This window comes from Streptosporangium sp. OZ121 (assembly GCF_051918885.1).
In the GTDB taxonomy this organism is placed as follows: Bacteria; Actinomycetota; Actinomycetes; order Streptosporangiales; family Streptosporangiaceae; genus Streptosporangium.
Genome location: NZ_JBPXMC010000043.1, coordinates 1 through 53,991 on the forward strand (window position 1 = coordinate 1; position 53,991 = coordinate 53,991).

Consider the following 53,991-nt stretch of genomic DNA (forward strand, 5'->3'; position numbering starts at 1 on the left):
GGTCGGCCTGGCCACCGGCATCGGTGGCGGCCTGCTCGCCACCCCGCTCCCGCTGGCCACCGTCGGCGGCGGTGACGGCGGCGGTGGTGGCTGCTGCGGGTGAGCATCGGCCGTCAACAGGCGGCGACGACGCACCGGCACGTCACGGCCGGCGCGTCGTCGCCGCGCTCGCGATGGGCCCCTGCCACCGCGTATGATTTAGACAAATGTCGAAGCAGGGGAGTTGCCGTATGACCGCCACCACCGTCCGGTGCTGCGCGCCGATCGCCCGCGAGCCACTGTCGGAGGATGACGCGGCCGATCTGGCGGTGATGCTCAAAGCCGTCGCCGATCCGGTCCGGCTGCGCCTGCTGTCGATGATCGGCTCCCACGCGGGCGGCGAGGCGTGCGTGTGCGACCTGACCCCCGCCTTCGACCTGAGCGCCCCCACCATCTCCCACCACCTCAAGATCCTGCGGACGGCCGGGCTGATCGACAGTGAGCGGCGCGGCACCTGGGTCTACTACTGGATCATCCCCGAAGCGGTGAACAGGCTCGGCGCCCTGTTCGCGCCGCTGGCCGAGCCCGCTCACAGCCCGGTCGACCTGGAGCTCACCACCGTATGACACGCCGATCCCGCGGTGGGGCACCGATGAGCGGATGCGGCGACAGGGGCATCGCCGCGACTTCGCCCGTCGAGACGGGCGGGCCCGCCCGCGCGCCGCTGGCCGCCGCGCGATCGCCGGTGGCCACCGGGTGGCTGCCGGCCGGGTCGCCGCAGGCCTGAGGCAGGCGCCGGCCGCGACCGGGCCACCCCGCCTGGCCTGTGCGAGGGCGAGGCGGTGGTCACCTGGCGTCGAGCTCGGCGATCAGTTTCTCGATGCGAGCGCGGATCTCGTCGCGGATGCCCCGCACGGCCTCGATGTCCTGGCCGGCCGGATCATCCAGCTTCCAGTCCTCATAGCGCTTGCCCGGGAAGAACGGGCAGGCATCCCCGCAGCCCATGGTGATCACCACATCGGATTCCCGCACGGCCTCGGTGGTGAGGATCTTCGGCCTCTGGCCGGTGATGTCGATGCCGGCCTCGGCCATCGCCGCCACGGCGACGGGGTTGATGCTCTCGGCGGGTGCCGAGCCCGCGGAGCGAACCTCGATGCGGCCCGCGGCCAGGTGGGTGAGCCAGCCGGCGGCCATCTGGGAGCGTCCGGCGTTGTGCACGCAGACGAACAACACGCTGGGTTTGTCAGGCATGAACCGATCCCTCGGAGGTGGTGGTGGGGGTGGTGAACAGGCGGCGGCCCCAGAGGCTGACGTAGACCAGGGCGACCAGGACGGGTACTTCGATGAGCGGGCCGACCACTCCTGCCAGGGCCTGGCCGGAGGTGACGCCGAACACGCCGACCGCGACCGCGATGGCCAGTTCGAAGTTGTTGCCGGCCGCGGTGAAGGCGAGCGTGGTGGTGCGCTCGTAGCTCAGGCCGATCGCCCGGCCGGCCAGGAAGGAGCCGCCCCACATGAGGGCGAAGTAGGCCAGCAGCGGCAGCGCGATGCGGGCCACGTCCGCGGGCTGGGAGGTGATCGTCTCGCCTTGCAGGGCGGACAGGATGACGATGGTGAACAGCAGCCCGTACAGGGCGATGGGCCCGATCTTCGGCAGGAAGCGCTCCTCGTACCAGTCGCGGCCCCGGGCGCGTTCACCGAGCCGGCGCGACAGGTATCCGGCGATGAGCGGGATGCCGAGGAAGATGAGCACGTACTGGGCGATGTCCCAGGCCGAGACCTGAAGCGCGGTGCCCTCACCCAGGCCCAGCCAGCCGGGCAGGATCTCCAGGTAGAACCAGCCGAGCACGCCGAAGGCCACCACCTGGAAGACCGAGTTGATGGCGACCAGGACCGCGGCGGCCTCGCGGTCGCCGCAGGCCAGGTCGTTCCAGATGAGGACCATGGCGATGCACCGCGCGAGTCCGACGATGATCAGGCCGGTGCGGTACTCGGGCAGGTCGGGCAGCAGCAGCCAGGCCAGCGCGAACATCAGCGCCGGGCCGAGCACCCAGTTCAGCGCGAGGGAGGCGAGGAGCAGGCGGCGGTCGCCGGTGACGGTGCCCAGGCGGTCGTAGCGGACCTTGGCCAGCACCGGGTACATCATCAGCAGCAGGCCCAGCGCGATCGGCAGCGAGATCTCGCCGATCTTGACCGCTTCCAGCGCGGAGTCCAGGCCGGGTACCAGGCGCCCCAGCAGCAGTCCGGCGGCCATGGCCAGACCGATCCACACCGGCAGGAACCGGTCCAGGGTGGATAGGGCGCCCATCACGCCTGCACGGCTCGCGGCGGCCTGGGGCGGGCTTGAGGACATGGATCTTCCTTAACGGTGCGGCGGTGCGCGGTCAGACGGTGGCGGGGGTGTTCAGCAAGGCCGACAGTTCGGTCAAGGTCTCGGGGACCAGGCGGTAGTAGACCCAGGAGGCACGTCGCTCGGAGGCCAGCAGCCCGACCTCCTTGAGCACCTTCAGGTGGTGGCTGATGGTGGGCTGGGACAGCTCGAAGGCGCCGGTGATGTCGCACACGCACACCTCGCCGCCGGAATGGCTGGCCACGATCGACAGGATCCGCAGCCGGACCGGGTCGCCCAGGGCCTTGAACACCTGCGCGATCCCGGTGGCCTGCTCGACGTCCAAGGGCTCGCGAACCAGGGGCGGGCTGCACTCAAGGATCTGCAGCAGCTCCATCGGACCTCCGGGGATAGATGCTCATCGAAGTCATGCTCTGTCCATATTGACAGATGTCTATGAGTGCTCGGCGTGCGGGGGCGGTCCTCCGGCACGCCACGTTCACCGCGGGGCGTGCGCGCCCGGCGCTCGATCTTCTTGCGGATCGGGCGCGCCTTCTCGACGCTCTTGCCCACCGGGTCCTCCAACTCCCGGGCCAGGTGGCGCTTGCCGGGAACGATCGATCAGGCGTCTCCGCGGCCCATGGAATCGACGAGTGTCTAATTCAATCTAAGTCGATATTGCCACCCGTGGATCCCGGTGTGGGTGAACGGCGCACGAACAGCCGGTGTGCACTTTCGCCCAGGACCGGAAGGGGAGGCATCGGCTCGTCCGTCACGGGCGGGCAGCCCGGAGGCCACGGCATCACCGGACATGCCGAAGGCCCCGCCCTGGGGCGGGGCCTTCGGTTCAACGGGTGCGTACCGGTGTGCAGGTCGCCTCTCGGCGAGATGCGCAACGCGGCTCCAGCCGAACGGTGTTCCGCGAAGGCGACAGGTGAGGCCCGGGGACACTGGGCACACCGGCCACGAGAGGCACAACCACCGCCGGCCGCCGGATGTTCCCGCGCCTTCGCCCCGGGGTCATCGCCCGACGACCGTGCTGCGCCGCTCCATCATGATCACATCGCGCCAGGTGCCGTGGTGGCAGCCGACGCGCTCGCGGGTGCCGACCACGCGGAAGCCGAGTGCCCGGTGCAGGGAGAGACTGGCGGCGTTCTCCGGGAAGATCCCGGACTGGATCGTCCAGATCCCGGCGTCCTCGCTGGCGGCGACGAACGCGCTGAGCAGGGCCCGGCCGACCCCGTGAGCCTGGCAGCCGGGGTGGACGTAGATGCTGTGCTCGACGACTCCGGCGTACACCGGACGCGCCGACACCGGGGAGGCGGCCACCCAGCCGACGACCTCACCGGTGCCGGGGTCGGCGGCGACGTAGCGCAGATGCGCGAGCCTGCTCGCGGTGAAGCCCTCCCAGCCGGGGGCCGCCGTCTCGAAGCCGGCCTGGCCGCTCTCCAGTCCTGCCTGGTAGATGGCCAGCACCTGCTCGGCGTCGGTGTCGCGCATCGGCCGGATCTCCAGCCCCGGTGAGATCGCGGGCTTGACCGCCTGGACGATCGCCGAGTGGACGCCCTCGCCGTGATCGGCGGTCAGCGTGATCGAGGTGGCCACGAAACCGGTCGCCGCCAGCAGCCGGCGATACTCGGCGACGCCGAGCGAGCCGGCGACGCAGCCCACCCGAAGCTCGGCGGCCGCCCGCGGTCCGGGGGCGAGGGCGCCTTCGGTGACGACGTCGCTGATGCCGAGGCGTCCGCCGGGTCGCAGCACCCGGAAGGCCTCGGCCAGCACGGCCGCCTTGTCGCCGGAGAGGTTGATCACGCAGTTGGAGATGACGACGTCGACCGCGTGATCGGGCAGCGGGATGGCCTCGATGGTGCCGCACACGAACTCGGTGTTGGCCGCGCCCGCCTGCTCGGCGTTGCGCCGGGCCAGCTCCACCATGTCGGCGCTGGCGTCCAGGCCGTAGGCCTTTCCTGTCGGCCCGACCCGGCGGGCCGACAGCAGGACGTCGATGCCGCCCCCGGAGCCGAGGTCGAGCACGGTCTCACCCTCACGCAGCTCGGCGACGGCGACCGGGTCGCCACAGCCGAGGCTGGCCCGCAGCGCGCCCTCGGGCAGTCCCGCGGTGTCGTCGTAGCCGGCCGCGCCGAAGCGGCCCCGTTCGAAGGCGCCGGCGCCGCAGTCGGTGATGGTCTCACCGGCCAGCGCCGCGCGGGCCAGGCCGGAGTAGCGGTTGACGACCTCGTCGTGTGCCATGGCGTGCTCCTACTCGCAGGCGGGCGTCGCGGGAACGGGATTGCCCATCACCACGTCGGCGGCGGTGGGAAAGCAGCTCACGCAGGCCTCGTTGATCCGGTACAGGCTGGAGGTGCCGTGCCGCTCCACCAGGACGAACCGCACCTCGGACAGGATCTTCAGGTGGTGCGAGACCGTCGACTGGCCGATCCCCACGACGGCGACGATCTCCCCGACGCTCATCGGCTCGCGCCGCCGGGCCAGCAACGACACGATCTGGATGCGGGTGCCGTCGGCCAGCGCCCTGAACCAGCTCGCGTACTCCTCCGCCGCTTCGCGCTCCAGCGGCTCCAGCCTCTCATTCATCGAAAATCGACGATAATCGATGAATGCTGGAAGGGCAACGTTTTCCACTCCGTCCGGCCGCCACCCGGTGGCTCGGGCTCCGCCGTCGTCTCCGCATCGAGTACGAGATGCTCTCCCGAACGCCCGGTCGGCATGCGGCCATCACGCGGGCTGTCTCGCCAGGCTCGCAATTAATTTCAATTGATACCGTATTAAATGAAAAGATGGCGGGTAATGTGCTTTCATGACCGCCGACGTTCCTCACGAAACCGCCGCCTCGCGTGCGACCGACCGCCCCGGGGATGCCTCGCCTTTCACTCTCGGCTTGCTGCTGCGCCGGGCGCACTGGCGCGCGGCCGCGGTGATGACGGAGGCGCTTCGGCCGCTCGGCATCGAGTTGCGGCACTTTGCCGCCCTGATCGTGCTGGTCGACCGCGGGGCCACGGTGCAGCGGGACCTGGCGGCGGCGACAGGGTCGGACAAGGCGGGAATCATGCGGGTCGTGGACGATCTGGAGCGCATGGGGCTGGCCGTGCGAAAGGCCGTTCCGGGGGACCGGCGGGCGAGGGCGGTGGAGATCACGCCCAAGGGCGTCGAGCTTTTCGACGCGGCCCATGTGGCGGCGGAGCCGCTGGCCGAACGTCTGGTCGCCGACCTGGGGCCCGGCGAGCCCGAGCGGCTGAGGGATCTTCTGACCCGGTTCGCCTATCCGCCGGGCGGTGAGGCGTAGGCCGGCCGCGCGCCGGTCGCCCGCCGCGCGGGCGGGGCGGCAGACGGCGGTGACGTTCGCGGCCGGTTCCCGTACGAGTTGCCTTCCTCACAACGTGCTCCCAGCCCGCCAAATGGTATTGATTGATACCATCATGAATGATACGGTCTTAAGTGTACCGAAGCTGGGCACGTCGAGCGGAGGGGGAGGTGGCGATCGTGGACGTCTACGAGGCGGTCACGAGCCGACGGGCAGTGCGCGGATTCACCGACCAGCCCGTCCCGAGGGAGGTGCTGGAGCGCGTGCTGTCCGCCGCGGCCTGGGCACCGTCCGGATCGAACCTCCAGCCGTGGCACGCCTACGTGCTGACCGGCGCGCGGCTGGCCGAACTCAAGGAGCGCGTCGGCGAGCGTGTGGCGGCAGGCACTCCCTGGGACGAGCGGGAGTACGAGATGTACCCGTCCGCGCTGAAGTCCCCGTACCGCGAGCGCCGATCCGCCTTCGGCGCGCAGCGCTACGGCGCACTCGGCATCTCGCACGATGACTGGGAGGCGCACCAGAGGGCCGCCGCCGCGAACTGGAGCTGCTTCGGTGCGCCCGCCGCCCTGTTCTGCTACATCGACCGCGACATGGGCCTGCCCCAGTGGGCCGACGTCGGCATGTATCTGCAGACCGTCATGTTGCTGCTCCGCGCCGAAGGGCTGCACAGCTGCCCGCAGATGGCGTGGTCGGTGTATCGCAGGACCGTCGCGGAGGTCCTGTCGCCCCCGGACGGGCTCATCCTCTTCTGTGGCATGTCGATCGGGTTCGAGGACGTCACGGTGGGTCACGCCCGTACCGGCCGGGCGCCGCTCGAGGAGACGGTCACGTTCGTCGAGAGTCCGGCCATGCGATCGCACGCGGCGTGAGCGGGGCGCCTCCCGCCCGGAGCGGCTGTCGCCGCTTCGCTTCCGGCCGGGTATCGCGCGGAAGCCGATCCACCGCCAGGCACCACATCACATCACAAGGAGAGACATGACCGGCCAGTTCCGCCTCGGCGGCGACCTGACGATCGACCGGCTCGGTTTCGGCGCCATGCGCCTGCCCCACGGCGGCCCGGGCGGACCCGCCCGCGACCCCGAGTCCGGCCGCGCCGTCCTGCGCCGTGCCGTTGAGCTCGGCGTCGACCACATCGACACCGCCGACTTCTATCGCAGCGAGAACGGCGCGGTGCACGCCAACACCCTGATCCGTGAGGCCCTGTTCCCGTACCCGGACACCCTGGTCATCGCCACCAAGGTCGGCCCGGTCTTCGGTCCCGGCGGGCCCGGCCAGGGCACCGCCGCCGATCTTCGGCCCCAGGTCGAGGCCAACCTCGAAAGCCTGGGCCTGGACCGCCTCGACCTGGTCTATCTGCGCATCGGCATGATGGAACCCCCGCACGGCGAGTCGCTCGCCGAACGCTTCGAGGCGCTCGCCGCGCTGCGCGAGGAGGGCCTGATCCGCCACCTGGGCATCAGCAACGTCGACGTCGGCCATCTCGCCGAGGCCCGCACGATCGCTCCCGTCGCGGCCGTCCAGAACAACTTCCACATCGCCAATCGTGACGAGACGGCCGTCCTGGAGGCCTGCACGCAGGCCCGCATCGCCTTCGTCCCGTTCTTCCCCCTCGGCGGAGGCAGGGCCGACATCAACGACCCCGGTTTGGTCAAGGTCGCCGAACGGCACGGCACGACCGTCCATCGGATCGCCCTGGCCTGGCTGCTGGCCCTGGCTCCGGTCACCCTGGCCATCCCGGGTACCGGTTCCGTGGCTCATCTGGAGGAGAACCTGGGCGCCCGGTCGGTCACCCTCGCCGAGGAGGACCTCGCCGACCTCGCCTGATCGCAAAAGGAAGGCCCCTTCCACGCGGAGTGGCCCTTGGGCCGGCATGGCCGCTCCGGGCGGGCGCCGCCGCGAGCCTCCCGGACAGTGACAGAGGATGACAGAGAATGACAGGGAGTGACAGGGGGTGACAGGGAAGGTGTCGGCTTCGGCATTCGGCGCGCGGTGGTTCACGACCGAGGGCCGGAACCCCTGGCGGCGCCGCAGGCTTCGTGCCATGGACCGCATTGTTGCTAGCCGGAGCAGCCGATCGGCTGCTTCGAAGGATTCGCCGCGGGAGCGTTGAGCGATGTCACCCGTCATGGTCGTGGTGCTGCTGCTGGCCGGGTTGTCCGAGGCCGCCGGGCGGATTCTGCCGCTGCTGGCGCGACGGCCCCGCGTGTCGCGGTCGGTCGCGATCGAGTTGCTGCTGGTCGGCGCCGTGGTCGAGGGCGTGGTGTTCGCGCTGTGGCCGGTGAGCGCGTGGACCCTGGCCGAGCTGATGGGATCGGCGCCGCGATCGGGCGCGGCGGCGTTCGTCTGGACCCCCGGCCGGGCCGCCCCGCTGCTTCTCGCCGCGATCTTGGCGTTTCCCCTGCTCGGACCGTTGCTGCACCTGCTGCTCGTCACCGGGGTCGGGGCCGGCTTGGCCGGCCCGCTCGCCGCCGCCACCGGGCTGGGCTGGTGGGCCGCCGCGGGCTGCCTGGCCGTGGCCGGAGCCGGCCTGGGCGCCGCCGTCGAGGCCGTCCGGCGCCTGGTCGTGAAGATCAGCGCCACCGGCACGCGGGAGGTGCTGACATGAGCGAGTTCCCGCTCCTGGTCGTGGTGCTGCTCGGGGTGTTCGGGCTGGTCCTGCTCGCCGAGGCGCTGCTGGCCCGCTACGAGCTGATGGCCTACACCGCCGGCTGGCGCGCGGCCACCGTCGAGCTGCCCCCGGGCATGCCCTATGCGCGCGGCGCCGACCCCGGCCGCCCTCCACGGGCCTACCTGGTCTATCTCGACGGTATCGGCAAGCGTCGCTTCCGTGACACCCGTGATGGGGGCCGGCTGGTCCAGGCGGTGATCGACGCGGCGCCGGAGCTGCGGGTGCTGGGCCAGGTGCAGCCCTACTCCCCGCTGGCCGACCCGCTGGTCAACCGGCCGGTGTGGGAGTGGCTGCGCCACCGGGTGGAGCTGGTGCTGTTCCTGCACAACGTGATGCAGATCTTCGTCGCCGCCGATCACCGCTACCGTCCCTTGTACAACCGGGCGGTGGGCGCCCAGATCGCCGGCCAGTTGCGGCTGGCCGGCTACCGGCCCGACAGCGCCATCCCGGTGGTGTTGCTCAGCTACAGCGGGGGCGCCCAGGTCGCCACCGGCGCGGTCGAGGAGTTGCGCACCCACCTGCGTGCCCCGCTTTTACTGATCACGCTCGGCGGGTTCCACAACGGCGCCAACGATCTCACGCACGCCCATCATCTGCATCAGCTCACCAGTGCCGGCGACTGGATCGAGCGCAGCGGTATGTGGATCTTTCCCCAGCGGTGGCGGGTGTGGTCCGGCAGCGGATGGAACCGGGCCCGCCGTGCCGGAAAGATCACCATGCACCGGCTCGATCCGGCCACGCACGTGGGGCCGGGCAGCTACATCAGCCGCGAGGCGCGGCTGCCCGATGGCCGCAGCCACCTCGAGCGCACCACCGACACCGTGATCGCGCTCATCCGCGCCCACTACGCCGCCCACAGCGACAGATGATCCGCCGCCGGGTCGATCCTCCGATGAGCGTGCCGCCGGCCCTGGCCGCTGGTCGCGCTGGTCGCGGTCGTCGTGGTCGCCGACACCGGCATCTCACACCTGTGCCACCAGGACGCCGTGGCCATCGCCGCTCGGACGGTGACCGGCGACGACCGGGCCCCGGGGCGCGCGGCGCCCCGGGAAAGGTCCGTCATCGTGCCTCGCGTATCCCGAGAATGTACGTCGCGGTGAGCGCGACGGCGCGGTCCTCGTCATGTGCCAGATCCGCGAGGGCACGTGACGCCGTGAGCCCCGGGATGTCCGCGAGCGCCTGGGTCAGCCGCCGGCGTTCGGACGATTCGACGGTGCCGTGGGCGAGACGGTCGACGAGCCCGGCGGCGATCCGATCCGCCGACGCGGGACGACTCGCCAGCGCGCTCAGCGCGTCGGCCGCGTCGACGTCGTTCGTTCCCTCGACGACCATGTCGATGAGGGTCGGGACGGCCTCGGCCACTCCACGTACCCCGAGCGCCAGAGCCGCGTACCTGCGGACCACGATGTCGGGGTGCGCGAGGGCGTCCCGCAGCAGCGCGGTCGCCGCACCGTCCGGAATCTCGATGATGGACTGGACGGCGCGTTTGCGCACCTCGGCCGCCGGCGAGCCGAGGCCCTCGGCCAGCAGTGCCAACCCGCCGTCGCCCAACTGCGCCAGAGCCCATCGAAGGGCTCCGGCGACGTTCGGGTCCGTCTCGTTCAGCGCCGCCTCGACCAGCGCCTCCACCGGCACCGGAACCTCCTCGACCGAGGACAGGGCCGCGCGCTGGCGCTTCCCGGCGCTCTTGGAGCCCAGTGCCTGCAGGAGCGCGACGGTCTGGAGGACGTCCTCCCAGCCGGCCGGTTCCGCGGCACCGATCCGGAGCAGTCGCGTGAGCAGCTCCGTCTCACCCGCGATGCGTTCTCGCGTCCGGCGGATGAGGTCGTCGACCAGCGCCGAGGGCGTGAAGCCGGGGTCGTCGAGCGCGCGCCCGACGTCACGCAGCGACAGTCCCAATGACCGCAGGCTCTCGATGTGGAAGATCCGCCGGATGTCCTCGCCGGAGTACTCCCGATAGCCGGCGCCGGTACGGCCCGTCGGCCGCACCAGGCCGAGCGAGTCGTAATGCCTGAGCATACGGGCGCTGACCCCGGACCGTCGTGCCACATCACCGATCAACACTGCCTGTCACTCCTCCTGGCCGGTCCCGCCCAGGGCCACGACGCGCTTCGCCTGCTCGATCGCGAACTCGAATCCGGCATCCGGGTCGCGCGACAGCCGTTCCGTGGCGGTCGCGTGCGCGCGCACCCGAGGGTCGGGATCCGTCGTCGCGGCGCGCAGAGCCGGCAGGATCACCTCGCCGAGCGCGACCAGCGCCCGGCTGAGGCTCAGCTGCGTCTCACGCTCGCCGCGCCCGAGCTGTGTCGACAACACTACGGCCAGCTCGCGCTCCTCACCTTCGGGCACGAGCACGACCGCCGCCCGCCAGGCGCTCCGCGCCACCTCGTCGTCGGCGTCGGACAGCAGCGCCCGCGTGATCGCCGGCCACGCCCGCCGATCCCCGATCTTGGACAGCGTGTGCAACGCCTGGCTTCGCGCCTGCGCACGCTCCGAGCGGACTTCGCCGAGAAGCGCCGGGACCGTCATCGACGCCGGGTGGCGGGTGAGGGCCCACGTGAGCATGTCGCGCACGTAGAACTCGGGTTCGACGGCGCATCGCTCGATGAGCTTGTCGACGAACCGGGGGTCGGGGGTCGTGCCGACCGCCAGCGCCGCTCGCAGCCGCACCGACGGGCGGTCGTCCTCCAGCCCCTGGAAAGCTCGGATCATGTCCGTGTCCTGTTTCGGCATGGTCATCGGGACCACCTCCTCGGCTCCCAGTGAAGACCTTGTCACCGTGTCAAGGTCAAGCGGGGACACGCCGCGAGGTCACCGGGCACCCTCCGGACCACCGGGTTCGGTGCCTGCCGGGTCACGCCGGCGGGCGCGGACCCCGGCCGGCGGTCGCCGGGGCCGTGCGTCTCACGCGACCGCCTGGGCGGCGGCGCGGCCGGCCTGGCGGCCGGAGAACAGGCAGCCGCCGAGGAAGGTGCCCTCCAGGGCGTTGTAGCCGTGCACGCCGCCGCCGCCGAATCCGGCCGCCTCCCCGGCCGCGTACAGGCCGCTGACGGGTTCGCCGTCCACTCCGAGGACGCGGGAGTCGAGGTCGGTCTGGATGCCGCCGAGGCTCTTGCGCGTCAGGACGTGGAGCTTGACCCCGATCAGCGGACCGGCCTGCGGGTCCAGGATGCGGTGCGGGGTGGCGGTGCGGCTGAGCCGGTCCCCGAGGAAGCGTCGCGAGTTGTGGATGCCCTGCACCTGGGCGTCCTTGCTGTAGGGATTGCCGACCTGCAGGTCGCGGGCCACGATCTGGCGGCGCAGTTCGCCGGCGTCGAGCAACGGTTCGTCGGTCAGGCCGTTCATCCTCACCACCAGCTCGTCCAGCGTGGTGGCGACGACGAAGTCCGCGCCGTGCCGCTTGAAAGCCTCTACCGGAGCGGGCGCTCCCTTGCCGAAGACCCGGTTCCGCAGTACGGCCTTCCTGTCTCCGCCGGTGATGTCGGGGTTCTGCTCCGAGCCCGACAGCGCGAACTCCTTCTCGAGGATCTTCTGGGTGAGGACGAACCACGAGTGGTCGTATCCGGCGATGTCAGGGGTGGTGCGCAGATATTTGAGAGTGCCGAGGGTGTCGTAGCCGGGCAGGCACGGTTCCGGCAGGCGGCGGCCCAGCGCGTCGAACCACATCGACGACGGCCCCGGCAGGATCCGGATCGCGTGCCCGGGCCAGACGGGGTCCCAGTTCCGCACGCCTTCGGTGTAGTGCCACATCCGGTCCTGGTTGACGATCCGGGCCCCGGCCGCGGCGCTGATGGCCAGCATCCGCCCGTCCACGTGGGCCGGCACACCCGTGATCATGTTCTGTGGGGCGGTGCCCAGCCGCCGGGGCCAGTGACGGCGCACCAGGTCGTGATCGGCGCCGATCCCACCGCTGGTGACGATGACCGCCTGCGCGGTCAACTCGAAGGAGCCCGTCACCTCGCGGCTGGAGGCCACCCCCCGGGGCGAGGGGTCGTCCATCAGGACACTCCCGCGCACCCCTGTGACGGCGCCGTCCCGGACGACGAGTTCGTCGACCCGGTGGCGGTGGTAGAACCTCAGCAGTCCCGCGTCGGCCGCCTGCTCGGCGCCGCGCACGAACGGGGCCACCACGCCCGTTCCCGTACCCCAGGCCACGTGGAAGCGGGGCACGGAGTTGCCGTGACCGTCGGCGCGCAGGCCACCGCGCTCCGCCCAGCCCACCACCGGCGTCAGCTTGATGCCCTGGGCGTCTATCCAGGACCGCTTCTCACCCGCGGCGAAGTCGACGTACGCGCGGGCCCAGCGCGCCGCCCAGACGTCCTCGTCCTCCAGGCGGTCGAACCCGGCACTCGCCTGCCAGTCGCTCCATGCCAGCTCGAAGGAGTCCTTCACCCTCAGGCGGCGCTGCTCGGGCGAGTTCACGAGGAACAGCCCGCCGAACGACCAGTACGCCTGCCCTCCCAGGTTGGCGGCGTTCTCCTGGTCCACCAGCGCCACCTTCCGGCCCCGGCCGGTCAGCTGCTGCGCCGCGACCAGCCCGGCCAGACCCGCACCCACGATGATGACGTCCGCGTCCATGGCGGTACTCCCTTGCTCAAGCACCCCGTCGATCCCGTCCGGGGGCGTGTCGATGGTAAGGGGACCGGCCTGATCACTCTCTCAGTGCCGCCAGGCCGCCCTGGGCGTCCTCGATGACCAGCCGTTCCGCGGTCGCCGAGTCGCCCTGCCGCAGGGCGCGCACCAGGGCGCGGTGACCGGCGTAGCGGTCCAGGCCGAAGCGGTCGTCCGAGGCGATCTTCTCAAGGCGCAGGGCCCGGCGCTCGGGCTGGGAGAAGACCTGGGACTGTTCGAGGAGCCGGATCAGCATCGGGTTGGCCGCGCACGCGTTCACCGCCTCGTTGAACTCCTGCATCCGGTCGAGCAGCGCGCTGACGTGCCGGTCGACGTTCTCGCCTTTCCGGTGCCGGGTGACGCTGACGATCAGCAGGTCGTCTGCGGCGTCGAGGATCGCGTCGAGAGCGTCCAGCTGTTCGGGGGTGGCGTTTCTGGCCGCGAACCGGGCCACCAGGCCCCGCAGGCCTATCTCGACCTCGGCGAGGTCGTCGATGGCGCGCTCGGCGATGTCGGCCACGACGACGGTCCGGGGGCCCGTGCGCTGGATGAGCCCGTCGTGTTCGAGCCGGAGCAGTGCCTCGCGCACCGGTGTCGGGCTGACCCTGAGCTGCTCGGCCAGGCCTCGCTCGGTCACCTTCTGGCCGGGGCGCAGCGTGCCGGTCCCGATCGCCTCGCGGAGGGTCCGGTAGGCGAGATCGGCTCGGGTCTCGCCGCGCGTGTGGGGCTCGTCCGTCGTCGACCTGATCATCATGGGTCCACGATAACAGTCGCAATGGCACGGCCAAATGCTATGTATTGACATTTTTGCTATGGCAAATAGTGTGACTGCTGTCACAGCCGAGGAGGACGCCATGGCCAGCGCGACGCGAGCCGAAAGCCGTGCGGCCGGCACCGGGAGGATCACGTTCTACGTGGCCCTGGCGGTGTTCGCCCAGGAGTCGACCTGGAACTTCTACGACAACCGGGTGCCCGAGCTGCTGCGGGACCACGTCGCCGGCGCCGCCGTGATCGGCCTGCTCATGGGCATGGACAACCTGCTGGGAATCTTCATCCAGCCCTACATGGGCAACCGGTCGGACAACACCCGCACCCCCTGGGGCCGCCGGATCCCGTACCTGGCGGTCATGATGCCGCTGGGCGCCGCGCTGTTCCTGCTCATCCCGCACGCGACGTCGGCGGGCTGGCTGATCCTGGTGATCTTCCTCTACGCGCTGGTGATGAACAGCTTCAAGCCCGTCAGCGAATCGCTCATGCCCGACTTCATCGAGCCCGCGCGCCGGAGCCGGGCGAACGCCGTCGTGAAGATCGCGTCAGCGCTGACCACCATCGTGGCCGCGCTGGTCAGCCTGCTGCTGGTCGACGACCACCCGAAGCTGGCCTTCGCCGTCCCGGCCGGCCTCATGCTGGTGGCGGCGGCGGTGCTCGTCTGGCGGGTACGCGACAGTCGCTCGCCGGCCTACAGGGCCGCCCTCGCGGAGGACGAGGCGTCGGCGGGCACCGGGCCGCGCGACACGGACGTCAAGATCAGGTTGAGGGCCGTCGTCGGCGACCTGGTGTTCGATCCCGACCGGAGCCGGCTCCTGCTGATCGTCGCCGTGTTCGTCTTCGCGGGAGCGTGGTTCGCCTCGCGTTCCCTGATGACTCCCTACGGAGTGGAGGTCCTCGGCCTGTCCGACGGCGAGGCGGGCGGGCTGACGCTGCCGAGCGGGATCGCCTTCATCCTCGCCGCCTTCCCCGCCGCGCTCCTCGCCGAGCGTTTCGGGCGGCTGCGGGTCATGGCCGCCGGGATAACGGTCTTCGGCGCGGGCGCGATCCTCGGGGCCGTGGTCCAGGACCCGACGACCACCGTCGTGTCGTTGTGCCTCGCGGCGGCCGGCGCCGCCGGGTTCGTGATCAACGCGGTCGTCGTGCTGTGGAACCTGGCTCCGTCGAGCCGCGTCCTGGGCGCGTACACCGGCCTGTACACGGTCGGATGGGCCGGCGGGGGATTCGCCGGACCGGCCCTCGTCGGCCTGGCGGTCGATGTCACGGGGTGGCATCTGATGCTCCTGCACATCGCCGTCCTGGCCGTCGTCGCCGTAGTGCCGGTCGTCCGGGTCGACCGGCTCCGGCGCGCGAGCACCGTGGGGGAGGGCGTCCGGTGAGCGCCCCGCCCGCCGTTCTCACGACCAGTGACCACCGAAGAGATGAGGACGACATGACGAGCAGTGCCGCGACCGAGGGTCACGTTCCGAAGGAGGCGGTCAGGGTCCTGGCCCCCAGCGGAATGCTCGGGGCGGGGTTCCCGCCGGAGACGATCGATCGGGGGCTCGGGCTCGGAGCCGACGTGATCGCCGTCGACGGCGGTTCCACCGACTCGGGGCCGTACTACCTGGGCTCGGGAACGGCGAAGACGACCGCCGCGGCCGTCGCCCGTGACCTGCGAATTCTGTTGCGGGCCTCGGCCGGCGCCGGCATCCCGCTGATCGTCGGTTCGTGCGGCACGAGCGGCACCGACTCCGGCGTCGACTGGGTCGCCGGAATCGTCGACGGGATCCTGCGGGAGGAGGGCCTGGACCTGAGGGTCGCCCGTATTTACAGCGAGCAGGCGGCCGCCGCCCTGAAGGAGAGGCTCAACGAGGGACGGGTCCACCCGCTGGCGCCGATGGGCGAACTGGACGCCGCCACGCTGGACGACTGCAGCCACATCGTCGGCATGATGGGTCACGAACCCATCGTGGAGGCACTGGAGGCCGGGGCCGACGTGGTGCTCGCCGGCCGGGCCACCGACACCGCGGTCGCCGCCGCGTACCCGTTGATGAAGGGCATGCCGGCGGGCCCCACCTGGCACGCATCCAAGATCATCGAATGCGGCGGGCAGTGCACCACCAACCCGCGCACCGGCGGTGTCCTCGCCACCATCGACCGGGACGGCTTCACCGTCGAGCCACTGGACCCGGCCGCCGCGTGCACGACGACGTCGGTGGCGGCGCACATGCTCTACGAGACGGTCGACCCGTTCCGGATGCGGGAGCCGGCGGGCACGCTGGTGGTCTCCGACGCGACCTACACCGCGCTGGACGACCGCCGGGTGCGCGTCGAGGGGTCACGCTTCGACGTCGCCGACCAGTACACGGTCAAACTCGAGGGAGCCCGCGTCACGGGCTACGAGACCATGTCCTTCACCGCCATCCGGGATCCGCACATCCTCGCCCGGATCGAGGAGTGGGTCGCGCTGATGCACGAGGTCCTCGCCGGGCGCGTGCGGCAGACGCTGAACCTCGAACCCTCCGAGTACGCCGTGGACATCCGTCCCTACGGCTACAACGCCGTGCTGGGGAGCATCGACCCGGCGGCCGGGCCGCCCCGGGAGGTCGGGGTGATGATGCTGGTCAACGCCCCGGACCAGGCCACGGCCACCGCGATCGCCAAGATCGCGAATCCGCTGATGCTCCATCTCCCGACCGCCGACATGGACTACCTGCCCAGCCTGGCCTTCGCCACCTCGCCGGCCGAGAGCGAGCGCGGTCCCGCCTACCAGTTCGTGCTCAACCACGTCGTGGACGTCGACGAGCCCACCGACATGTTCCGCATCGAGATCGCCGAGGACGACTCCCGTGACTGACGACCGCAGGCCCACGCTGGGCGAACTGGCCCTGGAGGTCCGTTCGAAGAACGCCGGCCCGTTCTGGGTCACCATGGAGCTCTTCATGCGTACGGCGGAGGACTACGCGACCGTCGCCGACGAGGACTTCATCAACAAGGAGGTCGTCGCGCGGCTGTACGACCTCGACCCGGCCACCATCCAGATCTTCCGCATCCCCGCCCTCAACGTCGTGAAGATCTCGTTCCCCCGGCCGGTGGCTCAGGGCAGCCTGCGCGATCGGGACATCCACGCGGGCCAGCACCACGTCCCCCTGGCGGCGCTCGTGCCCGGGTGAGAGCCCGCACGGGGGCGCCACGGCGAATCGGAGTCCGGCGGCCCGCCGCCGCCGGACCGTCCGCGTCACCTGGCGGCGGCGTCGAGCACGGCTTTGAGAGACGCCTCGAGGATGTCCACGCCGGTGTGCAGTTCGTCCTCCCCGATGGTGAGAGGCGGGGCGATGCGGAAGATACCGCCCATCCCGGGTAGCTGGACGATGTTCATGTGCAGGCCTCGTTCGAGGCAGGCCGAGGTGATCGCGTTGCCCAGCGCGTCGGCGGGCGCCTTGCTCTTCTTGTCCCTGACGAGCTCGATGCCCTGGAGCAGGCCACGGCCGCGAACGTCACCGACGACCTCGTAGCCGTCGCGAAGCGTCAGCAGCCGTTCGGTGAGCTGATCGCCCAGCGTCGCGGCACGCCGGGTGAGGTCCTCGCGGTCGATGACGTCAAGGACCGTCAGCGCGACGGCGGCCGCCAGGGGGTCGGAGACGTGGGTGGTGTAGAAGAGGAAACCCCGGTCGTGGCAGACCTGCTCGATCTCGGCGGTCGTGACGACGGCCGCCACCGGCAGCCCGGCTCCCAAGGTCTTCGACAACGTCAGGATGTCGGGCGCGACCCCGTCGCGCTCGAACGCGTACATCGCTCCGGTGCGGCCGAGACCGGTCTGCGCCTCGTCCAGGATGAGCAGCATCCCGCGTTCGTCGCACATCGCCTTGAGGCGACGCAGGTACCCGGGTGGCAGGTCGATGAGCCCGCCCGAGGACAGGATGGGCTCGATGAGGCAGGCGGCGAGACTCCCGGCGGACTGCCGGTCGACCAGGGCGAAGCCGTAGGCGAGCTCGGCCTCCCAGTCGTGTGACCCGTCGGAGGATCGGAACGGCGAACGATAGGCGTTCGGCGTGGGCAGCGCGAGGTTTCCCGGCATCGGGGGACCGTAGCCGCGCCGCCCGGCGGAGAAGGTCGCGGCGGCGGCCCCCTGGGTCATGCCGTGCCAGGAGCGGTCGAAGGAGACGATCTCGAAACGGCCGGTGGAGAGCTTGGCCATCTTGATCGCGGCCTCGTTCGCCTCGGCTCCCGTGGTGAGCAGCAGCATCTTGCCCAGTGCCGGGGGCAGGGTCGCGGTGAGCCTGCGGGCGAGCTCCAGCACGGGAGCGCTGAGCATGCCGCTGAAGAGGTGGTCCAGCGACGCGACCGCGGACGAGACCGTCGCCACGATGTCCGGGTGCGCATGGCCGAGGATGGAGCTCATCTGCCCCGAGGTGAAGTCGAGGATCGGCGTGCCCCGGCGATCGAAGACGTACGCGCCACGGGCGCTTTCGATGACCCGGGGGGTGAAACCTGCTCCGTAGCGGATCAGGAGACGGTCCGCCTCGTCCCAGAACGTCGTGTCCATCGCCAACCCTCTCTCACCGCGCCCGAGACGACGCCGGACGTCCTGCTCGATGCCATCCTCCACCGCCGGCAAAGCTCGAAACAAGCAAACAAATACGGCTTATCATTCGGCATTGCCTTACCGTTGGTGCCATGCTCAACCCGCAACGTCTCGCGATCCTGCGCGCGGTCCTGGCCGCCGGGTCGATCAACAAAGCGGCGCGGAACCTCGGCTACTCTCCCGCGACGATCAGCCAGCACATGACCACCCTGGCGAAGGAGACCGGGCTGGTCCTTTTCGAGAAGCAGGGGCGCGGCATCACCCCCACCGACGCCGCACGGCACCTGGCGGATCAGGCCCAGTCGCTCCTCGCCGACTTCGGACGCCTCGAACGAGTCGTCGCGGACCTCAGGGGCGGTCAGGCGCAGCATCTGGCGATCGCCTGCTTCGCCTCCGCGGCCGAGCGGTGGATCCCGGAGGTCGTGCGGACCGTTCGCCGCCACCAGCCGAACCTCACCGTCGAGATCAGCCTCAACGAGCCCGTCGACGGGCGCGGACGCCGGCGCCCGGACCTCGACATCCGGACCGAGCCCGCGGGCGGAGCCGGAGTGCACCTCGACGGCTACCGACGTCATGAACTCGTCGTCGAGGAGCTCGTCGCCGTGCTCCCCGGCGCCCACCCTCTCGCCGATGCCCGCGAACTCGCTCTCCGGGACCTCGAAGGTGAGCCCTGGATAGATCACGACATCTACGACAGCCCGATCGGACAGATCATCCTGACCGCCTGCCGGGCCGCCGGATTCACGCCGCGCTATGCCGCCCGCCTGGACGATCACCGGGCGGCGCTGCGGCTGGTGGAGACGGGCATCGGCGTCACCGTCCTGCCGCGCCTGGCCGTCGCGGAGCTTCCCCGCGGAGTCGTCGCCAGGCCTGTGGTCCGCCCCGCCGTCCTGCGGCGCATCGTCGTCCACGCCCGCCAGGATCGACGCCGCGGCGACCTGGTCGCCCGCGCGGTGGCACAGCTTCGCGACAGCGCCCGGAAGGCGGAACCCGCGTAGCGCGGACACTTCGTGTTCCGGGGTACGTCGGCGCGGCGGGGACCGGTTTCAGGAGTCGTGGTCCGCGAAGGGGCCGCCGGCGGTGAAGGCGAGCTTGGCGAAGCGCTCGCCGATGCGGCGGTGGGTGGCGGCGTCCGGATGGAGTTCGTCGGGCAGCGGCAGCTCGGCGGAGTCGGCCTCCCCGTAGAGGTCGCGGCCGTCGAGGTAGTACAGGTTCGGGTCCTCGGCCGCCCGTTGCCCCACGATCCGGGCCAGCTCGTCCCGGATGACGCCCAGGGTCAGTTTCCCGCCCGCGCGCTCCGCCGGGTCGCCCGTGGCCCGGAACCGCAGTCGCCCGGCGGCGAGGTCGGTGAAGTCCGGGGCGCTGGGACCGGGTGTGTCCTCGTGGATGGGGCAGTGGATGGGCGAGACGACCAGCAGCGGTGTGCCGGGGTGGCCTTCGCGGATGGTGTCGAGGAAACCGTGGACGGCCGGGGTGAAGGCGCGCAGGCGCATCAGATCGGTGTTGACCAGGTTGATGCCGATCTTGAGGCTGATCAGGTCGGCGGGGGTGTCGCGCAGGACGCGGGCGGTGAACGGGTCGAGCAGGGCGCTGCCGCTCAGGCCCAGGTTGATCAGTTCCGCGTCGCCGAGAGAGGCGGCGAGGGCGGGCCAGGTGGTGGTGGGGCTCGCGGCGTCGGAGCCGTGACTGATCGAGCTGCCGTGGTGCAGCCACACCCTGCGGCCCCGGTCCGATGCGGGCTCGATGGGGGCGTCGGCGCGCAGGGCGATGAGCTCGGTGGTCTCGTTGTGCGGCAGCCAGATCTCGATGTCCTTCATCCGGTCGGGCAGGCCGGTGAAGCGGAGGGTGCCGGCCGGGCCGGGCCGGAGTTCGGTGGTCCCGGTGGTCATGTCCATGGTCAGGGTGTTGCCGCCGGTCACACCGGCCTGGCCGGCCAGGCGGCCGTCGACGAGCAGGTCGTACACGCCGTCCGGGCGGGGCGGAGCGCCGACGTAGACCCGTTTGGTGGGCAGCGTGTCCAGTTCGACGGCGGTGGCCCGGGTGCGGAAGACCAGCCGTACCCCGGAGGGCTGGGACTCCGCCATGGCGAGTTGTCCGTCGGCGCACTGGGCGCGGGCGCGGGCGGGCAGCCGGTGCGGCAGCACCCCGTGCGCGGTGTCCTGCAGGTCGAGCGCGCCGCGCAGAAGGTCCGCGGTGACGGGCGTGGTGATCCAGCCGGGCGTGGTGTTCATGGTCTCAGCCTGTTGATCGAAGTTTTCGGATTGTTCGGGGTGTTCGGATTCGCCGGTGCGCCGCGCGGTCGGCGGCACTCGTTCGGCGTGGGGGCCTGGGTCAGGGCGCGGGCAGGCATGGGGGCCTGGGGCAGGGCGCGGGCCAGTTCCGCAGCAGGGCGTCGAGGGCGTCCAGGACCCGTGACCAGGTTTCCTGCGTGTCGGGCGCGCTGTGGCTGAACCCGCCCCCCATCTCCAGGCTGACGTAGCCGTGGAAGACGCTGCCCAGCAGCCGGACGGCGTGCGTCTGGTCAGGTTCCGTCAGGTCGTAGCCGCGCAGGATCGCCCGCGTCATCTGTGCGTGCCTGCCGCCGGCGCTTGCGGCCGCCTCCTCCGGAGTCAGCCTCAGCCGGGTCGCGGCGTAGCGGCCGGGATGCTCCCGGGCGTAGTCGCGGTAGACGTTGGCGAAGGCGGCCAGGGCGTCCTTGCCGGCCCGCCCGGCCAGGGCGGCGGCGACCCGGTCGGCGAGCTCCTCCAGGGCGAACAGGGCGATCCTGGTCTTGAGCTCCTGGGAGTTCCTCAGGTGCGAGTACAGGCTCGCGACCTTGACATCGAACCGCCTGGCGAGCTCCGAGACGGTCACCTGGTCGAAGCCGACCTCGTCGGCCAGTTCCGCCCCGGCCTGGGTCAGGCGTTCCGTGGTCAGTCCTACGCGTGCCATGGCCTCCCTCTCATTCGGCAATGTCGATTATGTATTTGCCTAATACCTTTAGGCAAATCGACCTTGCTTTTAGGGATCAGCCGCCGAGTGGCGCAGCACGTTCGTGACGCCCTCGCGGACGGATCCGTGCGAGCGCCTCGGCGGACTCCTCGGGCACGGGATCACCGCGTTCGCCGACCGGCCGAACAGGACGTTCTTCGCGGTTACGGAGCCACTGCCGGAGTCGAGGGGGGCGAAGGGGCCGGTGGCCGGGCCGGGACTCGGGGCCCGGTCAGCGCCACGGCTCTTCGGGGGTGCCGGTTCGCCGGTTGTGGTGATCCAGCAGTCTGGACAGCAACCCGGTCAACCCCTGTCGCTCCTCGGGTGAGAGCGGAGCCAGCAGTTCGTCCTGGCATTCGGCCAGGCGCTTCTCCAGCCGCCGCAGCCGCCGCTTGCCCGCCGGGGTCAGCGAGATGATGTTGCGCCGCCGGTCGGAGGGGTCCGGGGCGCGCTCGACCAGCCCGTGATCGGCGAGTTCGTTGATCGTCGCGACCATGTCGCTGAGGTGGATGCCACTACGGCGGCCCAGTGCGGCCTGGCTGGCCGGGCCGGACTGCTCCAGTGTCGCCAGCAGGCGGTAGTGGTAACCGCGGGCGCCGACGGAGGAGAACCCGTCACCCACCAGGCGGTGCGCGTGGTTGGCGGTCTGGCCGAGCAGCCAGCTGGGCAGGTTCTCCCACGGGGTGGGGGTCTCCTCGGTCGGGTTCTCCATGTGACAAGCCTAGCAAGTCGTTCGGCGCACTAATGATTGTGCTATCGTTCGCGGGGTAAACGTTAGCCTCCCAAACATTTGGGCAGCGAATGAATCCCCCGGAGTTGAGACCATGATCAAGCCGTTCCGCATCGACATCACCCAGGCCGACCTCGACGACCTGGCCGACCGGCTCGCCCGCACCCGCTGGCCCAACGAGGTCGCCGACGCCGGGTGGGACTACGGCTTCCCGCTGGCGCGGCTGAAGGAGCTTGCCGAACACTGGCGCACCCGGTACGACTGGCGCGAGCACGAGGCCAGGCTCAACGAGCTTCCGCACTTCACCACCGAGATCGACGGCCAGAACATCCACTTCGTCCATGTCCGGTCCGCGAAGCCGGACGCGCTCGCGCTGATCCTCACCCACGGCTGGCCCGGCTCGTTTCTGGAGTTCCTCGACGTCATCGAGCCGCTGTCGCGCGATTTCCATCTGGTGATCCCTTCCATCCCGGGGTACGGCTTCTCCGGGCCGACCCACGAGCGCGGCTGGGACGCCGTCCGGATCGCGCGGGCCTGGGCCGAGCTGATGGGCCGTCTCGGGTACGAGCGCTACGGCGCGCAGGGTGGCGACTTCGGCGCGGGCATCTCCCTGGCGCTCGGCGCGGTGGCACCGGAGCGGGTCGTCGGGGTGCACGTCAACTACCTGCCGACCCGCCCGGTCCCGGACGCCGGCATCCAGCTGTCCGCGACGGACGAGGCCCGGCTGGACAAGGTCAGGCAGCTGATGGCGAACCGTCCGCCGTACCAGGCACTGCAGGCCCTCACCCCCCAGACCGTCGGCTACGCGCTGACCGACTCGCCGGTCGGCCAGCTTGTCTGGATCGCCGAGCGCTTCGCGCACTGGACGGACCCTCGCTCGCAGATCAGTGACGATCGGATGCTCACCAACATCTCGCTGTACTGGCTGACCGCCACCGCGGCCTCCTCGGCGCGGCTGCACCACGATGTTCCGCGGGGGCGGCCCGTGCCGTGCCAGGTGCCGGTCGGTGTGGCGGTGTTCGCGCACGACATCACCCAGTCGGTGCGACCGCTGGCCGAGCGGCTGTACGACATCAGGCACTGGTCGGAGTTCGAGCGCGGCGGCCACTTCGCCGCGATGGAGGTGCCGGAGCTGCTCGCCGAGGACGTCCGGGACTTCTTCCTCACCCGCCTCAAGCACGACCACCGAGCCGCTACCCGCTAGTGCCGGTGGCCACTGGGAACTGGCCGTGGGCGGCCAGATCGGCCAGTGGCCGGCTCTGACCACTTGGAGATCGTCATGACCGCTACCGAAATCCTGATCCGCGTCCTCGCCGACCGCGCCGAACTGGCCGACCTGGTCGCCCGTCACAGCCTGTGGATCGACGAGGGCCGCTACGACGAGACCGACCGGCTCTTCACCGAGGACGTCGTCGTCAAGTCCCCCCGTGGGGAGGCCCACGGCATCAAGGAGCTCATCGAGCTCGTGAGCGCGCACCACGTGTACGCCCGCACCTTGCACAGCAAGTCCAACCTCGTCATCGAGGTCGACGGCGAGACCGCCACGGTGCGGGCCCACGACGTCGCCGTCTTCGTCATCGACGACAAGACGGAGGCCGTCGCGGCCGGGATCCTCCGCTACGGAGCGCGCCGCACCGAGGGCGGCTGGCGTTTCGACCGCCTCGAAATCACCTCGATCGCCGTGACCGAGGCCCTTGACCGGGCACTCTAGGTCGCGCCACCACGCCTCGGCGCCGCTGACCAGGCGGATCCTGTTGCTCGGTGCCTGCTCGCGCAGTTGCTCGTAGGCGGCGGGCGGGGCGAACGGGCGGCCACGCTCGACCGGCGGTCCCAGGCCACGCTCGACCGGCGGTCCCAGGCCACGCTCGACCGGCGGTCCCAGGCCACGCTCGACCGGCGGTCCCAGGTCGGCGAGTTCGCCGGTTTCATCGCAGGGTGAGCGGGGTCTCCGATTCGACGCGGGTCAGTTTTTCCGGGTTGCGGATGTAGTAGAGACCGGTGATGCGGGCGTCCTGGACACCGATCGCCATGACGCCGTCGATCTCGCCGTCCACGCGGACGAGGAGTGCCGGGTTGCCGTTGACCACGGTGAACTCACCGGTGGGCGCGACCTCGGCCTTGCCGAGGCCGCCGACGATGAAGCGGGCCACTTTGTCGGCGCCGGTGATCGGCCGCGGTGCGGCCTGCCTGAGGCCGCCGCCGTCGGCGATGAGGACGACCTCGGGGGCGAGCACGTCGAGGAGGCCCTGCAGGTCCCTGGTGTCGACCGCGCGCCGGAACGACTCCAGAGCCGCCCGGGTCTCACCGGGGGAGACCACCTCGCGAGGGCGGCGGGCATCGACGTGCCGGCGGGCGCGGTGCGCGATCTGGCGGACAGCCGCGGGATTCTTGCCGACGGCGGCCGCGATCTCGTCGTAGCCGACGTCGAAGACCTCGCGCAGCACGAAGACGGCGCGCTCGGTCGGCGACAGCGTCTCCAGGACGAGCATGAGCGCCATCGACACGCTCTCGGCGAGCTCGATGTCCTGGGCCACGTCCGGCGTGGTGAGCAGCGGTTCGGGCAGCCAGGAGCCGAAGTAGGCCTCCTTGCGGCGCCTCATGGCGCGCAGCCGGTCGAGCGACTGCCGGGTCGTGATCCGGACCAGGTAGGCGCGCCGGTCGCGCACCTGCCCCAGGTCGACCTTCATCCACCGCAGCCAGGTCTCCTGGAGGACGTCTTCGGCATCGGCCGCCGAGCCGAGCATCTCGTAGGCGACGGTGAAGAGCAGGTTGCGGTGGGAGACGAACGCCTCGGTCGCCGAGGCCATCCCGCAGTCCACCCGGTCGCCACCGGCGAGGGACTCGGCTGTGCCCGTCGTCGGCTCGCTGCGCTCGTTCATGGCCCGGCTCCTGCCTGTTCGCTCTCGACTCCTGCTCCACGCACAAGGCGCCGGCCCTCGCCGCTGTGTGACACCCATGATCGGTGGCGTACGTCACATGACTGTCACAGGGATCGGGCCGCCGCCCGCCTTCTCCCCCGCCCGCTTCGGAACAGGTCGTGCCGCGCGCCGGGCCCACCGATCTCATGGATACACCACCGATTGAAGGTTCATCGCGGTGGTAGCGGTGGTTTCCGGCGAAAAGTTTACACCGAGTGTTCAACGATACCGTTGAGGCATGGATATCAAGGACATGGCCCGGCCGCTCGACGGCGAGGGCGTCTCGGGGTTCCTGCGGTCGCTTCCCGCCAAGCCCCTGCTGCTCGGCCTGGGCGAGGCCAGGCACTTCGTGGGGGAGCTGGGCGAGTTGCGCAACGAGATCTTCCGGCATCTGGTCGAGCAGGAGGGCTACCGGTCGTTCGCCATCGAGAGCGACTGCCTCATGGGCCTCGTGGTCGACGACCACATCACGACGGGCGCGGGCACGCTCGATGACGTCATGGAACGCGGCTTCAGCCACGACTTCGGCATGTCCCCGGCCAACCGCGAGCTCGTGCGCTGGATGCGGGCGTACAACGAGGAGCATGACGAACAGCTCCGGTTCTTCGGGTTCGACGGCCCCCTGGAGTACTGGGCTGCGAGCCCGCGCCAGGCGCTCACCGCCCTGTACGACCTCCTCGACGGCCCGCTGCCCTGTACCAGGGAGAGCCTCGAGACGCTGCTGGGTCCGGACGAGCGGTGGGCGAACGAGGCCGCGGCCATGGATCCGTCCCAGTCGATCGGCCAGTCCGCCGAAGCCCAGCGGCTGCGACTGATCGCCGACGACCTGGTGGCGCTGCTCGACACGCAGATGCCGCGGCTGGGCGCGCAGGACAGGGAACGGGCGGCACTGTACGGGCGCACCGCCACCGGCCTGCTTCGCTACCACCACTGGATGGCCGACGCGTCCCCGGCGCGGTGGACCCGGCTGTCGGCCCTGCGGGACGCGATGATGGCCGCCAACCTGCGTGCCGTCGCCGGGCGCGGCCCGGCCCTGGTCTTCGCCCACAACCTCCACCTGCAGCGGAACAAGAGCCTCATGCCGCTCGGCGACCAGATGCTGGAGTGGTGGAGCGCGGGGGCGATCACCGAAGCGCACCTGGGCGACCGGTACGCCTTCCTGGCCTCGGCCCTCGGCACGGTCGGCGACGACACCCCGTCCCCGGACACCGTCGAGGGCGTCCTGTCCGCGCTCCCGTGGGAGCATTCTCTCATCGACGCCCGCCGCCTGGCCGAGGCCGTCACGAAGCCCGTCCCGCGCGTCTCCCATGATTTCCGCTATTTCCCGCTGGACCCGGCCCAGCTCGACATGGTCGACGGCGTCGTCTTCCTCAAGCAGGCCATCAGGCTGGATTGACAGGCGCGTGCTTCGGCAGGGTGAGGATTTCGGCTCCGTCGTCGGTGATGGCGATCGTGTGCTCGCTGTGTGCGGTCCGGCAGCCTGTCGCGCTTCGGAGCGTCCAGCCGTCGGCGTCGGTGACGAGGTCGGCGGTGTCCGCCATGACCCACGGCTCCAGTGCGAGCAGCAGTCCGGGGCGCAGTTTGTACCCGCGGCCGGGTCGTCCGGTGTTCGAAACGTGCGGGCTCTGGTGCATCGTCGATCCGATGCCATGACCTCCGAACTCGGTGTTGATCCGGTACCCCGCCTCGCTGAGGACCGAGCCGATGGCATGGGAGATGTCACCGATGCGAGCCCCGGGTCCGGCGGCGGCTATCCCCGCGCTCAACGCGCGTTCGGTCGCGCTGATCATCGCGACGCTCTGCGGGGGTTTTGAGCCGCCCACGATGAAGCTGATGGCGGAGTCCGCGGCGACTCCGCCTTTGGAGACGGCGAGGTCGAGTGTGAGCAGATCACCGTCGGTGAGCGTGTAGTCGTGGGGCCGTCCGTGGAGCACGGCGTCGTTGACGGACGTGCAGATGTAGTGGCCGAACGGCCCGCGTCCGAAGGAGGGCTCGTAGTCGACGTAACAGGACTGCGCTCCAGCCTCGACGATCATGGTCTCGGCCCACCGGTTGATGTCCAGGAGGTTGGTGCCCACCGCGCTGCGGCTCTTCAGCGTCTGCAGGATGTCGGCGACCAGGGCGCCGGCCTCCTTCGCCCGGACCAGTTCGGTGGGGTTCAAGATCTCGATCATGCGGCGCCCTTCTCACGCAACCAATAACTATCCCGGCCATATTATCCCGGTACTAAGGCCTGTGCGGACTTCGGATCTTCAAGTGGAGAGAATCCCGCTGATCTCAACCCGTACGGGCCTAGAATCGGAGCCATGGTCAGGTTGCCGCTCACACCCGCGGAGGTCGAGCGCGGACAGCGCCTCGGTGCACTGTTGCGTCGCGCCAGGGGGGAGCGCTCGATGCTCGAGACCGCGCTCGATGCGGGTGTCTCGCCGGAGACCCTGCGGAAGATCGAGACGGGCCGCGTGGCGACCCCCGCCTTCCCGACCATCGCGGCGATCGCCGCGGTCCTCGGTCTTTCCCTCGACGCGGTGTGGGCCGAGATCAACCAGCCTGACGGCGGGGTCGAACCCACAGGATCAGGCCGCAGCGCACGTGAACGGTTGGCCTCGTAGGTCTCGAGCCCGCAACTGCCTCGCAGGGGCCGGCGAAAGAGGCGGGAGCCGCACGCTCCCGCACGCCCCCGCCCGCTACCGCGCACGGCGCCGCCGACGAGGGCGGCGGTCCACCAGGAGCCCCACTCGAACTGGTTGCCCGCCAGTGACGACCAGATCAGCAGCGTGGACACGCCCACCGTGATCAGCAGGGCGCCCAGGTGGTCGACCTTGACGTCCTTGCGTACCACCGGCGGGTCGAGCGTGCGCTGCAGCAGGACGATGGCCAGGATCGTGAACGGCACGCCGATGAGGAAGCACCAGCGCCAGCCGAGCCAGGAGGTGTCGACGAGCACGCCGCCGATGAGCGGGCCCGCCACGGTACCGACGCCGAACACGGCACCGAAGATGCCGGCGTAGCAGGTCGGTGATGATGCGGGGCAGGGCGTTGGCCACGACGGTCGAGGCCAGGATGGACACGAACATGCCCACCATCAGCCCCGACAGCGCCTGCAGGACCTTTCTCCTGGAGGTGGGCGCCGCGGCCCCGGCCCCGGGCTGCGCGCTGGTGGATGTCATCTTTCCTCGATTTCTCAGGTGGGGACCGGCGCTCCGCGAGACTCCAGCGGACGCCGGCGGAACGGAAACGTTCACGGGGATGGTCGGAAAAAGGCGGTGACCGGGGCGGTCACGGATTGGGCAGGCCTGCGGCGAGCTGGGAGAAGGCCTCATCGACCAGGTCGGCCGGCGCCGGTCGGCCGTCCGCGGCACTCCAGCGCATCATCGCCGCCCGGAAGGCCGCCATGGCCACCGCGGTGACCAGCTCGGGATAGCCGCTCGTACCCGGTTCGACACCGATCCGGCGCGCGACGGCGGCCGACACGGCACGCTCGGTCTCGGTGCCGCCGGCGACCAGCCGCGGCAGGAGTGACGGGTTCTGCTCGAACACCTTCAGCCGCAGCGGCCATTGCTCGCGCTGTCGCTGGACGTGCTCGGCCTCGACCCGCGACATCAGACGCAGCGCCTCCAGGACCGGCACCTCCGCGGGCACGGCCTCCAGCCTCTCGCGAGCTCGGCGGCGGACGCGGGGCTCGCGCCGACGAGCGCGTCCTCCTTGGACGGGAAGTAGTTGAAGAACGTACGGGAGGAGAGGTCCACCACCTTGGCGATGTCCTCCACCGTGACACCCGCCAAGCCGCGCTCGGCTACCGGCGTCAGAGCGGCGTGCTCCAAGGCCGCGCGGGTCTCGAGCTTCTTCCGATCTCTGCGGCCGAGCTCGTACCGCTCTCTACGGGGGTCACGGTGCAAACTGCAGGGAAAAACTTTCAGACTATGCAATGTTTCATGGTCTGAAGTGTGGAAGATCACATGCGGAGGTGAACCGCTCGTCCGGCGCTTCCCGGGTGCGGCCGTTCATGGCCCTCACCTCCACGTTCCGACGATGACCGCGATCGCGGCCATCTTGAGCAGCCAATCTCCGGCGTGGACGGCGGCCAGCCGCCACGGAACCTTCTCGTGCAGCACCGAGCCGGTCAGCAACACGCCGGGAAAGCCGATCCACAACACGCATGCCAGCCCGAGCGCCTGGGGCCACCCGCTCACGCCCACCTCGCCGGTGAGCCACGCGAGGACCACCGCGACCACCGCGCTGCGGCTCAGCTCCGCCATCGCCATCCAGGCCGGCGGCCGCTCCACGGTGGCATGGGCATCGGCCGGCTTCGCCGATCGGGCACCGAACCCCATGTACCAGACAGTGCTCAGCAAGAACGCCGTGACCGTGGCCGCCACGACCGCCAGATAGTTCAGCTCGGTCAATTTCCGGACCTCCTCGGTCTCGAAGCCCTCGGTCGAAGGGCTTTCACCGGGAACGTCGGAGCCGGGCGACTATCCTCGACACGCCACACCAGAGAATTCCGGACCGGGAACCTGCCGTGAAATACATGATTCTGATCTACAGCAACCCGGAGTCCCGGCAGTTGTGGAGCCGGCTCCCCGCCGAGCAGCGCCGTGAAGGGCTCGAGGCGTACACCGCCCTCGACGAGGCGCTGGCCGCGACCGGGGAACTGATCGTCGCGGAGGCTCTCGCCGACCCGGCCACGGGAAGGCGGGTGCGCGTGGAGGCGGGGCGGACGACCGCGACCGATGGCCCCTTCGCCGAGGCCAAGGAGCTCATGGCCGGTTTCTACCTCGTCGAGTGCGACGGTATCGACCGTGCACTCGAGATCGCCGCCCGCATTCCCGAAGCGGCGATGGGCCTGGTCGAGGTGAGGCCGGTGATGGCGCTGTCCGGCTTCGAGGCATGAGGTGCGCGAAGGAGGCGCCGGCGGCTCACACGGAATGTTGTCAGCCGTCGCGGTGTCGTTGCGACCGGCACGACAGCCGGCGCGGTGATCGCCTGCGCCACCCGGCCCGCCGTCTCGTAAGCGCCGGCGAGGTTACCGCGGGTCGATTCCGTGACCGCGGTTCGTCACGCCGGTTCGACGGGTAGCCACAGCTCGCATGTCGCGGTGCTGAAGTCGTCCGCGCGCTCGAGGACCGCGACCATCGAGGGACCTGGCCGCAGACGCCACGGGTTGGAGGGGAACCACTCGGTCGCGGTCGCGGCCCAGGTCGTCTGCAGGGCCTGCGGATGCGGTCCGGCGGTGCGGAAGACCGCCCACATGCCGGCCGGCACCTCGATGGCGTCGAGGTCGTCGGGGATCGGCGTGTCCCGGGAGACGGCGACCCCGTGCAGGTAGGTCAGTTCGCTCCCCTCCGCGCCGTCGGGGTCGAGGTCGTCGGAGACTTGCAGCAGGCCCGCCGGTTCGGTGTCGCCGAGGGCCTTCAGCCGGAGATGCTCCTCCTGCGGCAGTGCGGTGATGTGCTGCTGGATGTGCGGGTTGATGCCCTGGTGGATGAGCGGAACCCGGGCTGCGTGTCCGACCAGCCGGAACACGGGGCGGTCGACGAGGCGGGTTTCCATGGGAATGCTCCCTTCAACGGTCAGGCGGAACCTGAGCTGCGGCTGTGTGCGCAAGGGGCCTCCGTCGCGGCGCACGTCACTGGGGCCGGAGCCGTGGACCGCGCGGAACGCGCGTCCGAACGCCTCGGTCGAGCCGTATCCGTGCCGGACGGCGATGCTCAGCAGATCGTCCTCGCCCCGGACGACGTCGGCGGCGGCGACGGTCATGCGGCGGCGGCGCGCATACTCCGACAGCGGCATGCCGGCCAACGACGAGAACATCCGGCGCAGGTGGTACTCGGTCGTGCCGAGTTCCCTGGCCAGCTCGTGGACGTCGAACTCCTCGGCGAGGTGTTTTTCGACGAGATCGACAAGCTGGTTGAGCGCTGAGATCACGAGGCCTCCTTTCGATGTCAACCCTGCCGGAAGAACCCCTGCCGTACCCGACCGCTGCGATCCGATCCGATCAGGTGCCTGGGCGGACGCGGAGCCGACGCGCGCTCGTGCCGCCCCGCGTCGCGGCCCCGCACGTCCGTTCTGAGCTGGGGGAACGGTCTCAGCGTACGTTTTCGTTCCGCCGCACTCCGAGTTCCGCCCCCGATGAGGCCCTCCGCTCGGGTCCGGGCCACCCGATGCGAATTGGCTGTGAGACCTCCTCTGCCGAGGAAGCTCATCGGCTCCGCGGTGACGAACCGGGGGCTCTCCTCGACGAGCCAGTGCCCCGCGTGCGGCGGTGTCCGTTCAGTCTCACCAGACGCGCACCGATCTGGCGCGAAAACTTGCGATTCTGGCAAAGTGGCCCCATGGATCACGAAATGGATGAGGTGCTCGACGCGGTGGGGCCGCGGCTTCGCGCGCTGCGTCGTCACCGCGGCATCACCCTCGCCGATCTCGCGACGACAACCGGCGTGTCGGAGAGCACCCTGTCCCGGCTGGAGAGCGGGCAGCGCCGGGCGACCCTGGAGTTGCTGCTGCCGCTGGCCCGTACGTACAACATTCCGCTGGACGACCTTGTGGGCGCCCCGCGCACCGGCGATCCCCGGATCCACCTCACGCCGATCCGGAGGTTCGGGATGACCTTCGTGCCGCTGTCCCGGCGGCCGGGCGGGGTGCAGGCGTTCAAGATGATCATTCCCGAGCAGCCGGAACCGCTCGTGCCGACCCCGCAGGCCCACGACGGCTTCGAATGGCTGTACGTGCTCAACGGACGCCTGCGGCTCATCCTCGGTGAGCGAGACCTGACGTTGCCGTCCGGTGAGGCGGCCGAGTTCGACACATCCTTGCCGCACTGGCTGGGCAGCGCTGACGGCGGCGTGGTCGAGCTTCTCATCCTGTTCGACCCGCAAGGGATGCGTACGCACATACACGCCGATCCGCATCGGCCCTCTCACGGCAGGAGCCGGCGGTGAGCTCAGCGAGAGATTCCGGTGTTCGCGCGCATCAGTGAGCCGTGCCGCGCGGCGGACTCCTCGGGGGGGATCCCCGTGGAAGGGGCGAATCCCGAGGAACGGGCGACGTTCACCGGCCGCGGCGCCGGCACCGAGCCCGGCCAGGACGGTTTGGGAGGAACTATTCCGGGTCATCGGTTTTTCTGTCGCCTCGCAGCTTGGCCCGGACCCGGCGGGCGGTGTCGTGCCAGGCGGGGGTTTCGCGCTCGTCGTCGAACCAGCGGGCCACCACGACATCGGTGGAGGAGTGCAGCAGGATCGAGGCCACGATGGTCACGGCGACCAGGGTGAACACCTGCTCGGCCGCGGTGATGGCGGAGTTGAGCACGATCAGGGCGTAGACGACCGAGGCGAAACCCTTGGGACCGAACCACATCACGGCCGCCACCTCCCTGGTGCCGAGCCCGGAGCGAAGGAAGGACAACCAGATGGCCAGCGGGCGGGCCAGCACCAGGGCCAGGATCGCGAACAGCCAGCCCTGCCAGCCCACCGAGGCCAGCAGGGCCGGAGAGATGAGCACGCCGAAGACCAGCAGCGCGGCCAGTTTGAGCAACTCGGCGACGAGCTCGCCGAACTGCTCGAAAGACTCGCGCTGGCGCTCGCCGAAGGTCGCCACGGTGATCCCGGCGGAGAACGCGGCGAGGAACAGGTTGCCGTGGGTGGCCTTGCCCAGGGCCAGTACCAGCAGGCCGATGGCCACCGCGTTGAGCGGCTCGTAGTGGTGGGAGGCCGAGAACCAGCGGGTGCGCTCCAGCATGATGGCCGCCCACGGCACCGCGACACCGATCAGCACGCCCAGGCCCAGCTCCAGGGTCAGCTCGCCCAGGTGCAGGTCGGCCGAGCCGGCCGCGACGGCGAGGAACACCATGACGAACGGCAGGGCCAGGCCGTCGTTGACGCCGGATTCCACGTTCAGCAGCTGGCGCAGCCGAGGTGGCACCCGTTCGTTGCCGACCAGCGCGGCGGCGAACACCGGGTCGGTGGGTGCCAGGATCGCCCCGATGAGCAGCGACTCGATCCAGCCCAGCCCGATGAGGTAGTGCGCCGCCAGCGCGGTGATGACCAGGGTGAGCGGCAGGCCCCAGCCCAGCGCCCGGCCGGGCAGCCGCCAGGCGCTGCGCAGGTCGGCCCACCCCACCCGCATGCCGTCGGTGAACAGCACCGCGAACAGCGCCAGCTCGGCGAGCGTGGCCACCACCGGATCGCCGGGGGTCAGCGGGATGAGGCCGCTGACACCGTCACCCAGGACGAATCCCGCCAGCAGGAACAGCGCCGCGGTCGACAGGATCGTCCGGTTGGCCAGGCTGGAGATCAGGACCGCGAGCAGCAACAGCGCGGAGAAGGCGAGCAGCAGGTTCATCGGCGGGCTCCGGTCCGGTAGGGGGACATGCGAAAAAGAACTGCCGACCAGACTTCCCGGCGCACCGCCGCACACCTTAACAACCCCACAAGCCCGCCGATACGCCGTCCATCCGTGAAATCGCCAGGCCGGCCTGCTCACCCCCGAGCGGCCCGGAAGGAATGATCTCGATCAGGGGTGAGCGCCGTCGTCCGGCCGATGCGCGCGGCCGGCTCTTTCGGCATCCCATCGATCGAGGAGCGCGGGGAACTCCCGTGCCATGAACCCGTACATGTCACGCATGAGCTCAAGGCGAGCCCGGGCGGCGGGGTGGTCGCCCACCGCGTCGAGGCCTTGCCCGGCCAGCTCGGCGAAAGCGGTGAACTCGGCCATCTTCGCTCGGAACGCACGGCCGAAGACGTCTTCGGCGAGCCGGTAGTGATCTCGCCGCGCCCGCGGAGGGCGGTAGCGCTCGACGAGCCCGCCCTGCTCCAGCTGGCGCAGGGCCACACTCATGCTGCTCTTCGCCACGCCGAGCCTCTCGCACAGCCCGGGGGCGTCGGCGGCTTCGCCGGTGGCGGCGAGCAGGCATCCGACCACGCGGCCGGACGTGCGGCTGAGCCCCAGCCGCTCGAAGTACAACCCTGCGCTCTCCACGAACTCCTCAACGGTCGCCATGCGAACATTCTATGTTGTTCGGAACGTTCCGAACAATTAGAGTCGTCGCATGTCTGCCTTCGAACCCCTCACCATCGCGATCACGGGTGCCAACTCCGGGATCGGCCTGCGGGCGGCACAACGGCTGGCGGCACAGGGCCATCGGATTCTCGCCCTGTGCCGCGACCCGCACCGGGGCCGCGTCGCGCTGGAAACGATCAACGCCGGCGCCGCACACCCCGCGACCCTTGTCACGGCCGACCTGTCGGCCCCCGAGTCGGTCGCCGCGGCAGCCGATCACATCTCCCGCCGGACCGGTCACCTCGACGTCCTGATCAACAACGCCGCGGTGTTCGACCAGGCCATGCGCAGGCCCGCGTTCACCGACTCCGGCCACGAACTGTTCTGGGCGACCAACCACCTGGGCCCCTTCCAGCTCACCGCGTACCTCAGCCCGTTGCTCGCCGCCGCACCCCGTCCCCGGGTGATCAACGTCGCGAGCAAGGGGCTGATCACCATGCCGCGCATCGCGATCCGCTTCGACCAGCTCGACGACCCCGGCTGGTACAGCCCGACCAGGGCCTACTACCACGCCAAACTGGCCCAGATCATGACCGCTTATTCGCTGGCCCTGCGGGCCCGTGGCACCCTGGACGTCGCCTGCGTCCGCGTACCCGCCGTACGGCTCGACGCCGACCGCGTCGCCGCCCTGCCGTGGGTCCTGCGAGCGCTGTACGCGCCCAAGAACCGGCTCGCGATCCCCGCGGAGCGCCTGGGTGAGACCTACGCGGCACTGGCCACCCGAACGACCACCTGGCAGGAGCACTCCGAGACCGCGGCACAGGGCAGATCCGCGCTGCGCGGCGTCTACCTGGACGAAAAGCTCAGGCCGGTCGACGCCCCCGCCTTCGCCTACGATGCCACCGCCCGTGAGCGGCTGTGGGCGATGTCCCAGAACGCCGTCGGCGGCCCGTCCTGGGCCTGGTGAAAGAACCGGTGGCGCCCGGCCCAGGTCGGCGTGCTCCCCCTAGCGGGAGAGCCGCGGTGGTGTCCAGTCCCAGACCGGGGCCAGGGCCCGGGCGGCCAGGGCGGGCCAGCGCGACGACGGGACCATGCGCAGGGCAAGCGTTCGCAGGTGGTAGCCGACGGCGTTGCCCGAGGTCGATTCCAGGCCCTTCGCGCGCGCCTGTTCGACGATGGTCTGGGTGCGGGGGCGTCGTTGCCCGTCGTAGCGGGCCAGCGCCGCGGGGACGTCGTCGGCTGTCTCGGCGAGGGCGGCGGCGAGCACGACGGCGTCCTCCAGCGCTTGGGCGGCGCCCTGGGCCATGTCGGGGTGCATCGCGTGAGCGGCGTCACCGAGCAGGACCACCCTTCCGCGCACGTAGCCGCTCAGGGGGTCCAGGTCGGTGATGTCGTGGTGCAGGACCGCCTCGGGCGCTGTCGCGTCCAGCAGGCGAGGGATCGGGTCGTGCCAGCGGTGGACGCGGCGGCGCACTTCGGCGAGTTCGTCGTCGTAGCGCACCGCGGGCCGGTCGGCGCGGGCGCCCAGCGCCCAGTACACCCGGCCGCGTCCGACCGGCATGGCCAGGAAGTACTGGCCGCGGCCCAGGGTCATGGCGGCGTCGATGCCGTCGGCGTGGGCGATGCCCCGCCAGACCGTGTTTCCCCAGAACCGCGGGCCGGGCGCCTCGGGCCACAGCAGATGCCGCACCGTGCTGCGCACTCCGTCGGCCGCCACGACCAGATCGGCCGTCCATTCCTGGGCACCGCAGCTCACCGTGACCTCATCCGCGCCCTGCCGAACAGCGGTCACCTGCGCGCCGGTGCGCACCCATTCGGCGGGCACCGCGTCCATGAGCACCCGGTGCAGGTCGGCGCGGTGGAAGCCGAGCAGCGGGCTGGTGGTGCCGGGCAGCGCACGGACGATGTGGCCGCCGGAGGGGGTGCGCAGGTTGAACACGCCGTGAAACGGCACGCCGGCGGCCCGCGCCTCATCGGCGACACCGAGTTCGGCCAGGGCGCGCAGGGCGTTGGGCGACTGCGACATGCCGGCGCCGACCTCTCCGAGTTCGGGCCTGCGCTCCAGCACGGTCGCCGTCCATCCGATGCGTCGCAGCCCGACGGCGGCGGCCAGACCGCCGATGCCGCCGCCGATCACCAAGGCGTTCTTGGGCATGTCAGCTCTCCTCGGTGTGGGTGGGGGGCGGTGCGTCGTCGAACACCTTCGCCATCCAGCTGAAGATGTGATGTGCCTCGCGGATCCGCGCGGCCCGCGCGGTGCCCGGGCCGATCAGGTCCATGCCGTCACCGGCGACCTCGCGAAACGCGGTCAGGGTCGCGATCTGCCGCCGTACGACCTTCTCCCAGGCACCTTCCTCCACCCGGTAGTAGGCGGTGCGCTCGCCGGGCCTGGTGCGCCGGCTGACGAATCCCATGGTCAGCAGCACCCGCATGTTCGTGGTCAGGGCCGCGCGGCTGGCCCCGATGGCCTGGCTGATCTGCCCGGCCGACTGCTCGGGCGGATCGCAGATCATCAGCCAGCCCAGAACGCGTCCCGCGACCGGTGGCAGACCATCAGCGGTGAGGAACATCGCCACCCGCTCGACCCAGCCCAGCACCTCCTCGCGATCCGCCTCGCGCGCCATGCCCGCCGGCTCCTCCATGTAACTCTCTCCTTCACAAATAGAAAGCTGTTTCACAATATTGTGAAACAGGAGAACGGGCAAGCCGATGGAGAACCACGCCGCCTTCTCGCTGGGGCGAGCTTCCGGCTGCCCGGACCCCGCCCGCGAGGCCGGTCCGGAGCTTACGAACCATGCACAGGCCAAATGTTGCATGGAGGGACAATCTGATACGGTTCAACCGGAGCGCCGGGAAGTCTGGTCGGCATGTCGACGTAAGACATGGACCAGAAGGAGCGCCCGATGCTCGGCTCTTCCAGTGATCGGCGCCGTCCTGACGACACAGCCTCAGCCGATCTTTCCCTGTCCCGCGACTCCGGGCGGGAGCCGGAGAGCCAGGAGCGGTGTTCGGCTCCCGAGCCGGCCTTCGCCGTGGAACTCGTGCTGGACGGCCACTACGCGGTCGTCCTTCTCGAAGGCCGTCTGGAACAGGCCGGCTGTACCCTCCTGCAGGAGAAGCTCGCCCGGGCGCTCGCCGCCCGCTACCCGGCCTGGCTGGTCACCGATGTCAGCGCCCTCGAGTTCGCGGACTCCTTCGGGCTGGCCGTGCTGCTGGGTGCCGACCGTCACGCGCGTGCCTCGGGCGGACGCATGATCGTCAGTGGCGCCGGTGACACGCTCCGCGCCCTCCTTGCCAGGAGAGGATTGGACGCCGTGTTCGAGATGCGCGCCACGGTGGGCGAGGCCATCGCCGATCTGTATCTCGGCAGATGACCGATCCCTGGCGAGCCGCCGGCCGGAGCCGCGACGTCCCGGACGCTCTTGGTGGTCTACGTATCGGGCCAGCCGAGAGGATGGGCATGGTCTGCGGGTGGTTCGCCTCCCGCCTGGTTGAAGGCGGTCATCGCCGAGATCAGCGCGCGGCACTGCTCGGGGGACATGCACGAGACGATGGCGGCGATCTCCTCGCGGCGATGCGCCGTGACCTCGTCGACGATGTGCCGCCCCTGCGGGGTGAGGCGGATCAGGCTCTCGCGCCGGTTGAGCGGGTTGACCTCACGCACGATCAGTTGCGAGGAGACGAGGCGATCGGCCATCCGCATCGCCGTCGAGGGGTTGACGTTGAGCCGCTCGGCCAGTGCGACGAGCTTGGTCTCCCCGTGACCCGCCAGGACCACGAGCATGCGGAACTGCGGCAGCGTGACCCTGTCCTCGACCGCGCCGAGGGAACGGGCGGCGATGGCGACCAGGAGCCGTGACCCCGTGAGAACCGCCGAGGTGACCGCGGAGAGGTCGTCACCGTTCGGCTGATCCACCTGCTGTTCCACCATAAGCACTGTTTTTACACGGTGCACGCCGCACCTACGCCATTGCATCGTGCAAACGTGCCCCGCCCCGGGACGGCGTCGCACCCTGCGGGCTCAGGGAGCCCGGTGGGGAAAGCGGCCGGCGAAGGCCGGGCGCAGGTCGGCCGGAAAGCGCTGCGGCCAGCAGGCCGGCGACGTGGTGCCGAGGTGGATGGACTCCAGCCGATCGACTTCGAGCAGCGGCCCCAGGAGGCGGCGTGGCACCGGCTTTCCCCTGATCACGGGGTCGCCGCGAGATGCGCGGCCGCCTCGTCGACCGTGCGGTAGACCTGTAGTTTCCTGTCCAGACCCGTGATCTTCAGGATGCGCAGAAGCCTGGCGTTGAGGCCACTCAGCACGAACCGGCCGCCGGCGGCCTCGATCTCCCGCAGTGCGGCCACCAGGACACTCAGGCCGGAGGAGTCACAGAAGGCAAGGTCTTCGGCGTCCACCACGACGCGGGGCGGGGTGTTGAACGCCATGGCGTGTCTCAGGCGAGTGTGGAAGTAGGCGGCGGTGGACATGTCAAGCTCGCCTGACGGCCGCACGATGACGGTGGCGCCTCGCAATCCCGTGAGCACCGAAAAAGCACCGAACTCATGCGGATGTGCCTGTGCCATTCGTGCATCGCCCTTCCCTGCCTGAACGTGGAGACGCAGCGTGGTGAGCCCTCGGCGGGCACCGACGGGACCGGCTTCGATCCTGTCTCAACGCCTGTGGCACATCATGTTTGCATAGTGCAAAGAAAGGTGGGCGAGAGGGTCAGGCGTGATGCCTGCGCACCAGCAGCATCGCGGCGTCGTCGAGCAGGGGTCCGCCGACGTGGTTCAGCAGGTCGGCCCGCAGTTCGTCCAGCGCGTTCTGCGGATCGGCCGCCGCCAGCAGGTGGACTCGCTCGGTCAGCGGGTAGAAGGCCCGGGCCTCGTCGCGGGCCTCGATGACACCGTCGGTGTAGAAGAGGATCTGATCGCCGTCGCCGAACGGGAACCGCTGCGGTTTGGGCATGGGCGATCCCAGCGACGCCAGGCCGAGAGGCAGCCCTTCCTCGTACGGCTCCGCGAGGAGGACTCGTCCGTCATGGCAGAGGATCAGGGGCGGGGGGTGGCCGAAGTTGAGCAGCGAGATCTCACCGTCGTAGACCTCGGCGAGGATCGCGGTGACGAATCTCTCACCGCCCAGGTGCCGGTCTAGGCTGATCTCCAGCCGCTCACCGACCACGGACAGATCGGTTTCGTCGTAGGCGGCCTCGCGGAAGGCGCCCAGCACCCAGGCGGCGGTCTCCACCGCCTCCAGGCCCTTGCCCTGCACGTCGCCGATGAGCAGCCGCACCCCGTTCGGCGTCGTGACGACCTCGTACAGGTCACCGCCGATGCGCGCCTCCGCTGCGGCCGAGGCGTAGGACAGCGCCACCCGCAGGTCGCCGGCTCTGCGCGGTACCGGACGCAACAGCACTCGCTGGGCGGCCTCGGCGACCAGCCTGACGTTGGCGAGTTCACGCTCGCGCTGCAGGCGCAGGTGGCCGGCCAGCATGCTGGCCCCGGTGATGCCGATGATCGTCGCGATGGTGAGGTTGTTCTGCCAGGTGAGCAGCAGACCGTTGTAATGGGCCAGCGGGACGCAGATGGCGAGCGCGATCAGCCCCACCACGGCGGTACGACGGATGCTGCCGGAAACCGAGGCGAAGGTGGGGCCCAGCGTGAGCAGCGGCAGAAAGCCGAGAGTGGGGCCGGCGAGTAGATCGATCACTGCCACCGCCGCCATGATGACGAACGGCAGCGACCGAAGGACCTGCTGGGAGGAATTCATCCGAGGCTCCATCCGCCGGTTGTACATCACTCCCCTCTTCCTGTGCAGGTAACCGCAGGACAAACCTCGGGCCAGGCCGAACCGGATCAACGGCGAGTGAACCCGCCGGCCGAAGGACGCGCCGTGGACGGCCGGGTCCGGGCAAGGCCCGGCGTCCCCGACCGGCTCGATCGGTCATCGCATATGGGTCCTCCCATCGAGCCGTGCAGGATCCGATCACGTGGTGAGCGGCCGGACGGGATCGCCGGTCGGCCAGCGGCCGGCCAGAGCCTCCTGCACCGACCAGGCCAAGATCTCCACCCGCCTCCCCTCGACCCGGTCGTGGTCCTGCAGGCCCGCGGTGGCGCGCAGTCGTCGCAGCTGCTCGCGTACGGCCACCCGGTGCTCGGCCCGGCGGGTGGTCCAGGCGACCTCCCGCAGCAGCGTGAACAGCCGCTCCAGCACGTCGGGATCGGTGGCGCCGTAACGGCGGGGCTGGGTGAGAGCCAGGTCGAGAAGCGCGGGAAAGTCCGGTCGCCGCACGACCACGCGCACGGTGCCGGAGTCGTCCCGCAGCAGGATCGGGCCGAGATCTCTGTCGGCCACCTCGCACAGCAGCGCGGAGGCGTGACCGAGGGCGTGCACCGCCGTGGTCGGGTCGTTGATCCCGGGTGACAGCGCCTTGACCACGACATCGGTGATCTGGCGCAGGCCGAACGCGATGTCCTGCGCCGCGGTGCGCTCGAACCCGGTCTGGACCGCCTGCGCCACGCGTTCCGACAGCACGGTCGTGGTCTCTCGGTCCAAGACGGCCGTGCCGCTCCGCAGGGCCCACGCCACGGCGACCGGCGTACCGGCGGTGAGCCAGTCCCCCGGGAGGCGATCGACGACGACCACGGCGTCGGCGTCGACGGCGGCGCGCAGCAGGGCGGCTTCGTCGACCGAGGTGAGAAAGCCCGACGAGCCGGAGCGCAGGAGCGTCGTCCCGGTCGCCGGGGTCGCCGGGGTCGCGGGGACGTCGGCGACCGGCCGCCCGCCCGCGTCGGTGCAGCGGTGCATCGTCGCCTCGGCCTCCGCGTGCACGCTGCGCAGCAGCGACTCCACCCGGATCTGCCGGGCCAGATGTGCCAGGAACACCACCAGCCCGATCACGCTCGCCAGTGCCAGCAGATAGGCCACGGTCACCGAGAGTTGCGGCACGAAGGCGCTCTGATCGTCCAGCGAGGCGCGCACCGTACGCAGCACCGTCACCGCGTACGTGAACGTGGACAGCAGCAACGCCAGCGTGATGTGGACGAAGCGGTCCTGGGCGAAGGTCCGCAGCAGGCGGGGGGAGTACTGACTGCTGGCGAGTTGCAACGTCACCACGGTCAGGGAGAAGGTCAACGCGGTCACGGTGATCAGTGAGCTCGCGATCACCGACAGTACCGTACGCGCCGCCTCCGGCCCGCCGCTGAACAGGAAGACGGTCACCTGACCGGGAAGCTCGCCGATCAGATGGGCGTCGACGAGCGGAAGTCCCACGCCGAGCGAACCCGCGACGATCACTCCTGCGGCGGGAAGCGGCCACAGCCGCGTACGCCATATGTCACCGGAAACACCCCGCCGCAGTGGCGTCTTCTGCCCGATCACCTTGAACGCCTCCGATTCTCACCGATCGCCACAGCCAGGAGCGCCGGCTGTCCGGGAAGCCTCCGATCCCGTCCCGCAGTTCGTCTCACACGACACCGGCAGGCGGCCGAGACGTGCGACGCCGGCTTGCCCGCGGCCTCGAACGTCAGCCGACGCCGTCCAGCAGGCCCTGGCAGGTCCGCTCGCGGCGGCGGCGCACCTCGGCGCGGATCCGGCGGCGGGTGCGCATGCAGGCATGGCCTGCCCCTTCCGGCAGTGGACGGCGTGTGAGAGGCGGTACCCCGGCATCGGTCGGGGTACCGCCTCTTCGACGGATCGACTCGGCCAAGAAAGCCACGCTCGCAGGTCACCGGCGGGTGGCGGCTGTCACCGGGCACGGCGCGGGAACCACAGCCGCACGGGGCCGGGTACGGCCGCGACGACGCGATCCACGTGCGGACGGCCCTGTCAAGGCGTGCGGCTCATCGCGGGGCGGGGCGGAAGGTCACGGGCTGGGGCCGCTCGCAGGTGCTGGTGACGGTCACCGCCGTTCTGGAGTGCGCCGAGGACAGCAGGCACTCCATGATGTCGAGCACGTGGTACGTCAGCGTCGCGCCCGTGCGCGACTCCCGGCCCGCCGGGGTCGTGACGAGATCGGCGAGGCCCACGCCGCGCCCGGCCCCGACGTGGCCGGCCGCGGCGGGGAGGGTCTCCCAGTCCTCTTCGCCCATCCTCGCCAGCAGCACGGAGCCGTCGAAGTGGTTCGGATCGGGGACGGAGAGCGAGCCTCGTTCCCCGTGCACCTCGATGGGGGGCGCACCGGTGGCCGCTCCCTCGAAGCCCATCACCAGCGTTGACAGCGCCCCCGACGCGTGGACCAGCACGCCGGTGACGTGGGTGTCGACGGCGACCGGGATCTCCTCGCCGCGACGGGGGCCGGTGGCGATGGTCCGCCGGGCCCGGGTGCGGCTGGCGGCGCCGATGACCGTCGTCACCGGCCCGAGCAGCGTGACCAGGCTGGTGATGTAGTACGGGCCCATGTCCATGAGCGGGCCGCCGCCGGGGGCGTAGTAGAAGTCGGGATTGGGGTGCCAGCCCTCGTGGCCGGGCGTCAGCATGATCGCGGTCGCCGCGACCGGCCTGCCGATCAGGCCGTCGTCGATCGCCTTGCGCGCGGTCTGTGTGCCGGTGCCGAGCACGGTGTCCGGCGCGCAGCCCACCCGTACTCCGGCCTCGGCGGCCGCGCGCAGCACCCGCGCGGCGTCGGCGGTGGTCGCGGCGAGGGGCTTTTCCGAGTAGACGTCCTTGCCGGACGCGACGGCCTGCAGCGTGATCTCGGCGTGCGCGGCGGGGACGGTCAGGTTCAGCACGACGTCGACGCGCGGATCGGCCATGAGCTCCGCCACGCTCAGCACCTCGACCTCCGGACATCCCCGCACCGCCTCCCTCGCCCGTTCGGGGTCGAGATCGGCCACGGAGACGAGCCGCAGCTCCGGCAGCCGTTCGATGCTCCGGACGTACTGGCCGAAGATGAACCCGCATCCGACGACGCCGACGTTCACCGGCCGGCCCACAGCATCCCCCTTTCGATGACGGTGCGCACGCTGTGGTCGCGCAGGACGCCGAGGTCGTGTCCGGGTGTCGCGACGAAGATCTTTCCGTCGCCCCAGCCGCGGGTCCAGATCGCCGGTGAGGTGACCTCCCTGTGCCAGGGGTCCCACGGGCGGACCTTCTGGGTCGTGGTGGCCAGCACGTCGATGTACTCGTCGGTCAGCACCCAGTACTGCTCGGTGACGAGGTCGAAGTCGGCGACGCCCGCGGTGATCGGGTGGGTCGCGGCCTCGGGCAGCATGGTGACGGTGTACGGGACGAAGTAGTCGGCCTGCGAGCCGTCCTGCTCGGCCGGGTCCTTGCCGGGATGGCAGGCGAATTGCCCGCCGATGAGGTGCAGGTACTCTGAGCAGCCGCGGAAGGCGTCGGCGATGCCGCCGTGCCAGCCGGCCATTCCGGTACCGGCGCGGATCGCGGCCTCGAGCCCGCGCATCTCGGCCGGCTCGATCGTGCCCATGGTGTAGCACTGCACGATGAGGTCGACACCGGACATGAACGCGGGGTCGGCGTACGGCGCGGGGGAGTCCGCCCGATGCACCTCGAACCCGTGCTCCTGGAGAAAGGGAACGAAGAGTTCGGTGGCGGCCACCGGGTCGTGCCCTTCCCAGCCGCCCCGGACCACCAGAGCTCTGCGCGCGCGATCGCCTGTCATGCTTTCACCTATCGCTCGGGGACAAACGACTGCAATCTTCACATTTCGCGGCTTGGATCACTATTACTCGAGCATCATTGGTCACTCACGAGGCGGGTGGCCCGGTTTCCGGTACCTGGGCCGGCACCTGTTCGGTGCGGTCTTCGCTCGGTTTCGCCGTACGGGATGTCAGGCGTCTCGCCAGCGCTGGAAGGTCGCCGCCTGGCCCACGAGTACGCCGTCCCCGTCCACCAGGTTCCACATCGTCACGTCCTCGATCCAGAACCGGCGGCCGGACTTGGCGATGCGCTGTCCCCGGTAGCCCGTCGCGAAGCCGTCCCGATGCACGGCGTCCAGGAGCCGCCGGCGGTCCTCACGGCGGGCCGGCTCCGCCGAGAGACGGGAGGGCAGGCCGACGAACTCCCCGTGGTCGTACTCGAAGCATCGCTGGGCGGTGACGTTCGCGTAGATGAAGCGGGGGTCGTCCGCCGCGTCATGCGCGAGCACGCCGAAGGGCGCGTCCTCGTACAGCCAGCGCGCCGTGGTCTCGGGGCCTGCCAGCGGGGTGCCGACGAGGCGCAGGTGGCTGCCTGCCAGCAGGTCGAAGAGGTCGGGATTCACGTGACGGCCGTTCGCAGTTCCTATTTGTCGCATTGAAGGATAAAACACCCAAAACAACCCAACGACGGGCGGCGGGCCATCGGGCCGACGGGGTCGAGCAGGGCTTTCACGACACGTGCGTGCGGTCGCTCCCGCCGCACGAGCGGAGCCGACACCACGGTGGCGAGCGGCGGGGCGGACGTGGACGATCTCCGGCGCGGGGTGGGCGTCGGCGCCGCCGGATGCGAGACTTCGCCCTATGACGGAAAAGGAGCCGCGTTCCCTGATCCCGAACATGCGGCTGGACGAGTTGCTGTCGGAGTTGCAGGGGCGTCTGGAGGCGGTGCTGGCCACCCGCGACCGGGTGCACGCGCTGCTGGAGGCGGTGGTCGCGGTGGGCAGCGACCTGGACCTGGAGACCGTGCTGCGCCGGATCGTGGAGACCGCCACCAGGCTGGTCGACGCCACCTACGGCGCGCTGGGCGTGGCCGGGGAGCAGAGCACGCTGCTGCAGTTCGTCCCGGTGGGGCTGAGCGAGGAGGAGATCGCGCGGATCGAGCACTGGCCGCACGGGCTCGGCCTGCTCGGTTTGCTGATCAAGGAGCCGCAGACGCTGCGGCTGGCCCACATCTCCGACCATCCGGCGTCCTACGGCTTCCCGCCCGGTCACCCGCCGATGGGGTCGTTCCTGGGGGTGCCGGTCCGGGTGCGCGAGGAGGTGTTCGGCAACCTCTATCTGACGGAGAAGCGCGGCGGCGGCGAGTTCGACGAGGAGGACGAGGCGATCGTGACCGCGCTGGCCGCCGCGGCCGGTGTCGCCATCGAGAACGCCCGCCTGTACGAGGAGAGCCGGCGCAGGGAGATGTGGCTGCAGGCTTCGGCGGAGGTCACCACCAGCCTGCTGTCGGGCGCCGAACCGGATCAGGTGCTGACCCTGGTGGCGGGCCGGGCCCGGGACCTGGCCGCCGCCGACACCACGATGATCATGCTTCCTGACGCGGCCCGCGAGGTCCTGCACGTGATGATCGCCGAAGGTCCGGGTGCCGACGGGCTCGGCCGGACCACGGTGGACGTCACCGGCTCGCTCCCGGGCAGGGCCCTGCTGGGCGGCGAGCCGGTCATGGTCAACGATCTCGGCGAGGCGGATCTGCCCGCCGCCCTCACCCGTGATCTGACGGTGGGTCCGGCCGCCGCGGTGCCGCTGGGCGCCGCCGGGGCGGTGCGGGGGGTGCTGGTGCTGGGCAAGCGACCAGGCCGCCTGCCGTTCAGCGGCGGCGAGCTGCGGACCCTGCACTCCTTCGCCGGACAGGCCGCGGTCGCGCTGGAGCTGGCCGAGGCCCGCCAGGACGCCGAGCGGCTGGGACTGCTGGAAGACCGCGACCGGATCGCCAAGGACCTGCACGACGTCGTCATCCAGCGGCTCTTCGCCGTCGCCATGACCTTGATGAGCATCGTGCGGTTCGTCGAGCACCCCGAGGCCGGGGGCCGGCTCCAGCACGGGATCAACGAGCTGGACGAGACCATCCGGCAGATCCGTTCGACGATCTTCGCCTTGCAGACTCCCCGACAGGCCGACGAGCCCAGCCTGCGCGCGCGGATCGTGGAGCTGGTCGAGGGCGCGCGCGGGCACCTGGGCTTCATGCCGGGCCTGCGGATGGAGGGACAGCTCGACAACAGGGTGCCCGCGCCGGTCGCCGAGCACCTGCTGGCCGTCCTGCGTGAGGCGCTGTCCAACATCGTGCGCCACGCCAAGGCCTCCAAGGCCGACGTCTTCACCGAGACGGCCGATGACCGGCTCACCCTCACCGTCACCGACGACGGCGTCGGCCTGTCCGGCGAGGGAAAACGCAGCGGCCTGCGCAACATGGAAGAACGCGCCACCGCGCTCGGCGGCTCCTTCGAGGCCGGCTCCTCCCCGCAGGGCGGGACCCGGCTGACCTGGCGCGTACCCCTCACCTGACAGGCGGCGCGGCACCGGTGAGAACCCGCGGGCCGCTACCTCCGTACGCCTCGGCGCTCTCCGGCCCCAGCCGGTGACAGGAGGGTCGCTGGTCCCGGCGAACCGGGACCAGCGACCCTGGCCGGGGTCGGGCCGGTCGCGGTTGCATGAAGGCGAACCCCTTCCACCACCGGGGCCACGGGACGGATCACGGAGGATCCCATGACAGGTCGACAGCCGTTCTCTCGCATCCTGGTCGGCTTCGACGGTTCGGCCGCCGGGCGGGCGGCACTGAGCTGGGGTGCCCAGGAAGCCCGCCGCAGCGGCGCGGAACTGGTGGTCCTCCACGCGTGGGGCGACCTCATGCGGTGCCGGGCACCGTACGGGCCCGGCCGGGCACCCACCGAGGAGGCGGACCGGAAGGCGATCGCTGAAACCGTCGTGAGCCAGGCGGTCGCGACCGTCCGTGCCGGGTATCCGGAACTCGACGTGCGCTCACTGCTCTGCCGCGACAGGGCCGCGCGGGCGCTGCCGCGCCATTCCGAGACGGCCGACCTCCTCGTCCTGGGAGGGCTCCGGCCGGCAGCGGGCGGCGGATACCCCGGGGCGACCTTGCGGGCCTGCCTCGCCCTGGCGGCCTGCCCCACCGTCGTCGTCACCCCCGACCAGGTCGACCGGGCACGGTACGCCGACGTGCCCGCCCCGCGTGCCGCGACCGGATCCACGACCGGAACGGCACATCCGGCACTCGCCTGACCGGAAGACGGCGCCCGCGCCGTCTTCCACGCTCGGGCACCGGAGGGCTCCCGCCCGCGGGAGAGAGCTCCCGCGCCAGGATGTTCCGGAAGCCGCGCACCGGCGAGCGCCCCACTCGCGCCACCCGTGCCGGGGTGGCTGTCACCGGGGCCGAAGGTCCCTCGCCCTGATGGCTTTCGCCTCGGGGTCCGGCCGCCACCGTAATGATCTGCTGGACACATGACTATCAAGGCGGACACCCCGGCGGGGCTCGGCGACGCGGAGGCTGCCCGGTTACTGGACGAGTACGGCCCCAATGAACTTCCGCGTTCCCGGCCGCCCACCCTGCCGGCCCGCGTGGCGCGGCAACTCGCCGACCCGCTGTCGATCCTGCTGCTGATCGCCGGGCTGGTGACGCTGCTCGTCCTGGCCGAGATTCCCGAGGGAATCGCGATCCTGACCATCCTGGTGGTGAACGTGGCCATCGGCGCCGGTCAGGAGGCCAAGGCCGACCAGGCCGTCCGCGCGCTGGGCACGCTCAGCGCGCCCATGGCCAAGGTCAGGCGGGACGGTGTCACCCGGCGCGTTCCGGCCGCCGAGGTCGTGCCCGGAGACGTGATCGAGGTCGCGGCCGGAGACCGGGTTCCCGCCGACGCGCGGGTGCTGGAGGTCAGCGCCCTGGGCGTCGACGAGGCCATGCTGACGGGGGAGTCGCAGTCGGCCGGCAAACAGGTCGGCGGCGCCGGCGGGCCGGGTGTTCCGCTCGGTGACCGCGACGGGGAACTGTTCTCCGGCACCCTGGTCGTCCGAGGATCGGCGACGGCCCTGGTGGAGCGGACCGGTGCGGCGACCGAGATGGGACGCATCGCGGGTGCCCTCGGGGGGCGGCAGCCGAAGAGTCCGCTGGAGGTGGACCTGGCGCAGGCGTCGCGGCGGATCGGACTGCTCGCGCTGGCGGCGGGAGTGGTCATGGTCCTGCTGGGCCTGACCCGCGTGAGCCGCGGGGAGGCCGCGCTGCTCGACATCGTGCTGGCCGGGGTCGCGCTGGCCATCGCCGCCGTTCCCGAAAGTCTCGCCACCGCCGTCACCACCGCGCTGGCCCTGGGCTCCCAGCGGATGGCCAGGCTGGGAGTGATCGTCCGCCGGCTCTCGGCGATCGAGGCGCTCGGCGCGACCACCGTCATCGCCTCCGACAAGACCGGGACGCTGACCACCGGGCGGTTGGCCGTCGTCGACCAGGTCCCGGTCGCCGGTGCCGACCTGTGGCGGGCCGCGTTGCGTTGCAACGACGCCCGCGACGGGCTCGGGGACGCCGTCGACGTGGCGCTGCGCGCGGCCGCCGAGCGCAACGGGGCCCGGCTGCCGGAGGGCGAGAGACGCCTGAAGGCCCGGCCCTTCGACGCCGAGACCCGTTCCATGGCCGTGGTGACCGAGGGGCCGCTGCTGACCGTCAAGGGAGCACCCGAGGTGGTGCTGGCCCGCTGCGTGCCCGGCGAGCAGACCGGCCGTCTGATGAACGCCGTGACAGATCTCGCCCGCCAGGGCCTGCGGGTGCTCGCGCTGGCCGAGAAGGAAAGCGATGACCTGGACGCCGACGGGCTGCGCCCGCTCGGCCTGCTCGGGCTGCGCGACGAGATCAGGCCCTCGGCCCTGCAGGCGGTCGCCGACTGCCGGGCGGCCGGCATCCGGGTCATGATGGTCACCGGTGACCATGGCGACACCGCCCGGGCCGTGGCCGATGAGGTCGGCATCGAGTCCGGCGCCGTGGTCACCGGCGCCTCCCTCGAAGGACAGAGCGTCGCCGGCAGGGCCGGGCGGCTGCGCGGGGCGAGCGTGCTGGCCCGGGTGGATCCGGCGACCAAGCTCGACCTGGTCCACGCGCTGCGCGGGAGCGGAGAGGTCGTCACCATGACCGGTGACGGCGTCAACGACGCGCCCGCGCTGCGGCACGCGGACGTGGGCGTGGCGATGGCGGGCGATGAGGGAACCGACGTGGCGCGGGAGGCGGCCGCCGTCGTCGTCACCAACGGTGAGCTCGGCACCATCGTCACCGGAGTGCGTGAGGGACGGCGCCTGCGCCACAACGTCACCTCGATGATCGGTTACCTGCTCACCGGCAACCTGGCGGAGATCCTCCTGGTACTCGTCGGTCTCATCCTGTGGCCCGACCTGATCATCCCGCTGCTTCCCGTGCACCTGCTCTGGATCAACCTGGCGCTGGACGGGATTCCGGCCATCGCCCTGGGCGTCGACCGGCCCGCGGGAGATCCTCTGGCGCTGCGGCCACAGCGGGGCGGCCTGCTGTCGGGCGCCGTACTGAGGCGGGTCGGGCTACGGTCCCTCATCGTCGGCCTGCTGGTGATCGCCGCGGTCGAGGCGGCCCGCCGGATGGGCTGGAGCGACGAGCAGGTGCGCACCCAGGCGGTCCTCGCGCTGGTCTTCGCCCGCCTCACCCTCGCCTATGTCGTGCGGGCCCGCCGGTGGACCTTCGAACGGGGATGGTGGCACGGCCGCACGGTCACGATCGCGGTCGTCGCCACCGCGCTGCTCCAGGCGCTCGTCACCCTTGTCCCGTTCCTCGGCGCCCCGCTGGCCCTGGTGCCGTTGCCCGCGGCCGGGTGGGCGCTGGCCCTGGGTACGGCCGTGCTCACCCCCCTGCTCTGCGACCTCGTCCGGTGGGCGGTCGCGAGCGGGGCCGGCGCCCGTCCCGGCCGCGATCACGAGGGGTCAGGACCCCGAACACGGTGACGGAGGTCCCTCGGGCAAAGGACCTTTACCGCTGTCGCCCTCCGGCCGCCCGCCGGTGTGATGGTGCCATGGGCACCATGAGGAGGATGTCATGATCGTAGTTGGAGTCGACGGTTCGCAGGCCGCGCTCGCGGCCGTGGGCTGGGCGGCGCGCGAGGCCGCGGCCCGCGGCAGTGCGCTGAGCATCGTGCACGCCATGCCCGCCTGGCCCTTGGAAGTCTCCGAGGAGGATCGCTACGCCGAGGTGGGCCGCTGGATGCGCGAGGGGGCCACGTCCATGCTGGACGCGGCACTGGAGCGCGCCCGCCAGGAAGATCCCCGCGTCGCGGCGCAGCCGCGGCTGCTGGGCGGTGACCCGCGCGCCATCCTGATCGAGACCGCCGCGGACGCGGAACTACTGGTGGTCGGCAACCACGGACTGGGTGGTTTCGCGGGGATGCTGCTCGGTTCGGTCGCGCTGGGGGTCGCCGGGCGGGCCACCTGCCCGGTGGCCGTCGTCCGCGACTCGGCCACCCAGCCGGCCGAAGAGGTGGTCGTCGGCGTCGACGGCTCGGCGGCGGGCGCGAACGCCCTGGGATTCGCCTTCTCCGAGGCGTCCCTGCGCGGTGCCGGCCTGCGGGCGGTGCACGCCTGGAGCCGTCCGATCGCCGGTGGCGGCCCCTTCGCCCTGCAGGCCGCGGAGGAGACGGCCGAGGTCGAGCGGCGCCTGCTGGCCGAGGCCCTGGCCGGTTGGAGCGAGCGCTACCCCGACGTCAAGGTCACCGAACAGCTCGAACACGGCCACCCGGCGCACGTCCTGGCCGAGGCCTCGGCCCACGCCGGCCTGCTGGTCGTCGGCTCGCGCGGCCGCGGTGACCTGACCGGGCTGCTGCTGGGGTCGGTCAGCCATTCGCTGCTGCACCACGCCGCCTGCCCCCTGGTCGTGACCCCCGCCCCGGAGCCTCCCGGCTCCTCCTGACCGGCGCCGCCACCCGGCCGGCGAGCGGCTCGGGCGCGGGACTCCCTGAGGCGAACCGTCAGGGAGTCCCGCGCCGGTCAGATGCTGGTGAGGCCGTACGCCCGGAACTGGGCGTGGACCCGCTCCAGCAGCGCCTGGCCGGGGGGAAGCACACCCGCCAGGGGAAAGGCCAGGCCGAGGCGCTGGTACTTCTCGGCGGCCATGCGGTGGTAGGGCAGGACGTCGACGTGCTCGACGTTGTCCAGGCCGGCCACGAAACGGGCGACCCCGTCGACGTTGTCCGGGGCGTCGGTGACCCCGGGGACCAGCACGAACCTGATCCAGGCCGGGCGGCCCAGCTCGGCCAGGCGGCGGGCGAAGCGCAGGGTCGGCTCCAGCGAACCGCCGGTCAGGCGCCGGTAGCCGGCCGGGTCGGAGGACTTGATGTCCAGCAGCACCAGGTCGGTGTCGGCGAGCAGCGCGTCGGTGGCCCGCTCGCCCAGGAAACCCGAGGTGTCCAGGGCGGTGTGCAGGCCGCTCTCGTGGCAGCGGCGCAACAACTCGGCGGTGAAGCCGGGCTGCAGCAGCGGCTCGCCGCCGCTGACGGTCACCCCGCCGCCGGCCACGGTGACGAACCTGCGGTACTTGTCCACCTCGGCCATCACCTCGTCGACGGTGACGCGGCGGCCGTCGCGCATCCGCCAGGTCTCGGGGTTCTGGCAATACAGGCAGCGCAGCGGGCAACCGGCGGTGAACACCGTGAACCTGGTGCCGGGTCCGTCGACGCCGATGGACAGGTCCCAGGAACTGACGACGCCGGTGCCCGGCGTCGCGGGCGGCGGGCGAAGCTCGGCTTCGCCCTGCCGCATCACGGCTTCGCGGTCGCCGTCCATCCGCGCGCATCGCGCGGCCGGGTTCATCGCGGCCTCCGTCACAGCGATCCGTGGAAACGGAAACCGAGCCAGGGCGCCGGGGTCGCCTCTTGTCGCTCGGCCGACATGCCGGTCATGCTCGTCATCGGGGAACTCCCTCGCCTCTCGTCCACGTTTCCACTGTCGTCATTCGCGCGGCCCGTCTCATCGGCCGGAGGTCACCGATGGACGGGACCAACGTCCTGGATCGCCGGGAAGGACCCGGCCACCTCGCCGGCGGTGACGTACGGCGGCGTCAGCCCTGCCGGAACGCCGGGCACTCAACCCGTCACGGGAGGTGCCTCACCCGGACGACGCCCGGGACGGTCCTGGCCAGCAGATCGGCGATCCGGTCGTGGTGGCCGTCGGCGTGCCCGCCCAGCGTGGCCACACCGTCGTGGACGGCGACCTCCCAGCGCGGCCCGAGGGGATACTGCTCGGACAGGGCGGCGAGCACGTCCGCGCGCAGCTCCTCGTCGGAACGGGCCAGCACGCGTATCAGGTCACGCCGGCTGACCATGCCCACCACCCGGTCGTCCCGCAGGACGGGAAGGCTCTTGACGCGCTTGGCGACGAGGAGCTCGACCAGCCGGGCGGCGTCGGTCGTGGGGGTGACGGTCACCACCTGGCGGGTCATCACCTCCTCCACCCGCAGCGGCGGGGGAGAGGCGTGGCCCAGGATCGGGCGCAACGCGGCACGCGGGTCGGGCTGGAACTCGCCTCGCAGCAGGTCCATCTCGCTGACGATCCCCACGAGCGTTCCGTCGTCGTCCAGGACGGGGGCGGCGGTGATGGCGTTGGCGAACAGCACCCGAATGGCCCAGCGCACCGAGTGGGCGGGCAGGAGCGTGACGACCGGGCCGGTCATGATATCGCGAGCCAGCATTTTCATCGATCCTTCCAGACAGGGACGTCCTCACGGCCCCGAGGCGGCCCGCCGACCACATCGGCGACCCCGCTGACGTTCACGCGCATGTCGTCTGCTTCCGGGCGGGGTGGACTCCTTGGTCCTGGCCGGGGCCGTGAGGAGGCGGGGATCCGGCCGGTTCAACCTCCGTTCCAGGTGCTGTCATCCTCCTTCCAGCGCACCTCGCTCACCACGTCGACGACGCCGTTGACGCGACCGGTCATCCGGGCCGCTATCTCGGCTTCGCTGCGACGTTCCATGGTGCCGGCCAGGGTGACGACACCGTGGTCGACCTGGATGCTGACCTGCGCGGTGTCCACCCACAAGGAGCGGCCGAGGACCTCCTCGCGAACCTCGTCGGCGATGTCGGAGTCGGGCCGGACGAAAACCCTGATCAGGTCGCGGCGGCTGACGATGCCCACCAGGCGGCCATCCCGGTCGACGACCGGGAGCCGCTTGATCCCGTGTTCCTCCATGAGCCTGGCGGCGCCGACCGTCGACGTCTCCTTGGAAACGGTGATCGCGGGGGAGGTCATCAGCTCGGCGGCGATGTCGCCCCGAGCCCTGGCCTTCAGGTCGCGGCCTTCCGGGTTCAGCCGGTGCCGCAGCCGGGCGCGCAGCGGCGGCTGGTAGCCCTCACGGTAGTACTGCTCCCGGAACTCCTCCTTGGCGAGCAGGTCCGCCTCGGAGACGATGCCGGTGACACGGCCCTCCCCGTCCACGACGGGGACCGCGCTCACCGCGTGCGCGATGAGCGTCTCGGCGATGTCCTTGAACGGTGTGTCGGCGGTGACCAGCGCCACGTTCCTGGTCATGACGTTCTCTACCTTGGTGCGCATGGCATGTTCTCCACCTGTGATGGTGCGGGCCCTGTGATGGTGCGGGCCCGCTCGCCCGAGCGGGCCCGCCGGATGTGTTACTTGGTGGTGCGCGCCTTGCCGACGGGGATGCGGACACCCGCGACCTTGCTGTCGTCGAGTTTCACGCTGATCTCCAGGAGGCCCTTGTCGTAGACCGCCTTGACGTCCTTGGGGTCAGCGCCCGCGGGCAGGACGATGGAGCGGGTGAGCGCGCCGTACCGGAACTCGGTGCGGTGCGTGTCCTTCTCCTCGTGGTGCCGTTCGGCGTGGATGGCCAGGACGCCGTCGGTGAGGGTGATCTCGAGGTCCTTGTCAGGATCGATACCGGGGAGTTCGGCCAGCAGGACGTACCTGCCGTCCTTGACGTAGTCCTCGAACCGGATCGAAGGGCCGATCGCCGGGCGGAATCCCGCCAGCGGTCCTTCGAGCCAGTCGAAGATCTCCGGAAACAGTCCTCTCGGCTCCCTGCGGATGAGTGTGGTCATCTGCCCACCTCCGTGGTCTCCTTGTGTTTCTCATCTCCATCTCACGCCTGGTGGACGGCCGGATGCAGGGCCGGAGGTCCCCGCGAGGCCGCCATTGGTCACTGCCGCACAAGGTGCTTCGGGGCGAGGTGGATCATGGCGGTCCCACCCCGGTCGTCGGCCTCGTCGATCCGGATCAGGGACATCCGGCCGGGGCGCCCGGGGGCGAGCAGCACGTCGAAGGCGCCGGCCGAGGGATTCCGCCCGATCACGAGCAGGGCCGGTGACGGCCGCAGGCGTCGGGGCCGACGGGACGCAAGGCCCGGGGCATGCCGGAACGACTCCAGGGGGAGGTCCTGGGCGGGCGGTCAGCTCTCCTGCTCGTCGTGTCCGGAGGTGAGGCGGCGGCCGGTGATCTGCTCGGCGCGTACCACGATGTAGTGGTCGTGG

Annotated in this window: 60 protein-coding genes and 1 pseudogene; 24 read left to right on the top strand and 37 right to left on the bottom strand. The window is 70.9% G+C overall.

The window, feature by feature from the left end:
• Positions 1-230 precede the first annotated feature (230 nt).
• Both ACTOQ1_RS39900 and ACTOQ1_RS39905 read left to right on the top strand, forming a co-directional pair.
• Positions 231-605 (top strand): metalloregulator ArsR/SmtB family transcription factor, encoded by a 375-nt coding sequence (locus tag ACTOQ1_RS39900; RefSeq protein ID WP_440073462.1) that lies wholly within the window; start codon positions 231-233, stop codon positions 603-605.
• A 26-nt stretch (positions 606-631) separates the two neighbouring features.
• Positions 632-766, top strand: a complete 135-nt coding sequence (locus ACTOQ1_RS39905) for a hypothetical protein (protein ID WP_440073464.1) — start codon at positions 632-634, stop codon at positions 764-766.
• A gap of 59 nt (positions 767-825) precedes the next feature.
• Here the strand turns inward: ACTOQ1_RS39905 and ACTOQ1_RS39910 are convergent, their stop codons facing one another.
• The 5 genes from ACTOQ1_RS39910 to ACTOQ1_RS39930 form a co-directional block, all read right to left on the bottom strand.
• Entirely contained in the window at positions 826-1,230 is a 405-nt protein-coding gene (locus ACTOQ1_RS39910) for an arsenate reductase ArsC (protein WP_440073466.1), read from the bottom strand.
• Entirely contained in the window at positions 1,223-2,332 is a 1,110-nt protein-coding gene (gene arsB / locus ACTOQ1_RS39915) for an ACR3 family arsenite efflux transporter (protein WP_440073468.1), read from the bottom strand. Before arsB ends, ACTOQ1_RS39910 begins: the two co-directional genes overlap by 8 nt.
• Positions 2,333-2,363: 31 nt before the next feature.
• Positions 2,364-2,705 carry an ArsR/SmtB family transcription factor gene (locus tag ACTOQ1_RS39920; protein WP_440073470.1) on the bottom strand — a complete coding sequence of 114 codons (342 nt, stop codon included), beginning with the start codon at positions 2,703-2,705 and terminating at the stop codon, positions 2,364-2,366.
• A gap of 623 nt (positions 2,706-3,328) precedes the next feature.
• On the bottom strand, positions 3,329-4,558 hold the full coding sequence (locus tag ACTOQ1_RS39925; protein ID WP_440073472.1) for a GNAT family N-acetyltransferase: 1,230 nt from the start codon (positions 4,556-4,558) through the stop codon (positions 3,329-3,331).
• A 9-nt stretch (positions 4,559-4,567) separates the two neighbouring features.
• On the bottom strand, positions 4,568-4,903 hold the full coding sequence (locus ACTOQ1_RS39930; RefSeq protein ID WP_440073474.1) for an ArsR/SmtB family transcription factor: 336 nt from the start codon (positions 4,901-4,903) through the stop codon (positions 4,568-4,570).
• A 304-nt stretch (positions 4,904-5,207) separates the two neighbouring features.
• Between ACTOQ1_RS39930 and ACTOQ1_RS39935 the strand changes: the two genes are divergently transcribed.
• The 5 genes from ACTOQ1_RS39935 (at position 5,208) to ACTOQ1_RS39955 (ending at position 9,167) form a co-directional block, all read left to right on the top strand.
• Positions 5,208-5,612: a MarR family winged helix-turn-helix transcriptional regulator gene (locus tag ACTOQ1_RS39935; RefSeq protein ID WP_440073476.1), complete on the top strand. Its 405-nt coding sequence runs from the start codon at positions 5,208-5,210 to the stop codon at positions 5,610-5,612.
• Between the two features lie 188 nt (positions 5,613-5,800).
• Positions 5,801-6,499, top strand: coding sequence for a nitroreductase (locus ACTOQ1_RS39940; protein WP_440073478.1), 699 nt, complete (start codon positions 5,801-5,803; stop codon positions 6,497-6,499).
• 106 nt (positions 6,500-6,605) lie between these two features.
• A complete protein-coding gene (locus tag ACTOQ1_RS39945; protein ID WP_440073479.1) occupies positions 6,606-7,454 on the top strand; it encodes an aldo/keto reductase in 849 nt (282 codons plus the stop codon).
• Between the two features lie 289 nt (positions 7,455-7,743).
• Positions 7,744-8,235 (top strand): hypothetical protein, encoded by a 492-nt coding sequence (locus ACTOQ1_RS39950; RefSeq protein WP_440073480.1) that lies wholly within the window; start codon positions 7,744-7,746, stop codon positions 8,233-8,235.
• Positions 8,232-9,167, top strand: coding sequence for a hypothetical protein (locus tag ACTOQ1_RS39955; RefSeq protein ID WP_440073482.1), 936 nt, complete (start codon positions 8,232-8,234; stop codon positions 9,165-9,167). Before ACTOQ1_RS39950 ends, ACTOQ1_RS39955 begins: the two co-directional genes overlap by 4 nt.
• Positions 9,168-9,357: 190 nt before the next feature.
• Here ACTOQ1_RS39955 and ACTOQ1_RS39960 read toward each other — a convergent pair whose 3' ends face one another.
• The 4 genes from ACTOQ1_RS39960 to ACTOQ1_RS39975 form a co-directional block, all read right to left on the bottom strand.
• Positions 9,358-10,362, bottom strand: coding sequence for a HEAT repeat domain-containing protein (locus tag ACTOQ1_RS39960; RefSeq protein ID WP_440073484.1), 1,005 nt, complete (start codon positions 10,360-10,362; stop codon positions 9,358-9,360).
• A 6-nt stretch (positions 10,363-10,368) separates the two neighbouring features.
• The gene (locus ACTOQ1_RS39965; RefSeq protein WP_440073485.1) at positions 10,369-11,037 is read right to left on the bottom strand and encodes a HEAT repeat domain-containing protein; all 669 of its coding nucleotides are present in this window, start codon (positions 11,035-11,037) and stop codon (positions 10,369-10,371) included.
• A gap of 165 nt (positions 11,038-11,202) precedes the next feature.
• On the bottom strand, positions 11,203-12,876 hold the full coding sequence (locus ACTOQ1_RS39970) for an FAD-binding dehydrogenase (protein WP_440073486.1): 1,674 nt from the start codon (positions 12,874-12,876) through the stop codon (positions 11,203-11,205).
• Positions 12,877-12,949: 73 nt separating this feature from the next.
• The gene (locus tag ACTOQ1_RS39975; protein ID WP_440073487.1) at positions 12,950-13,663 is read right to left on the bottom strand and encodes a GntR family transcriptional regulator; all 714 of its coding nucleotides are present in this window, start codon (positions 13,661-13,663) and stop codon (positions 12,950-12,952) included.
• A gap of 70 nt (positions 13,664-13,733) precedes the next feature.
• Between ACTOQ1_RS39975 and ACTOQ1_RS39980 the strand changes: the two genes are divergently transcribed.
• From ACTOQ1_RS39980 to ACTOQ1_RS39990, 3 genes are read left to right on the top strand one after another with little or no spacing between them, the layout of a single operon-like run.
• Positions 13,734-15,056: an MFS transporter gene (locus ACTOQ1_RS39980; protein WP_440073489.1), complete on the top strand. Its 1,323-nt coding sequence runs from the start codon at positions 13,734-13,736 to the stop codon at positions 15,054-15,056.
• Between the two features lie 53 nt (positions 15,057-15,109).
• The gene (locus ACTOQ1_RS39985; RefSeq protein WP_440073490.1) at positions 15,110-16,516 is read left to right on the top strand and encodes an acyclic terpene utilization AtuA family protein; all 1,407 of its coding nucleotides are present in this window, start codon (positions 15,110-15,112) and stop codon (positions 16,514-16,516) included.
• Positions 16,509-16,832, top strand: a complete 324-nt coding sequence (locus tag ACTOQ1_RS39990) for a DUF4387 domain-containing protein (RefSeq protein WP_440073492.1) — start codon at positions 16,509-16,511, stop codon at positions 16,830-16,832. The genes ACTOQ1_RS39985 and ACTOQ1_RS39990 overlap by 8 nt, the downstream gene beginning before the upstream one ends.
• A 65-nt stretch (positions 16,833-16,897) precedes the next feature.
• Here the strand turns inward: ACTOQ1_RS39990 and ACTOQ1_RS39995 are convergent, their stop codons facing one another.
• The gene (locus tag ACTOQ1_RS39995; protein ID WP_440073493.1) at positions 16,898-18,205 is read right to left on the bottom strand and encodes an aspartate aminotransferase family protein; all 1,308 of its coding nucleotides are present in this window, start codon (positions 18,203-18,205) and stop codon (positions 16,898-16,900) included.
• A 131-nt stretch (positions 18,206-18,336) separates the two neighbouring features.
• On the opposite strand from ACTOQ1_RS39995, the gene ACTOQ1_RS40000 reads away from it, so the two are divergent.
• A complete protein-coding gene (locus tag ACTOQ1_RS40000) occupies positions 18,337-19,242 on the top strand; it encodes a LysR family transcriptional regulator (RefSeq protein ID WP_440073495.1) in 906 nt (301 codons plus the stop codon).
• A 48-nt stretch (positions 19,243-19,290) separates the two neighbouring features.
• On the opposite strand, the gene ACTOQ1_RS40005 is transcribed toward ACTOQ1_RS40000, so the two are convergent.
• The 3 genes from ACTOQ1_RS40005 to ACTOQ1_RS40015 all read right to left on the bottom strand — a co-directional run bounded on the left by ACTOQ1_RS40005 (position 19,291) and on the right by ACTOQ1_RS40015 (position 21,926).
• Entirely contained in the window at positions 19,291-20,475 is a 1,185-nt protein-coding gene (locus ACTOQ1_RS40005; protein ID WP_440073496.1) for a GDSL-type esterase/lipase family protein, read from the bottom strand.
• A gap of 100 nt (positions 20,476-20,575) precedes the next feature.
• Positions 20,576-21,175, bottom strand: coding sequence for a TetR/AcrR family transcriptional regulator (locus ACTOQ1_RS40010; protein WP_440073498.1), 600 nt, complete (start codon positions 21,173-21,175; stop codon positions 20,576-20,578).
• 271 nt (positions 21,176-21,446) lie between these two features.
• The gene (locus tag ACTOQ1_RS40015) at positions 21,447-21,926 is read right to left on the bottom strand and encodes a MarR family winged helix-turn-helix transcriptional regulator (protein WP_440073499.1); all 480 of its coding nucleotides are present in this window, start codon (positions 21,924-21,926) and stop codon (positions 21,447-21,449) included.
• A gap of 112 nt (positions 21,927-22,038) precedes the next feature.
• On the opposite strand from ACTOQ1_RS40015, the gene ACTOQ1_RS40020 reads away from it, so the two are divergent.
• The 3 genes from ACTOQ1_RS40020 to ACTOQ1_RS40030 all read left to right on the top strand — a co-directional run bounded on the left by ACTOQ1_RS40020 (position 22,039) and on the right by ACTOQ1_RS40030 (position 23,883).
• Positions 22,039-23,148 carry an epoxide hydrolase family protein gene (locus tag ACTOQ1_RS40020; RefSeq protein ID WP_440073500.1) on the top strand — a complete coding sequence of 370 codons (1,110 nt, stop codon included), beginning with the start codon at positions 22,039-22,041 and terminating at the stop codon, positions 23,146-23,148.
• Between the two features lie 75 nt (positions 23,149-23,223).
• Complete coding sequence (locus ACTOQ1_RS40025) at positions 23,224-23,655, top strand: nuclear transport factor 2 family protein (protein WP_440073501.1); 432 nt, start codon at positions 23,224-23,226, stop codon at positions 23,653-23,655.
• Positions 23,656-23,721: 66 nt separating this feature from the next.
• A complete protein-coding gene (locus tag ACTOQ1_RS40030; protein ID WP_440073502.1) occupies positions 23,722-23,883 on the top strand; it encodes a hypothetical protein in 162 nt (53 codons plus the stop codon).
• On the opposite strand, the gene ACTOQ1_RS40035 is transcribed toward ACTOQ1_RS40030, so the two are convergent.
• The gene (locus tag ACTOQ1_RS40035; RefSeq protein ID WP_440073503.1) at positions 23,870-24,823 is read right to left on the bottom strand and encodes an RNA polymerase sigma-70 factor; all 954 of its coding nucleotides are present in this window, start codon (positions 24,821-24,823) and stop codon (positions 23,870-23,872) included. The two genes, ACTOQ1_RS40030 and ACTOQ1_RS40035, sit on opposite strands and share 14 nt — an antisense overlap.
• A 277-nt stretch (positions 24,824-25,100) precedes the next feature.
• On the opposite strand from ACTOQ1_RS40035, the gene ACTOQ1_RS40040 reads away from it, so the two are divergent.
• Positions 25,101-26,258 (top strand): erythromycin esterase family protein, encoded by a 1,158-nt coding sequence (locus tag ACTOQ1_RS40040; protein WP_440073505.1) that lies wholly within the window; start codon positions 25,101-25,103, stop codon positions 26,256-26,258.
• Here the strand turns inward: ACTOQ1_RS40040 and map are convergent.
• Positions 26,245-27,036 (bottom strand): type I methionyl aminopeptidase, encoded by a 792-nt coding sequence (gene map / locus ACTOQ1_RS40045; RefSeq protein ID WP_440073507.1) that lies wholly within the window; start codon positions 27,034-27,036, stop codon positions 26,245-26,247. The two genes, ACTOQ1_RS40040 and map, sit on opposite strands and share 14 nt — an antisense overlap.
• Before the next feature lie 219 nt (positions 27,037-27,255).
• On the opposite strand from map, the gene ACTOQ1_RS40050 reads away from it, so the two are divergent.
• Positions 27,256-27,471, top strand: a complete 216-nt coding sequence (locus ACTOQ1_RS40050; RefSeq protein ID WP_440073554.1) for a helix-turn-helix transcriptional regulator — start codon at positions 27,256-27,258, stop codon at positions 27,469-27,471.
• A gap of 143 nt (positions 27,472-27,614) precedes the next feature.
• On the opposite strand, the pseudogene ACTOQ1_RS40055 reads toward ACTOQ1_RS40050, so the two are convergent.
• From ACTOQ1_RS40055 to ACTOQ1_RS40070, 4 genes and pseudogenes are all read right to left on the bottom strand, one after another.
• A pseudogene (locus ACTOQ1_RS40055) lies at positions 27,615-27,848 on the bottom strand (MFS transporter); the annotation flags it as partial.
• A gap of 290 nt (positions 27,849-28,138) precedes the next feature.
• A complete protein-coding gene (locus tag ACTOQ1_RS40060; protein ID WP_440073509.1) occupies positions 28,139-28,501 on the bottom strand; it encodes an acyl-CoA-like ligand-binding transcription factor in 363 nt (120 codons plus the stop codon).
• Entirely contained in the window at positions 28,462-28,644 is a 183-nt protein-coding gene (locus ACTOQ1_RS40065) for a TetR/AcrR family transcriptional regulator (protein WP_440073511.1), read from the bottom strand. The genes ACTOQ1_RS40060 and ACTOQ1_RS40065 overlap by 40 nt, the downstream gene beginning before the upstream one ends.
• A 228-nt stretch (positions 28,645-28,872) precedes the next feature.
• The gene (locus tag ACTOQ1_RS40070) at positions 28,873-29,265 is read right to left on the bottom strand and encodes a DUF1761 domain-containing protein (protein WP_440073513.1); all 393 of its coding nucleotides are present in this window, start codon (positions 29,263-29,265) and stop codon (positions 28,873-28,875) included.
• Between the two features lie 125 nt (positions 29,266-29,390).
• Between ACTOQ1_RS40070 and ACTOQ1_RS40075 the strand changes: the two genes are divergently transcribed.
• On the top strand, positions 29,391-29,753 hold the full coding sequence (locus tag ACTOQ1_RS40075; RefSeq protein WP_440073556.1) for a YciI family protein: 363 nt from the start codon (positions 29,391-29,393) through the stop codon (positions 29,751-29,753).
• Positions 29,754-29,917: 164 nt separating this feature from the next.
• On the opposite strand, the gene ACTOQ1_RS40080 is transcribed toward ACTOQ1_RS40075, so the two are convergent.
• On the bottom strand, positions 29,918-30,787 hold the full coding sequence (locus ACTOQ1_RS40080; protein WP_440073515.1) for an AraC family transcriptional regulator: 870 nt from the start codon (positions 30,785-30,787) through the stop codon (positions 29,918-29,920).
• 407 nt (positions 30,788-31,194) lie between these two features.
• On the opposite strand from ACTOQ1_RS40080, the gene ACTOQ1_RS40085 reads away from it, so the two are divergent.
• Complete coding sequence (locus ACTOQ1_RS40085) at positions 31,195-31,800, top strand: helix-turn-helix domain-containing protein (RefSeq protein WP_440073517.1); 606 nt, start codon at positions 31,195-31,197, stop codon at positions 31,798-31,800.
• Positions 31,801-31,960: 160 nt separating this feature from the next.
• Here the strand turns inward: ACTOQ1_RS40085 and ACTOQ1_RS40090 are convergent, their stop codons facing one another.
• Together ACTOQ1_RS40090 and ACTOQ1_RS40095 are read right to left on the bottom strand one after the other, a co-directional pair.
• Complete coding sequence (locus tag ACTOQ1_RS40090; protein ID WP_440073519.1) at positions 31,961-33,199, bottom strand: cation:proton antiporter; 1,239 nt, start codon at positions 33,197-33,199, stop codon at positions 31,961-31,963.
• A gap of 171 nt (positions 33,200-33,370) precedes the next feature.
• On the bottom strand, positions 33,371-33,856 hold the full coding sequence (locus ACTOQ1_RS40095; protein WP_440073521.1) for a GbsR/MarR family transcriptional regulator: 486 nt from the start codon (positions 33,854-33,856) through the stop codon (positions 33,371-33,373).
• A gap of 49 nt (positions 33,857-33,905) precedes the next feature.
• Here ACTOQ1_RS40095 and ACTOQ1_RS40100 point away from each other — a divergent pair, with 49 nt between their 5' ends.
• Entirely contained in the window at positions 33,906-34,823 is a 918-nt protein-coding gene (locus ACTOQ1_RS40100) for an SDR family NAD(P)-dependent oxidoreductase (RefSeq protein WP_440073523.1), read from the top strand.
• A gap of 39 nt (positions 34,824-34,862) precedes the next feature.
• Here ACTOQ1_RS40100 and ACTOQ1_RS40105 read toward each other — a convergent pair whose 3' ends face one another.
• On the bottom strand, positions 34,863-36,011 hold the full coding sequence (locus ACTOQ1_RS40105) for an FAD-dependent monooxygenase (protein WP_440073525.1): 1,149 nt from the start codon (positions 36,009-36,011) through the stop codon (positions 34,863-34,865).
• A gap of 1 nt (position 36,012) precedes the next feature.
• Positions 36,013-36,498 (bottom strand): GbsR/MarR family transcriptional regulator, encoded by a 486-nt coding sequence (locus ACTOQ1_RS40110; RefSeq protein WP_440073527.1) that lies wholly within the window; start codon positions 36,496-36,498, stop codon positions 36,013-36,015.
• 261 nt (positions 36,499-36,759) lie between these two features.
• Here ACTOQ1_RS40110 and ACTOQ1_RS40115 point away from each other — a divergent pair, with 261 nt between their 5' ends.
• Complete coding sequence (locus ACTOQ1_RS40115; RefSeq protein WP_440073529.1) at positions 36,760-37,230, top strand: STAS domain-containing protein; 471 nt, start codon at positions 36,760-36,762, stop codon at positions 37,228-37,230.
• Between the two features lie 56 nt (positions 37,231-37,286).
• On the opposite strand, the gene ACTOQ1_RS40120 is transcribed toward ACTOQ1_RS40115, so the two are convergent.
• From ACTOQ1_RS40120 to ACTOQ1_RS40155, 8 genes are all read right to left on the bottom strand, one after another.
• Positions 37,287-37,772: a MarR family winged helix-turn-helix transcriptional regulator gene (locus ACTOQ1_RS40120; RefSeq protein ID WP_440073531.1), complete on the bottom strand. Its 486-nt coding sequence runs from the start codon at positions 37,770-37,772 to the stop codon at positions 37,287-37,289.
• 105 nt (positions 37,773-37,877) lie between these two features.
• A complete protein-coding gene (locus ACTOQ1_RS40125) occupies positions 37,878-38,027 on the bottom strand; it encodes a hypothetical protein (protein ID WP_440073532.1) in 150 nt (49 codons plus the stop codon).
• 14 nt (positions 38,028-38,041) lie between these two features.
• Positions 38,042-38,383 (bottom strand): STAS domain-containing protein, encoded by a 342-nt coding sequence (locus tag ACTOQ1_RS40130; RefSeq protein WP_440073533.1) that lies wholly within the window; start codon positions 38,381-38,383, stop codon positions 38,042-38,044.
• 181 nt (positions 38,384-38,564) lie between these two features.
• Positions 38,565-39,608: a PP2C family protein-serine/threonine phosphatase gene (locus ACTOQ1_RS40135; RefSeq protein ID WP_440073535.1), complete on the bottom strand. Its 1,044-nt coding sequence runs from the start codon at positions 39,606-39,608 to the stop codon at positions 38,565-38,567.
• A 216-nt stretch (positions 39,609-39,824) separates the two neighbouring features.
• Complete coding sequence (locus tag ACTOQ1_RS40140) at positions 39,825-41,219, bottom strand: DUF2254 domain-containing protein (RefSeq protein WP_440073537.1); 1,395 nt, start codon at positions 41,217-41,219, stop codon at positions 39,825-39,827.
• Positions 41,220-41,680: 461 nt separating this feature from the next.
• Positions 41,681-42,772, bottom strand: a complete 1,092-nt coding sequence (locus ACTOQ1_RS40145; RefSeq protein ID WP_440073539.1) for a Gfo/Idh/MocA family protein — start codon at positions 42,770-42,772, stop codon at positions 41,681-41,683.
• Positions 42,757-43,461, bottom strand: coding sequence for a ThuA domain-containing protein (locus tag ACTOQ1_RS40150; protein WP_440073540.1), 705 nt, complete (start codon positions 43,459-43,461; stop codon positions 42,757-42,759). Before ACTOQ1_RS40150 ends, ACTOQ1_RS40145 begins: the two co-directional genes overlap by 16 nt.
• Before the next feature lie 168 nt (positions 43,462-43,629).
• Positions 43,630-44,061, bottom strand: coding sequence for an MEKHLA domain-containing protein (locus ACTOQ1_RS40155; RefSeq protein WP_440073541.1), 432 nt, complete (start codon positions 44,059-44,061; stop codon positions 43,630-43,632).
• 238 nt (positions 44,062-44,299) lie between these two features.
• Here ACTOQ1_RS40155 and ACTOQ1_RS40160 point away from each other — a divergent pair, with 238 nt between their 5' ends.
• The 4 genes from ACTOQ1_RS40160 (at position 44,300) to ACTOQ1_RS40175 (ending at position 50,420) form a co-directional block, all read left to right on the top strand.
• Positions 44,300-46,000: a GAF domain-containing protein gene (locus ACTOQ1_RS40160; RefSeq protein WP_440073543.1), complete on the top strand. Its 1,701-nt coding sequence runs from the start codon at positions 44,300-44,302 to the stop codon at positions 45,998-46,000.
• Between the two features lie 201 nt (positions 46,001-46,201).
• Positions 46,202-46,735: a universal stress protein gene (locus ACTOQ1_RS40165; protein ID WP_440073544.1), complete on the top strand. Its 534-nt coding sequence runs from the start codon at positions 46,202-46,204 to the stop codon at positions 46,733-46,735.
• 219 nt (positions 46,736-46,954) lie between these two features.
• Positions 46,955-49,462 (top strand): cation-translocating P-type ATPase, encoded by a 2,508-nt coding sequence (locus ACTOQ1_RS40170; protein ID WP_440073546.1) that lies wholly within the window; start codon positions 46,955-46,957, stop codon positions 49,460-49,462.
• A gap of 91 nt (positions 49,463-49,553) precedes the next feature.
• The gene (locus ACTOQ1_RS40175) at positions 49,554-50,420 is read left to right on the top strand and encodes a universal stress protein (RefSeq protein ID WP_440073547.1); all 867 of its coding nucleotides are present in this window, start codon (positions 49,554-49,556) and stop codon (positions 50,418-50,420) included.
• A gap of 77 nt (positions 50,421-50,497) precedes the next feature.
• Here ACTOQ1_RS40175 and pflA read toward each other — a convergent pair whose 3' ends face one another.
• From pflA to ACTOQ1_RS40200, 5 genes are all read right to left on the bottom strand, one after another.
• Complete coding sequence (pflA, locus tag ACTOQ1_RS40180) at positions 50,498-51,319, bottom strand: pyruvate formate-lyase-activating protein (RefSeq protein WP_440073549.1); 822 nt, start codon at positions 51,317-51,319, stop codon at positions 50,498-50,500.
• 280 nt (positions 51,320-51,599) lie between these two features.
• Complete coding sequence (locus ACTOQ1_RS40185; RefSeq protein ID WP_440073550.1) at positions 51,600-52,196, bottom strand: CBS domain-containing protein; 597 nt, start codon at positions 52,194-52,196, stop codon at positions 51,600-51,602.
• A gap of 161 nt (positions 52,197-52,357) precedes the next feature.
• A complete protein-coding gene (locus ACTOQ1_RS40190; RefSeq protein WP_440073551.1) occupies positions 52,358-53,056 on the bottom strand; it encodes a CBS domain-containing protein in 699 nt (232 codons plus the stop codon).
• Between the two features lie 77 nt (positions 53,057-53,133).
• On the bottom strand, positions 53,134-53,562 hold the full coding sequence (locus ACTOQ1_RS40195) for an Hsp20/alpha crystallin family protein (protein WP_440073552.1): 429 nt from the start codon (positions 53,560-53,562) through the stop codon (positions 53,134-53,136).
• Positions 53,563-53,660: 98 nt separating this feature from the next.
• Positions 53,661-53,813 carry a hypothetical protein gene (locus ACTOQ1_RS40200; protein ID WP_440073553.1) on the bottom strand — a complete coding sequence of 51 codons (153 nt, stop codon included), beginning with the start codon at positions 53,811-53,813 and terminating at the stop codon, positions 53,661-53,663.
• Between the last annotated feature and the right edge of the window lie 178 nt (positions 53,814-53,991).

Coding starts and splice junctions, on each gene's coding strand:
- ACTOQ1_RS40105 (WP_440073525.1), bottom strand. CDS start 36,011: ATGCCCAAGAACGCCTTGGTGATCGGCGGCGGCATCGGCGGTCTGGCC.
- ACTOQ1_RS40015 (WP_440073499.1), bottom strand. CDS start 21,926: ATGGAGAACCCGACCGAGGAGACCCCCACCCCGTGGGAGAACCTGCCC.
- map (WP_440073507.1), bottom strand. CDS start 27,036: ATGATCGAGATCTTGAACCCCACCGAACTGGTCCGGGCGAAGGAGGCC.
- ACTOQ1_RS40175 (WP_440073547.1), top strand. CDS start 49,554: ATGATCGTAGTTGGAGTCGACGGTTCGCAGGCCGCGCTCGCGGCCGTG.
- ACTOQ1_RS40050 (WP_440073554.1), top strand. CDS start 27,256: ATGCTCGAGACCGCGCTCGATGCGGGTGTCTCGCCGGAGACCCTGCGG.
- ACTOQ1_RS39920 (WP_440073470.1), bottom strand. CDS start 2,705: ATGGAGCTGCTGCAGATCCTTGAGTGCAGCCCGCCCCTGGTTCGCGAG.
- ACTOQ1_RS40185 (WP_440073550.1), bottom strand. CDS start 52,196: ATGCTGGCTCGCGATATCATGACCGGCCCGGTCGTCACGCTCCTGCCC.
- ACTOQ1_RS39905 (WP_440073464.1), top strand. CDS start 632: ATGAGCGGATGCGGCGACAGGGGCATCGCCGCGACTTCGCCCGTCGAG.
- ACTOQ1_RS40190 (WP_440073551.1), bottom strand. CDS start 53,056: ATGCGCACCAAGGTAGAGAACGTCATGACCAGGAACGTGGCGCTGGTC.
- ACTOQ1_RS40035 (WP_440073503.1), bottom strand. CDS start 24,823: ATGAACGAGCGCAGCGAGCCGACGACGGGCACAGCCGAGTCCCTCGCC.
- ACTOQ1_RS39925 (WP_440073472.1), bottom strand. CDS start 4,558: ATGGCACACGACGAGGTCGTCAACCGCTACTCCGGCCTGGCCCGCGCG.
- ACTOQ1_RS40110 (WP_440073527.1), bottom strand. CDS start 36,498: ATGGAGGAGCCGGCGGGCATGGCGCGCGAGGCGGATCGCGAGGAGGTG.
- ACTOQ1_RS39970 (WP_440073486.1), bottom strand. CDS start 12,876: ATGGACGCGGACGTCATCATCGTGGGTGCGGGTCTGGCCGGGCTGGTC.
- ACTOQ1_RS40135 (WP_440073535.1), bottom strand. CDS start 39,608: ATGAATTCCTCCCAGCAGGTCCTTCGGTCGCTGCCGTTCGTCATCATG.
- ACTOQ1_RS40095 (WP_440073521.1), bottom strand. CDS start 33,856: ATGGCGACCGTTGAGGAGTTCGTGGAGAGCGCAGGGTTGTACTTCGAG.
- ACTOQ1_RS39910 (WP_440073466.1), bottom strand. CDS start 1,230: ATGCCTGACAAACCCAGCGTGTTGTTCGTCTGCGTGCACAACGCCGGA.
- ACTOQ1_RS40165 (WP_440073544.1), top strand. CDS start 46,202: ATGACAGGTCGACAGCCGTTCTCTCGCATCCTGGTCGGCTTCGACGGT.
- ACTOQ1_RS40115 (WP_440073529.1), top strand. CDS start 36,760: ATGCTCGGCTCTTCCAGTGATCGGCGCCGTCCTGACGACACAGCCTCA.
- ACTOQ1_RS39930 (WP_440073474.1), bottom strand. CDS start 4,903: ATGAATGAGAGGCTGGAGCCGCTGGAGCGCGAAGCGGCGGAGGAGTAC.
- ACTOQ1_RS39985 (WP_440073490.1), top strand. CDS start 15,110: ATGACGAGCAGTGCCGCGACCGAGGGTCACGTTCCGAAGGAGGCGGTC.
- ACTOQ1_RS40075 (WP_440073556.1), top strand. CDS start 29,391: ATGATTCTGATCTACAGCAACCCGGAGTCCCGGCAGTTGTGGAGCCGG.
- ACTOQ1_RS40090 (WP_440073519.1), bottom strand. CDS start 33,199: ATGAACCTGCTGCTCGCCTTCTCCGCGCTGTTGCTGCTCGCGGTCCTG.
- ACTOQ1_RS40010 (WP_440073498.1), bottom strand. CDS start 21,175: ATGGCACGCGTAGGACTGACCACGGAACGCCTGACCCAGGCCGGGGCG.
- ACTOQ1_RS40005 (WP_440073496.1), bottom strand. CDS start 20,475: ATGAACACCACGCCCGGCTGGATCACCACGCCCGTCACCGCGGACCTT.
- ACTOQ1_RS40025 (WP_440073501.1), top strand. CDS start 23,224: ATGACCGCTACCGAAATCCTGATCCGCGTCCTCGCCGACCGCGCCGAA.
- ACTOQ1_RS39975 (WP_440073487.1), bottom strand. CDS start 13,663: ATGATGATCAGGTCGACGACGGACGAGCCCCACACGCGCGGCGAGACC.
- ACTOQ1_RS40195 (WP_440073552.1), bottom strand. CDS start 53,562: ATGACCACACTCATCCGCAGGGAGCCGAGAGGACTGTTTCCGGAGATC.
- ACTOQ1_RS40170 (WP_440073546.1), top strand. CDS start 46,955: ATGACTATCAAGGCGGACACCCCGGCGGGGCTCGGCGACGCGGAGGCT.
- ACTOQ1_RS40100 (WP_440073523.1), top strand. CDS start 33,906: ATGTCTGCCTTCGAACCCCTCACCATCGCGATCACGGGTGCCAACTCC.
- ACTOQ1_RS39955 (WP_440073482.1), top strand. CDS start 8,232: ATGAGCGAGTTCCCGCTCCTGGTCGTGGTGCTGCTCGGGGTGTTCGGG.
- ACTOQ1_RS40160 (WP_440073543.1), top strand. CDS start 44,300: ATGACGGAAAAGGAGCCGCGTTCCCTGATCCCGAACATGCGGCTGGAC.
- ACTOQ1_RS39995 (WP_440073493.1), bottom strand. CDS start 18,205: ATGGACACGACGTTCTGGGACGAGGCGGACCGTCTCCTGATCCGCTAC.
- ACTOQ1_RS40150 (WP_440073540.1), bottom strand. CDS start 43,461: ATGACAGGCGATCGCGCGCGCAGAGCTCTGGTGGTCCGGGGCGGCTGG.
- ACTOQ1_RS39965 (WP_440073485.1), bottom strand. CDS start 11,037: ATGACCATGCCGAAACAGGACACGGACATGATCCGAGCTTTCCAGGGG.
- pflA (WP_440073549.1), bottom strand. CDS start 51,319: ATGAACCCGGCCGCGCGATGCGCGCGGATGGACGGCGACCGCGAAGCC.
- ACTOQ1_RS40000 (WP_440073495.1), top strand. CDS start 18,337: ATGCTCAACCCGCAACGTCTCGCGATCCTGCGCGCGGTCCTGGCCGCC.
- ACTOQ1_RS40085 (WP_440073517.1), top strand. CDS start 31,195: ATGGATCACGAAATGGATGAGGTGCTCGACGCGGTGGGGCCGCGGCTT.
- arsB (WP_440073468.1), bottom strand. CDS start 2,332: ATGTCCTCAAGCCCGCCCCAGGCCGCCGCGAGCCGTGCAGGCGTGATG.
- ACTOQ1_RS40020 (WP_440073500.1), top strand. CDS start 22,039: ATGATCAAGCCGTTCCGCATCGACATCACCCAGGCCGACCTCGACGAC.
- ACTOQ1_RS39945 (WP_440073479.1), top strand. CDS start 6,606: ATGACCGGCCAGTTCCGCCTCGGCGGCGACCTGACGATCGACCGGCTC.
- ACTOQ1_RS40040 (WP_440073505.1), top strand. CDS start 25,101: ATGGATATCAAGGACATGGCCCGGCCGCTCGACGGCGAGGGCGTCTCG.
- ACTOQ1_RS39950 (WP_440073480.1), top strand. CDS start 7,744: ATGTCACCCGTCATGGTCGTGGTGCTGCTGCTGGCCGGGTTGTCCGAG.
- ACTOQ1_RS39900 (WP_440073462.1), top strand. CDS start 231: ATGACCGCCACCACCGTCCGGTGCTGCGCGCCGATCGCCCGCGAGCCA.